Source organism: Methylococcus sp. ANG, from assembly GCF_040730495.1.
Taxonomy (GTDB): domain Bacteria; phylum Pseudomonadota; class Gammaproteobacteria; order Methylococcales; family Methylococcaceae; genus Methylococcus.
Genome location: NZ_CP160399.1, coordinates 1,930,956 through 1,988,156, shown reverse-complemented (window position 1 = coordinate 1,988,156; position 57,201 = coordinate 1,930,956). Strand labels below are relative to the sequence as shown.

Here is a 57,201-nt window from a genome sequence, read left to right as displayed (position 1 = left end):
TGAAGTGGGCGTGAAGTGAAAGTGCACGTTGGGATGGGCGGCCAACCAGTCATCGTTCTTCTTGTGAGTGCAATAGTTGTCGAGAATCACATGAATTTCCCGATCAGCCGGAACATCGGCGACCACCTCATCGAGAAAGGCCTGAAAGTCAGGACGCTTCTTGGTCGTGGTGGTTTTGGACTGAATGGTACCGGTCGCCACATTCAAGGCCGCAAAAAGATTGATCGTGCCATGGCGCTTATAGGTGCTTTTCAATCCACGAACCAGCTTGCCGCTGCTGGTAAAGACGAAACCGCTGGCCCTTTCCAGCGCCTGAATGGAAGGCTTTTCATCAACGGAAATGACCAACGCATTTTGCGGCGGATTCAGGTACAGCCCGATAATGTCGGCCGACTTGATGGCAAACTGAGGGTCCGTGCTGACGCACCACGAGCGATGCCGCTGGAGTTGGATGCCTTCTTTGCGCAACAGACGCCAGACGGCATCATCGGAAACCCCCAAGGCTTTCGACAACGACCCGCCATCCCACGTCGCCTGTCCGGCCGGCGGCGGCTGTTCAATCTGCGCAAGCAATCGATTGCGCAACTCGGACGGCGGGTACCGCGGAGGCTTGCCCGGTCTTTTTCGATCACGCAGTCCTTTCAACCCTTCAGCCGCAAAGCGCCTGCGCCAGACACCGACCGTGCCGGGCCGGATACCGAGTTCAGCAGCAATTTCGTCATTGCGCTTGCCCGCCAGACAGCCCATGACAATCTTGGCGCGTTCGACCAGACGAGCCTCCTCGGTGCGGCTATTGCTCAAACGCTCCAACTCACGCCGGTCTTGGTCCGTACAACTCACCGATATGGCAACTCGCGCCATCCTTCCCTCCGTTCCTGTGGGTAACGGAGACATGATATTACAGTCGCTTAATAATGCAATTAGACACTAGTTTGTCGTATCAATCAACGATAGTCATTCCGGTACCGATATATGCTGCAGGCCATTCGTGATAAAGCGCAGGGTATTTTTGCCTGGGCGATGTTGATTCTGGTGGGTATTCCTTTCGCCTTTTGGGGAATCAACAACTATTTCGATTCGGGCAAGGAGGCACCCGTAGCGGTCGTCGGCGACCGGGATTTCTTCGAACGCGATCTGGTCCAGGCCTACCAGCAGGATCTGGCCAATCTGGTCGGTCTCGGGGACGTCGACGAAAAGCAGTTGAAACGGCAGGCACTCGAGCGCCTGGTGCGCGATGAGCTGATTTCGCAGGCCGCGGCAGGCGAGGGGCTGGCCGTCCCCGATTCCGCGGTGCGTGCTTTCATCCAGACGCTGCCGTATTTCCAGACCGACGGCAAATTCGACAGGGACAAGTACGACGTCATGCTTTCGGCGCAAGGGATGAATTCGCCGGTTTTCGCCGAGCAGGTCAAGCGCGCCCTCTTGATGGAGCAGTTTCAGCGGGGCATTACCGATACCGCTTTTGCCACCAAGCAGCAGGTGATCGCCTTTTTCCGCCTGAAGAACCAGGAGCGTGAAATCGAGTTTGCGACGGTGCCGCTGGCGAAGGCCGATGAAGACGTGACCGAGTCGTCGATCGACGAGTATTACCGTTCGCACCAGGACGAATTCCAGTCCCCCGAAACCGTTACCGTAAGTTACCTCTCGCTGAGCCTCGACGACGTGGCGAAAGAGGTGCAGCCTACCGAGGAGGACCTCAGGAATTTCTACGAGGAACAAAAGGCCGGTTTCACCACGGAAGAGCGGCGGAAAGTGAGCCATATCCTCGTCACCGCGGATTTGGCCAAGCCCGAAGAGGAGGCCGCCGCGCTGGCGAAGATCAATCAGATCCGGGACCGTCTGCTCAAGGGGGAGGATTTCGCCAAGGTTGCGAAGGAAACCTCCGACGATCGGGTTTCGGCCGAGAAGGGCGGCGACCTCGGCGTGGTCACCAAGGGAGCCATGGAGCCGAACTTCGAGAAAGCGGCATTGGCGCTGTCCCAGGGCGCGGTTTCCGAACCGGTCAGGACGTCCTTCGGATATCACTTGATCACGGTGACGGAGTTGGTGCCCGCTACGACCAAGCCGTACGACCAGGTGAAGGATGAAGTGGCCGCAGGCTTTCGCAGAAATGCGGCGGAGAACCGGTTCTACGATCTGGGGCAGAAACTCACCGAATCCGCATTCGAGCACCCCGACACGCTGGAGCCGGCGGCTCAGGCGCTGGGATTGAAGGTCGAGGAGAGCGGGCCGTTCACCCGCGAGGACGGAGAGGGAATTTTTGCGGAGGAGGGAGTGCGCAAGGCGGCTTTCAGCGAGGAGGTGCTGGGTGGCAAGAACAGCGATGTCGTCGAAATCGGGGCGGACAAGGTCGTCGTGCTCAGGCTGAAGGAGCATCGTCCGGCCGAAGCCAAGCCTCTCGCCGAAGTGCGCGGCCGGATCGTCACCCAACTGCGTGATCAGGCGGCCAGGCAGAAGACTCAGGGCATCGCGGATGCGGCGCTCGAAGAGATTGGCGCGGGCAAGACCCTGGGGGAAGTGGCGAAGGCCCACAACTGGAAAGTCACCGGACCGCTCACGGTCGAGCGCGATGCCTCCGAGGTGGCGGCTGCCGTCGTGAATGCCGCGTTCGGGACGAGGGAGTCGAACCGCCCGATCCTGGTGGCGCTCGAAAACGGCGACCAGGCAATCCTCCGCATCGCGGCGATCAAGGAAGGGGAGGCGTCTCCAGAGGCCGACAAGGACATGGAGACCGTGCGCCAGTCTTTGGCACGGAGCGCCGGCCAGAAGGGATTCGCCGCGTTCGTGGCGGAGATGCGCAGGAGCGCGGACGTCTATATCAAGCCCGACCAGGACTGATCCGTTTCATGGACGCCGGCGCGGGATGAAGTGATCGGCAGCAGGGAGGCCGGATGGATTTCGAGGTTCTGCTGGTCGTTGGCATCGATGCGGTCGGCATCGCCCGGTTTCCGCGTCTTCTGCACGATGCCGGCTGCCGGGTGACGCTGTTGGCGCCGCCGGGACTGGCGGTGGCGCGTTCGCGTTACGTCGCCAGCCACGTCGCGACGGCGGCCGAGCCGGAAACGCAGGCCGGCCGGCTCGAGGCGTTGCTGGCCGAGCGGAATTTCCACCACATCATCATCGGCGACGAACCGACCCTCACGGTCATTGCCCGGCATCGTGGCGAGGCATGGCTGGACGGCTGGTTTCCGGTCGACCACCACAGCGATGCCGTCGAGGTGATCCTGTCGAAACCGGCCTTCCAGCAGGCGGCGGGCGCAGCGGGATTGACCATTCCGAAATCCGAAATCTGCACCGGTTTTGCCGAAGTCGAGGCCGCGGTGCGGGCCATGGGCTATCCCGTCATGCTCAAGAGTCCGCACGGTTGCAGTGGGTCGGGCGTCCGCAAACTGGTGGGTGAGGCCGAACTGAAAGCGGCCTTCGAACTGCTGGATGAAGGCAGTGGCGTGATGCTCGTCCAGCAGTTTGTGGACGGCCGGGTCGGTTCCTCCGACGTGCTGTTCGACCGCGGCGTGCCGGCGTGCTGGCAGTCCTGGTATTCCCGGCTGTGCTGGCCGACGCCGCTGGCGTCTTCCTGCGCCCGTGAGGCGATGTTCCACCGCGATATCGGGCCGATGCTCGCCGGCGTGGGGGCCCTGAGCGGATTCCACGGTTTCGCCGGGGTGGACTGGATGCACGATGCGGAACGGGACCGCGTGTATCTGATCGAATTCAACCCCAGGCCCACGCCGACCTACCACCTCGACGCGCATTCAGGGGTCAGCTTCGCGGGCAGCTTCCGCGCCATGCTCGAAGGCACGCGCGGAGATGGGTGCCGGGCGCCGTCGGCGGCGTGCGGGTCGGTGATCCACCTGTTCCCGCAGAGCCTTTACCGCGCCGTCGGCGAACGCGACCTCGACAGCCTATGGCGGTGCTGGAGCGATGCGCCCTGGAGCGATCCCCTACTGATCGCCGCCTATCTGCGCCGGGTTTTCACCCATTTTCTGCCGATGCGTTGGCGGCAGGCCGTGAAGCGCCTCCTGTTGAGATGAGCCATCCCGTCAACGGGTGGCGACGAAGGCGAGAATGAGGCCGGCCACCACGTTGCCGACGATGCTCACGACCAGTTCCCGGGTGAAGAATGCCCCCGGTCTCATCTTGCCGATGCGGGGATTCTTGTGCTTGGCCGAGATTTCTATGCTTCCCGTCGAGAGGTTTTCGACGGTCGCCCGTACCAGCTCCACCACATAGGCTTCGGTGTGGATGGCCGGATGATACTTGACGAGCAGAGTCCCGGTCGTGATGTTGGGCTCGGCGTGGTAAATGCCCTTTCCAGCCGCGTCCCTGAGGATCGACTGCTTGAGGATTTCGGCGTAGGTCTGCCGGTACCTGATGAGCGGCACCCGGAAGCGAATCCGGTTGGGAACCTTGTCGTGGACGATGGAAACGAGTTCTGCCGTCGGCTGCGTCATGGAAAGGGTCCGGTATTGAAATCGAAATGCGTCGGGGATGTCCGGCGGTCACCCGCCGCGTTCCCGCTCGGTTCCGAATGTTATCATTGTTGCCGCTCTTCATGATGACGGAACGTCCGCCCGTGTTGTCCAGAATCCGACCACCGCTTTCATTGCTGTTGCTCAGTCCGGCGTTGGCCGCGGCTGGGCTCACCGGGCCATCGAACTATTGGGAATGCATCCTCTACGGCATGGAGGACGTGAAAAACGACCAGGTGGCCCGGGAAATCATGAAAATCTGCCTGGCCGATTTTCCCGACGATCTTTCCGTGGAAGAGCCGCTGGAAGGGACGCCGACCGAATGCATCCTGAAATACGGGGAAGACGTGTCTAGCGCTTTCGCTGCCCAGCAGATCCAGACCGCCTGCAATGTCCTTTATTCCCGGCCATGAGTCTCAGCCGCCGCTGAACTCCACGGCCGAACCGAGCCGATCCAGCAGCTTGAGGTAGCGTTCGTAGCGGGCCGATGAGAGCGTTCCGGCTTCAACGGCTTCGCGCACCGCACATCCCTTGTCCTTGACATGGCGGCAGTCGTTGAAACGGCATTTTCCGAGATAGGGCCGGAAATCGCGGTAAGCCTGCGCGAGCTCCGTAGGCGCCATCTCGGCCAGGCCGAACACGGCGACGCCCGGACTGTCGATCAGTTCTCCCCCCTCGGGCAAATGGTAGAGCGTCGCCGAGGTGGTGGTATGGCGGCCCAGGCCGCTGTGGGCGGAGAGTTCGCCGACCCGCAAATTCCGCTCCGGCAGCAGGGCGTTGGTCAGCGAGGATTTGCCCACGCCGGATTGGCCGCTCAGCATGCCGCAGCCCGAATGGAGGACGGATTTCAGGGCGTCCAGTCCCTCCCCGGTCCGGGTGCTGATGCGGAACACCTCGTAGCCGGCGGATTCGTAATCGCGCAAGGCGCCATCCAGGGTGGACGCGCCCGCGAGGTCGTTCTTGTTGAGAATGAGGGCAGCCGCGATATGCCGGCATTCGCAGACCGCCAGGATCTGGTCCGCGAGCAGCCAGTCCGGCTCGGGTTCCGGCGCCAGGACCACGAAGACCCGGTCCAGATTGGCCGCAACGATGCGCACGCGCCCGCCGTATGCGGGCCTCACCAGGCTCGAACGGCGCGGCAATATTTCCAGCACCCGGCCCTGATCGCCCTCGCAGGGTTCCCACCTCACATGGTCGCCGACGGCGGCATCGCCCAGCCGCCGCCGCGTGTGGCACAGGACGATACGGCCGGCTTCGTCCTCCACCGCCAGCCCTTTGCCGAGATGGCAGACCACCCGTCCTTTCCGGACCTCCTCCATGACGGCAAGGGCCGCCGCTAGATTTTCGCGGCCAGATGGTCGATGCGTATCGCGGCGGGCGGATGGCTGTAGTGGAAAGCGGCGTACAGCGGGTCCGGCGTGAGGGTGCTGGCGTTCTCCCGGTACAGCTTGACCAGGGCATGCACCAGGTAGCGGGCGCGGGTCTGGCTGGCGGCGAAATCGTCGGCCTCGAATTCGTAGCGGCGCTGCACATAGGCCATGAGCGGCTGCAGGAAGACCGAGAACACCGGCGACACCAGCATGAACAGCAGCAAAGCGACGGCATGGGATTGCTCGCTGACGCCGAGGCCTTGGTAGAACCAGTCCTCGCCGCTCAGCCAGCCGAGCAGGCCGAAGCCGGCCAGCGTCACCAGCGACGTGCCGGCCAGCATCTTCAGCACATGGCGGCGCTTGAAATGGCCGAGTTCGTGGGCCAGCACGGCTTCGATCTCGTCGTGGTTGAGCGAGTCGACCAGGGTGTCGAAGAACACGATGCGCTTGTTGTTGCCCAGCCCAGTGAAGTAGGCGTTGCCATGGCCGGAGCGCTTGGAGCCGTCCATGACGAAGATGCCTTGTGCGTGGAAGCCGCAGCGCTCGAGCAGGGCCTCGATGCGCGCCCTGAGCGTCAGGTCCGCGAGCGGGGTGAATTTGTTGAACAAGGGGGCGATGAGGGTCGGGAAGGCCCAGCTCATCAGGATCGAAAACGTCATCAGGATGGCCCAGGCGATGATCCACCACTGTGCGCCTGTGCTGTCCATCACCCAGAGGATCGAGGCCAGCAGCGGGGCGCCGATGACGATGGAGAGAGCCGTTTGCAGCCCCAAGTCGATGACGAACTGGCGCGGCGTCGTACGGTTGAAGCCGAAGCGCTCCTCGATCCGGAAGGTCTGGTAGAGGTTGAGCGGCAGCTCAAGCAACTGGGATGCCAGCAGCGTCGTCAGCACGATACCGACGCCGGTGGCGATCGGCGCAAGCCCGAAACCGTTCCAGATCGCGGCGATGGCGTCGATCCCGCCGCCCAGGGTGAATCCCAGCAGGATCGCGATACCGACGATCCGCCCCACGTCGCCCAGACGGCCCTTGGCCAGGGTATAGTCCGCCGCCTTCCGGTGGTCCTCCAACGACACGCTGTCCCGGAACGCTTCCGGCACACGGTCGCGGTGCAGCCGCACGTGGCTGGCCTGGCGCCGGGCCAGCCAGTATTCGATGCCGGAGGAGACGGCCAGCGCCGCCAGGAACAGGGTGGTGAAGGTATTCATGCGCGGTTATGGGTATGGATTTGGGAAAACGGCGCTAGAGGGTAGCCTTTGATAAAATCCCTGACAAGTTTGTTTGGACCCCCAGGCATTTTGAAGGACCGGCATGGCTCAGGACGCACAAAACCTCATCTGGATCGATCTGGAGATGACCGGGCTGGACACCCAGAACGACGCCATCATCGAAATCGCCACCATCATCACCGACAGCCAGCTCAACGTGCTCGCCGAAGGCCCGGTCCTGGCGATCCACCAGCCGGAATCGGTGCTGGATCGCATGGACGACTGGAACCGCAAGCAGCACGGCGAATCCGGGCTGATCGAACGGGTGCGGCGCAGCACGGTCGACGAAGCCGAGGCCGAGCGGCTGACGCTCGGTTTCGTCGGCGAATGGGTGCCGCCGAACGAGTCCCCCATCTGCGGCAACAGTATCTGCCAGGACCGCCGCTTCCTCGCCCGCTGCATGCCCAGGCTGGAGGCCTATTTCCACTACCGCAACCTCGACGTGTCGACGCTGAAGATCCTGGCCGAGCGCTGGGCACCGGCGCTGAAGGAAGGCCTGCAGAAGCAGAGCACCCATCTGGCGCTGGACGACATCCGCGAGTCCATCGCGGAACTGCGGTATTACCGCGACACCGTGCTCAAGATCTGAAGGCCTTGACGCGAACGGTCCTGATCGTCGGCTGCGGCGACATCGGCAGCCGGGTGGCCCGGCTGGAACTGGCCGAGGGGCACGGAGTTTACGGTTTGGCGCGTTCGGCGGAAACGGCGGCACGGCTGGCGGGACAAGGCATTGCCGCAGTCGGCGGCGATCTGGACAAGCCCGATTCCCTGGCCGGGCTGAAGGGCGGTTGGACCACCCTGTATTATCTCGCCCCGCCGCCTGCTTCGGCCGTGGACGATCCGCGGCTGGCGGCTTTGCTCGAAGCCTTGCCGGCAACGCGCCTGCCCGGGAAGGTAGTCTACATCAGCACCAGCGGCGTATACGGCGACTGCGGCGGGGACTGGGTGAGCGAGGATCGGCCCCCCCATCCTCAAACCGGCCGCTCTCGCCGTCGCTGGGCGGCGGAGGAGGCGCTTACGGCCTCGAGCCGCCGGCACGGCGTCACTGCGGTGATCCTGCGGGTGCCGGGCATCTACGGGCCGGGACGTTTGCCGCTGGAGCGCATACGCGCGGGCGTCCCGGTCGTATGCGAGGAGGAGAGCCCCTATTCCAACCGCATCCATGCTGACGATCTGGCCGAGGTCTGTTTCGCCGCGGGCAGACGGCCTGCAGCCGAAGGCGTCTACAACGTCAGCGACGGCCGTCCCACCACCATGACCGATTATTTCTATCGGGTCGCCGACCATTTTGGCCTGCCGCGGCCGCCCGCGATTTCGATGGCGGACGCGCGGCGAGTCCTGAGCCCGGCCATGCTGTCGTTCCTGGAAGAGTCCAAGCGGCTCGACAACGGCCGGATGCTGCGTGAACTTCATCCGAGGCTGCGCTATCCCGATCTGGAACGAGGCCTCGCGGCCTGCTCAGGGCTCGATCCCTAACGCCTCGAGGTAATTTCTGGCGCTGATGGCCCGCGTGTATTCGGACACGGCCTGCCGCAGCGTCTGCGGCGGCAGGGGGTGATCCAGCGCATGCGCCATGGCCGCGGCCAGCGCTTCGACATCGCCGACCGGCACCAGCGGCCCATATTTGCCGCCTTCCAGCAATTCCGCCGGGCCGCTGGGGCAGTCGGTCGAGACCACCGGCCGGCCCAGCGCCATCGCTTCGGTGAGGGCATTGGGCGAGCCCTCCCACAGCGAGGACAGCACGAACAGGCTGCAGCGCGCGATCAGGGCATGCGGGTTCGGCAGGAAGCCGGTGAAGCTCACGTCCTCGCTCACGCCGAGCTCTTCCGCCAGCCGTTCCAGCATTTCCCGGTCTCCCCCCTCGCCGGCGATGACGAGCCGGCAAAGGCGGTCCCGGCGGAGCCGGGCGAATGCGGCGATGAGATCGGGGAACCCCTTCTGCTGCGTCAGCCGGCCCATGCCGACGATCGCGGGGACGGCCGGGTCGTTCAGCCAGGGATGGTTGCAGGGAAGGGCCGCCTGCCGTTCCAGTTCGGGCGTGACGACGGGATTGCGGATGACCCTGACCCGCTCGGAGGGCAGTCCGGTGATGGCGAGGATGTCGTCTTTCACTCCTTGGGAGACGGCGACGATCGCGTCCATGTGCGGATAAAACAGCCGCATGCCGGCATACCAGGTAAGTTCACGCAACCGGCCTTTTCCCCTGAGGGCGGCCGAGACCGTCGTGCCCAGCCGTCCCACCAGCCGGGCATTCGAGCCGGCCAGCCGGCGGGCGAGCAGGGCGACCCGGATGGCACGGTCCTTGGCGGCGAGGATGGCGTCCGGTTTTTCCTCGCGGAGGTATCGGCCCAGACCCGGCAGGGCGGTGAAGGTGTGGCCGACGTTCAGCTTGACGATGCGCACGCCGGCCGGGATCGAATCCAGGTGCTCCCCCTGGGCGCGCGCCAGCACCAGGTCCACGGCGATACCGGCGTCGAGAAATCCCGCGGCCAGGTTCGCGACCATTTTTTCCACACCGCCTTGGCCGGAGAAGGAGGCGAAGATGGCAAGGCGAGGGGGCGTGGTCATGGGTTCAGCTCTGCAGGATGTCCAAGGGATCGGTCAGCGCCTCCGGCCGCTCCCCGTTTCCGGAAATGAACAGCCGGTGCCAGATCGCGAACTGAATCACGGCCCAGAGCATGGTGCTGCCCTGGCGCTCGTCGCGGCAGCCGGCGATCAGCGTGCGGATGCCGCCGGGCTTGAGCCAAGGGGCGAGTGCGGGGTGCTCCGGCAGGATTTGAGCCAGCCGTTTGAGGAAAGGCTCGTCCAGCCATTCGCCGATGGGGACATGGAATCCCCGTTTCTTGGCATAAAGATGTTCCGCCGGCACCAGCCGCTCGCCCCAGCGTTTGAGGAACAGCTTGCCCTGGCGTCCCTCGACCTTGAGCCGGTCGGGCAGGCCCAGGCCGAATTCGACGATGCGGTGGTCCAGGAACGGCACCCGTCCCTCCACGCCCCAAGCCATCAGCATGCGGTCGGCCTTGACCAGCAGGTTGTCGGGCAGCGCGTGGCGGAAGTCGACGTACTGCATCCGCTGCAGATCGCTCCATTGGCGCGGCGTCTCCCGCCAGGACTCCAGCACCGGGCGCCGGGCCTGTTGCGAGGCGGCCAGCAGCGCGGGGCCGAACAGCGTCTTCGGCCAGTGTCCGCGGAAACTGCCGCGGGTGCGGAAACCGCCGGAGCCTGGCGCCAGCAGCCCCTTGAACAGCCGTTCGATGGGCGATGACCGGTAGCGGCCGTAGCCAGCGAACACCTCGTCGCCGCCCTCACCCGAGAACACCACTTTCAGTTCTTCGCTCGCGGCTTGGGCCAGCAGCGAGGTCGGCAGGTTGGCGTTGTCGCGCATCAGATCGTCCGCCGCCCACACGGTCAGCGGCAGGCTGTGGAAGATGTCTTTCGGATCGGGCCGGATCTCGCGGTGGCGGCTGTCGAAACGCTTGGCCAGGTCTTCGGCCAGCGGCAGCTCGTCGGTCAGCGAGGTGCCGGGAAAACCGACGGAAAAGGTGCGGATGGGCTGGTCGGAGTAACGGCTCAGCAGGGCGAGCAGCAGGGAGGAGTCGACGCCGCCGGACAAAAACAGCCCGAACGGCACGTCCGAGCGCATGTGCTCGACCATCACCCGTTCGATCAGCGCATCGAAGCGCGCCGCCGCTTCGTCGAAGGCAAGATTTTCGGTGCGTACGCTCAAGGGCGACCAGTAGCGGAAGCGGCGGGCCACCCTGCCGGCTTCGACGACCACGGCCTCGCCGGGCAGCACCCGTTCCACGCCTCGCAGGACCGTCGTGGCGCCGGTGGAGAACTGGTTCTGGAAATACTGGGCCAGCCCTTCCGGGTCGATCGCGGGCGGGCGGTCGAGCAGCGGCAGCAGGGCCTTCAGCTCGGAGGCGAAGGCGATGCCGCTGGGGCTCTGCGCCAGGAACAGCGGCTTGATCCCCAGCCGGTCACGGGCCAGGATCAGCCGCCCTTCGGCGGCGTCGTACAGCGCGAAGGCGAACATGCCCTGGATGCGATCGAGAAAATCGTCCCCGAAGGCGAGGTAGGCATGGAGGATCACCTCCGAATCCGAATGGGTCTGGAAGCGGGCTCCCAAGGCTTCCAGCTCGGCGCGCAGCTCGACGAAATTGTAGATTTCGCCGTTGGCGATCAGCGCCAGTTTGCGGTCTTCGGAAAACAGCGGCTGGTGGCCGCCCGCCAGGTCGATGATCGAAAGGCGGGTGTGTCCCATGCCGAAACGTCCGTCGAGGAACACGCCCCGGTCGTCGGGGCCGCGGTGGGCCAGCCTGGCTACCGCGTTTTCGAGTCGTGTTCCGTCGATGGGCGCGCGGGTGTCGAACAGGCCGGCTATACCGCACATGGTGGCAGGTTCTTGAAGAGTTGGTGTTGGAGAGAGCGTCGCCGCCCGGTCGCGTCAGTGGGCGGAGGAGTTGCGGCGGCTCGCGCTTGCCGTGCCTTCAGTCGGAATTGCCGAACGGCAGTCCCAGCCATTCCGGACCGGTGTCGGATTTCACGCCCATGGCCTTTTCCAGGGCGCCCAGCCGGTTTTTCACGACGTTGGATTCATGCGTCTTACGCAGCATGTCGAGCACATAGGCCAGGCGGGTGCCGTTATTGCAGTCGATCCGGCCCGCGCGCATGTCGCGGTAGACCGCGGCCATTTCCTTGCGGATCACCTCGAGCGAGGTATCCACCGCCGGTTCCCGGCCAAGCCGGTCATACAGCGCTTCGACGTCCTCGAAGTCGGCCTGTCCGGCCTTTTTCCTTTCCTCGGTCGCCCGCTTCTCTTTCCACCAGTCGGCCATGCTCTTTTTGCTCATGAAATCCCCCTCGAATTATTTGTGGGCAAGCCAGTGCCGCCATTAAGTTACAACGGCCGTGATCGGAAGGATAGGGATGACTCTGGCCGGAGAGCCGCGGGAGCAAACTGCACCGGGGAATCCCGGAAAGGGCCGCGAAAGGCGGCCCCGGGGCCGCCTTTCGCGGTGAAACGAGGAAGTGCGGCTGGCCGTTATTTCTTGGCCGCACGCTCCTGGGCTTCCTTGATGACTTCGTCCGCGACGTTCTTCGGGCACGGCATGTAGTGCGAGAACTCCATGGAGAACTGGCCGCGGCCGGACGTCATGGTGCGCAGGTCGCCGATGTAGCCGAACATTTCGGACAGCGGTACCTCGGCCTTGATGCGCACGCCGGTCACGCCGGCTTCCTGGGACTTGATCATGCCGCGGCGGCGGTTCAGGTCGCCGATCACGTCGCCGACATGGGCGTCCGGCGTGAACACGTCCACCTTCATGATCGGTTCCAGCAACTGCGGCGCCGCCTTCGGCACGGACTGGCGGAAGGCCGCCTGGGCCGCGATTTCGAAGGCGATCGCCGAGGAGTCCACCGCGTGGAAGCCGCCGTCGGTCAGGTTGACCTTGAAGTCGACGCACGGGTAGCCCGCCAGGACGCCTTTGCCGAGCATGCCTTTGAAGCCTTTTTCGACCGCCGGCCAGAATTCGCGCGGGACGTTACCGCCGGTGACGGTGGATTCGAACTGGAAGCCGGTGCCCGGTTCTGCGGGTTCGATGATGTAGTTGATCTTGGCGTACTGGCCGGAACCGCCGGTCTGCTTCTTGTGGACGTATTCGTCCTCGACGCGCCGGGTGATGGTTTCACGGTAGGCCACCTGCGGCTTGCCGACGTTCACTTCCACCCCGTGGGTGCGCTTCAGGATGTCCACCTTGATGTCGAGGTGGAGTTCGCCCATGCCCTTGAGGATGGTTTCGCCGGATTCCTGGTCGGTTTCCACGTGGAAGGACGGGTCCTCCTGCACCATCTTGCCCAGGGCGACGCCCATCTTCTCGTTGCCCGCCTTGTCCTTGGGCGATACCGCGATGGAGATGACGGGGTCCGGGAACACCATCGGCTCCAGGGTGGCCGGCTTGTCCGGATCGCACAGGGTGTGGCCGGTCTGCACGTTCTTCATGCCCAGCACGGCCACGATGTCGCCGGCCTGCGCGGAGTCCAGTTCGTTACGGGCGTTGGCGTGCATTTCGACGATGCGACCGATGCGCTCGGTCTTCCCGGTCGCGGTGTTCAGCACGGTAGTGCCTTTTTCCAGGCGGCCCGAGTACAGGCGCAGGAAGGTCAGGGCGCCGTAACGGTCGTCCATGATCTTGAACGCCAGCGCGCGCAGGGGACGGTCCGGATCGACGATGGCGAATTCGCCGGTCTCATGGCCTTCCAGGTCGACCTCGGGCTGCGGCTTGACTTCGGTCGGATCGGGCAGGTAGTCGACCACGGCGTCCAGCACCAGTTGCACGCCCTTGTTCTTGAACGAGGAGCCGCAGTAGGTGGGGAAGAAGTCCAGGTTGATGGTGCCCTTGCGGATCAGGCGCTTGAGGGTGTCGATGTCCGGCTCTTCGCCCTCGAGGTACTTTTCCATGACTTCGTCGTCCTGCTCGACGACCTTTTCCACCAGGTCCGCGCGCCATTTTTCGACTTCGTCGGCCATGTCGGCGGGAACGTCCTTGATCTCATAGTTCATCGGGTCGCCGGAGTTGTCCCAGATCCAGGCCTTGCGGGTCAGCAGGTCGACTACGCCGACGAAGCTTTCCTCGCGGCCGATCGGCAGGGTCATGACCAGCGGGTAGGCCCCCAAAACGTCCTTGATCTGCTTGACCACGCGGTAGAAGTCGGCGCCGATCCGGTCCAGCTTGTTGACGTAGATGATGCGTGAGACTTCGGAGTCGTTGGCGTAGCGCCAGTTGGTTTCCGACTGCGGTTCGACGCCGCCGGAACCGCAGAACACGCCGATGCCGCCGTCGAGGACCTTGAGCGAGCGGTAGACTTCGATGGTGAAGTCGACGTGTCCGGGGGTGTCGATGATGTTGAAGCGGTGATCCTTCCAGAAACAGGTGGTCGCCGCGGACTGAATGGTGATACCGCGTTCCTGCTCCTGCTCCATGAAGTCAGTCGTCGCGGCGCCATCGTGCACCTCGCCGATCTTGTGGATCTTGCCGGTGAGCTTCAAAATCCGCTCGGTGGTGGTGGTCTTGCCCGCGTCGACGTGAGCGAAGATGCCTATGTTTCGGTAACGCGATAAATCAGTCATGTCGATACTTCTGGGGTTGGAAAAAAATTCGCCAATTATATAGTGCCGGTGAGGTTTTTGTCTGCCCCTGTTTGGTGCCGCATCCCCCGGCCTCGGGCGCGGCCGATTGTACAACGGTTGGGTTGACGGCTTTTGCGGCCTGCCGGCCTTCGTTCAGGGGACGAACACGAAAAACAGGTAGGCGACGAACAGCATCAGGTGAACCATGCCTTGCAGGACGTTGGCGGATCCGCTGACGAACGTCATCACCGAGACCAGCAGGGTGGCGTACAGCAGGGTTTCCTCGGCGCCGTTCAGGCCGAGGGTCAGGGAATGCTGTTGCAGGCTGGCGGCCACCAGGATCGTCGGCACGGTCAGGCCGATGGTGGCGAGTGCGGACCCCAGGCAGATGTTGACCGCCCGCTGCATCAGATTCAGCGCCGCCGCCCGCTGCGCGCCGACGCCTTCCGGGAGCAGCACCAGTGCCGCGACCACGAGCCCGCCGAGCGCGGGAGGGGTGTGGGATTCTTCGATCGCGAAGTCGATGACCGATCCGAGGTGTTCCGCGAGGAGGACGACGGGCAGCAGCGCGGCCAGCAGGTTCAGCGAGGCGCGCACGATGGCGCCGCGGCGGCGGGAAGGTGCCGGGGCGGCGTTGCCGTTTTCCTCCGGTTCATCGTCGAGGACGGCGCTCATGTTGGCGAAATAGGACCGGTGCCTGCCGGTCTGGATGACCAGGAACACGCCGTACACCAGCAGGCACAACAGCCCCAGGAACGCTTCCTGGACGGGGGCCAGGGTCGGCCCGTCGGTGCTGCTGGTATAGTTCGGGAGCACCAGCACCAGCAGCAGCAGCGAGAGCGGGGCGATGAGGTGCAGGAACGACAGGGCGCCGCGCAGGTTGAACGACTGTTCGACGTTGACCCAGCCGCCGCTGACCAGGGACACGCCGACCATGCCGTTGAGTACGACCATCAGGGTGGCGAAGATGGTGTCGCGCAGCATCGCGGGATTTTGACCGCCGCCGGCCATGACCATCAGCATCAGGCTGACCTCGATGGCGGTGGCCGACAGGGTCAGGACCAGGGTGCCATAGGGTTCGTCCAGCAGTTCGGCCAGTTCGTCGGCGTGCCGGACTACCGCGAAGACGCACCCCAGCATGGTGCAGAATGTCAGCGCCGAGCCTGCGGCCAGCGCCGTCAGGCTATCACTTGGCCCGAACTTGTGGCCGCTGAGCAGCAGGATGAGCCATATCAACCAACCCAGGATGACGAAAACGTGGTCGCGGAGCAGCTTCCGGAGCTTTGAACGCTTGTACATGATTGTGGCGCGCTTTCATTTTGTTCTTCTATTTTAAGGATACCATTCGCGAGCGCGGCCTCTGCGCCGGCGGTGTGGCCGAGCGCCGGGGCGCGTTGCGGACAAGCGGCGGACGGATGCGGGGCGGCGGAAACGAGGATCGAACGATGCCGGTTTTTCGGAAATCCAATTTGCTCAGACGGTTGCCGGCATTCATGCTGTTCGTCCTGCCGGTGTTCGCCGCCGCTGCGGCCGCTGCCGGGGTTCCCCTGCCGGCCACCGCGACGCTGGGCATCGCCGACGTTTCCGGCCTCGATCAGGGCGAAATCATTTCCTACGACGTCCGCGAGCCGACCGACAAGACCCTGGCCGCCGGTTTGGCCATGTACGTCGAGGCGCCGCCCGAGCGGCTGATTGCAGCGGTACGGAACGGGGCGCTTCTGGTGGGTGATCCCGAGGTGATCGCCGCCGGCACCTTCCTCCCGGCCAGTGGCCCGGAGGCGCTGGAGAAATTCGAATTCGGAGCCTCCGACATCGACGAAGCGGAAGCCTTGAGCGAAGTCGAACCCGGCTCGGAATTCAATTTCTCGGCGGCGGAAATCGAGGGATTTCGTGCGCTGGGCCGGACTTTGGCGCGCGTGTCCGAGGCGGAGAGGCTGCGCCTGCTGTCGCGCCGGTATCGCGAGGTTTTGTGGCAGCGGCTGGACAGCTACCGCAAAAACGGTCCGGACGCCATCGCGCCGTACGCCCGCTCCGGCGGCAACACCGTGGACGTGGCCGCGGAATTGAGGACATTCACGGAGCAAAGCGTGCCGTTGCGGCTGTACGCGCCCGAATTGCAGGAGGCTTTGCTGAAATTTCCGTCGCAATCGTCTTCAGACACGGCCAGCACGCTGCAATGGGTCGAGCGCAAGGTGGAGGGGCGGCCCACCGTCATCCTGGTTCACCAGATGATCCAGCGAACGGGCGGCGGCGCCGTCGTCGCGGTGCGCGATTTCTATGTCGGCCATTCCTTCAATTCCAGCCAGATGGTGCTCGGCATCCTGCCCTACCGGGAGGGAAGTCTGGTGTTTTACAGCCACTGTACCTCGACGGACCAGGTCGCCGGCGTCGGGGCCGGCCTCAAGCATGCGATAGGGCGGGAACGCCTGAGGGCGGTCATGTCCGGGCGGATGGAGCGGTTCAGGGCGTCGGTGCGTTGATGCCGGCATTTTCCAGGTAGCGACGGGATTTGATGGGCATGGGCCTGCCATACGGACAGCCGGATCTGATCTATTTCCTCTACGGCCTGTCATTCGTTCTGCTGGAGGCCGTCTGCGCGGCGATCCACGACAGAGCCCGCCAGCGCCTGCCTTGGCTGTGGCTGGGGATGTTCGGCGTCGCTCACGGCGCCAACGAATGGCTGGATCTGTTCGCCATCTCGCTGGGGGACCATCCGGTATTCAGCGGGGCACGGTTGGCGGTTTTGGCGATTTCCTTTCTCTGTCTGCTCAATTTCGGCATCCAGGGTCTGGCCAGCCAGCGTGTCCGGCTGCCCGCGCGGTGGGTTTATCCGGTCCTGGCGGTCCTGCTCGTCGCCGCTGGAGGATGGCATGCCGACGGCCCCGCCCCGAGCGCAGCCGGCGGGCTTGCCCTGAGCGTAGCCGAAGGGCTGAACGGCGCCGTGCGTTATGCCTTTGGGTTCACCGGCGCACTGGCCGCTGCCGGGGCGCTTGGCCTTGCGGCACGAACGACGCCGAGGCGGTACGACTTCGCACTCGGTGCGGCGGCCTTTGCGATGGCTGTCTATGCCGCGAGCCTGGGAATCGCCGTGCCCGGAACGCTTCCGCTCACGCCGGACGGCGCCGGCACGGCGCCGCAGTCCGCGGCCGCGCTGGTCATTCCGTTGCTGCGCGGCATCTGCGTGCTGTCCATGAGCTCGGGAATCTGGCTCCATTACCGCCGCTCGGGTGAACTTCCGGTTCCCGCTGAAGAACTCAGCTCCGGGATGGGATTCGGCCTCAGGCTCGTCCTGATCTCGTCGGTCGTGCTGGGGGCGGCGTTCGTACTGACGGAGTTTTTCGGGCATGCCGCCGACAGGGGCGTCCGGCGCGAGCTGTCGATCCAGGCCGAAACCGTGGCGGCGTCGATCAACCCGGAGCGGATTCGTCACGTCCGCACGGGGAGCGCGGAGACCCGGGAAAGGGAGGAGCATCGGCTCATCAGCCAGCTCTGGCGCATCGATGCCGCGGATCCCAAACTCAGGGGTCTTTATCTGCTTCTTCCGGACGAGGGCAGGGCGATGCGCGCCATCGGTTCCAGCACGGTCGACGCAGGGCTTGCCCTGAGCGGAGTCGAAGGGGCCGCTGCCGAGAGCCGGCGGCCGTATGCCGAACACGCGGAGGCCCTGGCCGGCTTGTTCGCCAGCGGCCGGTCGCTGGTGGTCGGTCTGTCCGGCGAGGGCGGCAAGGACACGGTTTCCGCGTTCGCCGCGGTGCGGGACACGGACACCGCGGAAGTCCTTGCCGCCTTGGGTCTGGACATCGATGGCGCGGTGAGGCGGGAGCGGGTCGCGGCCTACCGCGTGGTCGCCATCGCCATCGCGCTGCTGATCGCCATGGGCACGCTCGGCTTCGAGGTGAGCCGCCAGCGTCTGTGGCTGTCTTCGCGGATCGCCAAGGCCGAGCGGCGCCGGCTGGCGGAGGCTCAGCGCCTCGCCCGGGTGGGAAGCTGGGTGTACGACCCTGCGACGGATCACATGACGTGGTCGGAAGAGACCTGCAGGATTTTCGGGCTCCCCCCCGACCGGGAGACTCCCCGCCGATTCCATGAGTTTGCGGCCATGTTCGCGCCGGAAGACCATGAGGCCGTCGAGGCCGCGCTGCGCGGAGGGCGCGACGATGCGCTCGGGGTGGAACGGGCGCTGCGGGTGAATTGGGCGGACGGCGCGGTCCGGCATGTGAACTTCAAGGCCGAACTCCTGGGACGGCGGGGAGATTCGGGGCCGGTGCTGCAAGGGACGCTGCAGGACGTCACCGAACGGTGGGAAGCCGGGCAGGCGCTGCGGCAATCCGAGGAAAGGCTGCGCCTTCACGTCGAGCACCTGCCGCTGGCGGTGATCGAGTGGGACCTGGATTTCATCGTCAGCCGCTGGAATCCGGCGGCGGAAAGAATTTTCGGCTACGGCGCGGACCGGATGATAGGCCGTTCCGCCGGCATACTGTTTCCGCAGGACGTGATGGAGCGGGTGCATGAGACGTGGCGGGAGGTATCGGGAGGGTCCGGAAACCGGAGCGTCACCGCCAACCTGACGGCGGATGGCCGCACGATACGTTGCGAATGGTACAACACCCCGCTGACGACGCCGGACGGCACGGTGATCGGCGTGGCCTCGCTGGTGGACGACATCACCCAGCGCGAGGCGGTCGAGGCCGAGTTGCGGCTGGCGGCGACGACCTTCGAGACCGACGAAGCCATCATGATCACCGCCGCCGACGGCAGGATCCTGAGGGTCAATGAGGCGTTCAGCCGGATCACGGGCTACCGGCAGGAAGACGTCGTCGGCAGGACTCCCCGGATGTTCAAGTCCGGCCTGCATGGAGCCGGATTCTACCGGGAAGTCTGGCGGAGCCTCGAGCGGACGGGGCGCTGGCAGGGCGAGATCTGGAACCGGCGCAGAAACGGCGAGGTCTATCCCGAGCGCAAAACGATCACTGCGGTCCGGTCGGCTACGGGGGAACTCACGCACTATGTCGCGATTTCCTCGGACATCTCCGAACTCAAGCGCACGGAAGAAAAAATCCGCCAGCTCGCCTATTACGACTCCCTCACCGGCCTGCCGAACCGGAGCCTGGTCTTCGAGCGGCTCGCGCAGCAGATGAAGGCGGCGCGCCGCGCCGGGACCTACGGTGCGCTGCTGTTCATGGACCTGGACTATTTCAAGACCCTGAACGATTCCCTCGGGCACCACATGGGCGACCGGCTGCTGGTCCAGGTGGCCGAGCGCCTGAGAAACTGCATGGAGGACGAGGAAGCGGCGGCCCGCCTGGGGGGAGACGAATTCGTCGTTCTGCTCGCGCCGGTCAAGCCCAGCGCCTCGGTCGCGGCCGGCCAGGCGATCGTCCAGGCGCGGCGGGTGCGCGAGCTGCTCTCGGCGCCGTTTCAGCTCGACGATTACGTGCACCATGTTTCCGTGAGCATCGGCATCGCGCTGTTTCCCGACGGCGCGGACACCGCGGACGACGTTATCAAGCGGGCCGATACGGCCATGTACGTGGCCAAGAACGAGGGGCGCGACGGCATCCGTTTCTACGAGAGCGCCATGGAGGCCGTCGTCCGCGGCGGGCTGGAGCTGGAAAAGGCGTTGCGGAAGGCGCTGGCCAACGACGAGTTCGAGGTCTATTACCAGCCGCAGATGCTCGGCGACGGACGGGTGGTGGGTGCCGAAGCCCTGATCCGCTGGTTCCACCCCGAACGCGGAGCGATTTCCCCCGATCGGTTCATACCGGTCTGTGAGCAGAACGGCATGATATTGCGGGTGGGCGCCATCGTTCTGAGGCGGGCCTGCGCCTGCCTCGCCGAGATGCACGGCCAGGGGCTCACCCTGCCGAAGCTTTCCGTGAACGTCAGTCCGCGCCAGTTCATGCGCAGCGACCTGATGAGCCAGTTGGAGCAGTTCTGCCTGGAGAACGGTGTTTCGCCGGCGCACCTTTGCCTCGAACTGACGGAAGGCGTGCTGCTGAACCACACCGACCTCGCCGTCGCGCAGATCGGGCGCCTGAAGAACCTCGGCGTGAGTTTTTCCATCGACGATTTCGGAACGGGGTATTCCTCCCTGGCCTATCTGAAACACCTGCCGCTGGACGACCTCAAGATCGCCTCGGCGTTCGTCCGCGACCTGGAACAGGACAGCAACGACGCGGCCATCGTCGAGACCATCGTCAGCATGGCGCGCCATCTGGGGCTCGACGTCATTGCCGAAGGCGTGGAAACCCAGGGCCAGGCCGAGATCCTGGAGCGTTACGGCTGCCACCGGTTCCAGGGCAACTACTTCGCCCGGCCGATGCCCAAAGACGACTTCATCCGCTTCGTCGCCGAACGCCAGCGCCCCGGCTGAGGCCGTTCCCGGCAAGGGACGGCAGCTCCCGCCATTCCCCCGGCGCCAAGCCTTCCAGCGTCCAGGCGCCGATGGCCCAGCGGATCAGGCGAAGGGTCGGAAAACCCACCGCCGCCGTCATGCGCCGCACCTGGCGGTTGCGGCCCTCGCGGATGACCAGTTCCAGCCAGGCGGTGGGGATGGCGGCGCGGAAGCGGACCGGCGGTTCGCGCGGCCACAGCCAGGCCGGTTCGGGGATAATGCGCGCCGCGGCCGGCCGGGTGAGGCCGTCATTCAGCCGCACCCCCTGCCGCAGCCGGTTCAGCGCCGCTTCGTCGGGCAGTCCCTCGACCTGGACCAGATAGGTCTTGGCCATCTTGTGGCGGGGATCGGCGATCCGGGCCTGGAGCCGGCCGTCGTCGGTGAGGACGAGCAGCCCCTCGGAATCGCGGTCCAGGCGGCCGGCGGGATAGACACCGGGAATGGGAAGATATTCGGCCAGCGTCGCCCGGCCGTGTTCGCGGTCGGTGAACTGGGTGAGGACGTCGTAAGGCTTGTTGAAGAGGATGATGCGGGACATGACCAGATGATGCGGAAAACCAGGCCGCCCCGTGCCGGCGGCGCCCCCGGAAAACGCGGAGCCGAGGCCGCGGTGCGGGTGGCGCGGCCGGGAGATGCCGGCGCGGCGGAAGAGAAGCTTACCAAAATCGCCGGCCTGTCCGCCGTGGCTGCCGTGTTCCGGCGTGAGCCCGAGCGCGTCGTGCGGCTTTACTACGACGACTCGATGAAAACGGCGGCAGGGCCGTTCTGCGCCGAGCTGGCGCGGCTGCGCCGGCCGTACCGCCTGCTGCCGCCGGAGGAAATGGCGCGGGTCGCCGGCACCGTGCTGCACGGCGGCATCGTCGCCGCGGTCAGGCCGCGCGAGGTGCCGGACCTCGCCCTCGAGACCGCGAAGCAATGGGCGAAAGTGGGCGCCGCCACGGTCCTGCTGGATGGCGTGGGCAATCCCCACAACCTCGGCGCCATCGCCCGAACTTTGGCCTTCTTCGGCCTGGGCCACCTGCTCCTGTCGGATCATCCGGCCCAGGCCGGCCTGTCCGACGCGGCCTACCGGGTGGCCGAGGGCGGGCTGGAGTTCCTGGACGTCCGCCGCCTCACCGGTGTGGCGCAAGCCCTCAAAAACCTGCGCTCCCATTTCCATGTCGTCGGTACCGCCCTGCATGCCAGAGGCGTTCCCCCGGAAGCCGTGCCGCTGGACCGCCGTCCCGTTCTGCTGGTGCTGGGCAACGAAGAAAACGGCCTGCCGCCGCCGACCCTCGCCGCCTGCGAAACCATCGTCACCATTCCGGGCGGCGGGCAGATCCAGTCTCTGAACGTCTCGGCGACGGCGGCAATCCTGACGTATTCGCTGCTCCTGCGGCAAGCGGAACGATAGGGCGGGTGCGGGTCGCCAAGATTCCGTTACCCTATATCGAGGTTTCAGGAACCGCTTCGTCTCCACCGGCCGGACAACAAGGACCCGCTCCATGACAGAAATCGACCCTACTCTGCGCGAACTGATTCTTCGCCACGTCCCCGAGAACGGCGCCAGCATCGGCAACAAGGCCTTGCTGGAACGGCTGGCCCAGTCGCTGGACGGCGAGGTTTCCGACGAGGATTACCGCCGGGTGCGCGATGCCCTGATCGCGGAAGGTTTGCTGGCGAGCGGACGCGGACGGGGCGGTTCGGTCATGCGTGCCGTGCCGGTGGATCCCGAAGACGATGAGCCGTTGCTGAACGTTCAAGTGCAGGTTACGCCGCCCAGGGCCGCTCCGCGCGGCGCGCCACAAGGCGGTCCAGGCACGCGCCCCAAACCTGGCGACACGACCCAGGTTCTCAGCTACCGCCACGGCGACAAGCGCCGGAACAACCCCCACGTGGGCATGGTGGACGCCGCCAGCGACGGCGTGGAGGAAGAGACCCGCTGGGCCTATGACCCGCACATCGATCCGGCGCTCCAGTTCGACAGCGCCCGCGCGGGCATCGAAAACCTCATCGACGACGCCCTCGCATCCGGCGACCCGGACCACATGCGCCGGGCGCTGGAACAGCTCAAGCGCATGCAGGCGCCCCATCTCAACTGGACCGGCAAGGCCGAGCGCACCAGTTTCGAGGTGGACACCGTTTCCCTGCACGTCCACGAACGCATCGACCCGGCGACCATCCTCGCCGCTGTGCAAAAAGGGTTCAAGAGTCGCGCCGCAGCTAAGAAAGCACCCTCATCCCAAACCGGCTTCGCCCCCCTCGCTTCGCTCTCCCCGCCTGCGGGAGAAGGGTTTAAGAACCCCTCTCCCGCAGGCGGGAGAGCCACAACCAACCCCTCTCCCGCAAGCGGGAGAGGGGCAGGGGTGAGGGGCTCTGTTTTAACCAAAGCCTTCCAACCCGACCTCTTCTCCGCCCCCTTCGAAAACCTGCCCCTCCGCGAAGCCATAGCCTTCTACAAGCACGAGCGCGACTGGGCCAACCGCCTCATCGCCGGCGACTCCCTGCTGGTGATGAACTCGCTGCTGCAAAAGGAGAGCATGGCAGGTGGGGTGCAGATGATCTACATCGACCCGCCCTACGGCATCAAATACGGCTCCAACTTCCAGCCCTTCACCCACAAGCGCGACGTCAAGGACCGCAAGGACGAGGATTTGACCCAGGAGCCGGAAATGATCAAAGCCTTCCGCGATACCTGGGAGCTGGGCATCCATTCCTACCTGACCTATTTGCGCGATCGGCTGTTATTGAGTCGCGAGTTGCTAGCGGAAAGTGGCTCGTGTTTTGTGCAGATTTCGGATGAGAATTTGCATCTTGTGCGGGAGGTGATGGATGAGGTGTTTGGTGCGAGCAATTTTATTAGCCTGATTACTGTCGCAAAGACAAGCAGCGCGACAAGCGAACTATTGGCCGGCGTATCCGACTATGTTGTCTGGTATGCCAGGGATAGTGAAAATGTGAAATACCGTCAGCTATTTCAGGACAAGGAGATTGGTGGCGCAGGAGGTGGACAGTACTCGTTACTGCGATACCCAGATTGGCAACGTGTTCGTGTTTCAGATGTGGAGAAGGCACTAGCCGAGGCACCAGAAGGGACAAGGGTATTTCGTCTTGACAATATGACGAGCCAGCGACCGCCTGGCGATTTTCCAGTTGAGGTATTTGGACAGCAAATTCGGCCAGCAAATGGATACTGGAAAACTGGTGAATCAGGTATGCGGTTGCTTGCGCGTTCAGGACGACTTGATTTGGTCGGCAGGACACTGTGCTATGTGCGCTATATAGATGATTTTCCAGTTTTTCCCTACTCCAATCTCTGGACTGATACGGTTACTTCCGGGTTTTCAGACAAGAAGGTTTACGTTGTTCAAACCAACGCTAACATTGTCGACCGTTGCCTCTTGATGACCACCGACCCCGGCGACCTGCTGCTGGACCCCACCTGCGGTTCCGGCACCACGGCTTTCGTCGCCGAGAAATGGGGCCGGCGCTGGATCACCTGCGACACCTCCCGCGTCGCCGTCACCCTGGCCAAGCAGCGCCTGCTGACCGCCAGCTACGACTACTACGAACTGAAGTACCCCCACGAGGGCCTGAAGGGCGGTTTCATCTACAAGACCGTGCCCCACGTCACCCTCAAGTCCATCGCCAACAATCCGGAAATCGACGAGATTTACGAGCGGATGCATCCGGCCGTCGAACAGGCGCTGGCGGAGTTGAATGCAGCGCTTCAGACTCCCTCACCCCCGGCCCCTCTCCCGCCCGCGGGAGAGGGGAGTGAAAGCCCTTCTCCCGTAGGCGGGAGAAGGGTTTGGGATGAGGGTACTTTGCTCCCTTCTCCCGCAGGCGGGGAGAGCGAAGCGAGGGGGACGAAGCCGGTTTGGGATGAGGGTGCTTTGCCCCCCTCTCCCGCAGGCGGGAGAGGGGTAGGGGGTGAGGGTACGGAATGGGAGTACATCCCCCACCCACCCGCCAAACTGCCCGAAGCCCTGAAACAACACGCACGCGACTTGCGCAAAGCCGCCACCGACGCGGAAAACCTCATGTGGCAGTTGCTGCGCAACCGCCGGCTGGCCAATGCCAAATTCCGTCGGCAACACCCCATCGGCAAGTACATCGCGGATTTTTATTGCGACGAGCAGGGGTTAGTCATTGAACTCGACGGTGGCCAGCACGCAGAGCAGAAAACTTACGATGACCAGCGTACGGCGTTTTTGCGAAGCCAAGGGCTGACGGTTCTGCGATTCTGGAACAATCAGGTGTTGAACGAGACGGAAGCGGTGTTGCAGGTTGTTTGGGAGCATGTTGTGGGGAGAGACGCCCTCACCCCTAACCCCTCTCCCGCCTGCGGGAGAGGGGAACCGAAAAGCCCTTCTCCCGTGGGCGGGGAGAGCGAAGCGAGGGGGGCGAAGCCGGTTGGGGATGAGGGAGTTAAGGAATGGGAGGTGCCTTTCGACTTCCCCGCCGATTGGCCGGAAGCCGCCCGCGCGCACTTCGATGCCTTCCACGCCGCTCGCCAGGCCATGCAAAAGCAGATGGACGCTTCCATCGCCGCCCACGCCGACCAGGAAACCCTGTACGACCAGCCGCAGGTGTCCAAAACCAAGCTGCGCATCACCGGACCCTTCACGGTGGAGGCGGTTCCCTTTCCTACGGTATTGGCGCTGGAGCCCTCACCCCTCTCCCAGGGGGGCCTTGATTTCACTGCCGACGTGGCGGTGGCCCGCTCCGGCGAAACCTCCCGCCAGGGACTATGGCGCGACGAACTGCTGAAAACCGGCATCCGCGGCAAGGGCGGGCAAATCCTCAAGCTGGCCGAGCTGGAGCCGCTGCCGGGGGCGCGTTACATCCACGCCGTGGGTACGGTGGCGGAGGAGTCTTCGCCCTCACCCCAACCGGCTTCGCCCCCCTCGCTTCGCTCTCCCCGCCTGCGGGAGAGGGGCTTTGATCGCGTAGCGGTCAGCTTCGGCCCGGAACATGCGGCGCTGGAGCAGCGCCAGGTGGAGATCGCCATGCGCGAGGCGGGCGAGCTGTTTCCCCTGCCCAAGATGCTGGTGTTTTGTGCCTTCACCTTCGATCCGGAGGCGGCCAAGGACATCGACAACATTAAGGGCATCACCGCCCTCAAGGTGCAGATGAACACCGATCTGCTCACGGAAGACCTGAAAAAAGCCCGCGCCAGCAACGAATCCTTCTGGCTGATGGGCCAGCCGGATGTGGAGGTTAGGAAGCTGTCGGACGGCCGCTATGAAGTGGAAGTGCACGGCTTCGACTATTTCGACACCGCCAGCGGCGAGCTGAAATCCGGCGGCAAGAAGCAGATCGCCCTGTGGGCGCTGGACACCGATTACGACAACCGTTCCCTGTTCCCCAAGCAGGTGTTCTTCCCCATGGCCGGCGCCAAGGAGGGGTGGCGCAAGCTGAAGAAAGACATCCGCGCCGAACTGGACGAAGACCTGCTGGAGCAGTTCCACGGCACGGTTTCGCTTCCGTTTGAGGCGGGGGAGAATCGCTGTATCGGGGTGAAGATTGTGGATGACCGGGGGATTGAAAGCCTCAAGGTCATCGCGTTGGGAGATTGACCATGAACGATTTGCCAAACACCGGAGCATTTCCCCTGTCCGAACTTGCCTTTGACGTAAGGCAATTTGGGCCGATTAAGACCGACAGCACGTTTACCGTTAAGCCGCTCACTTTGCTGTGCGGTCCGAATAATGCCGGCAAGACGTGGGTGATGTATGCTCTGTATGGTTTTCTCAGCCGGTTCGCCCAAGGTGCGCCCTTGCCGGAAATCGGCGATATCGCCAAAACGCTGGCCGAGCAGGGAGAGTACCAGTGGGATATGGTTGCCTGGTTAACCAAGCACGGCCAAGGGGTTATCGACATTATCCATCAGGGAACAAACGGGCGGCTACCCAGGATATTCAGCACCGAAGCCGAGCTGCTCAAGCCTGCTGCTTTCAACCTGAAAATCTCGTCTTCCCGTTTGGCCGAGAGATGCAAAAGCAAGGCTTTTGATTTTCGTCTCTCCATCGGACGCGAGAAAAACGACGCTCTCCGCATTTACAAAGCGGCGGGCGAAGACCATGCTCAGCTTACCTTGCTGGCACAGCGATTACCCGACTTGAAGTTCCGCATCGCCGACGCGGTAATGGACTTCCTGCTGGATTTGGACGGAGACAACAAAGCCTTTCTAATGCCCGCCGAGCGCAACGGATTGCATCTGTTTTTCCGCGAGCTTGCAAGTACACGCACGGCGCTGCTGCATCATGCGACGAAACCTGAAATCGACGTGGCGAAGTTGATAAAAGACGTCATCAGTTCCCGTTACGCCGAACCGATTGCGGACTACATCGACTGGCTAAACGTCATCCATCAACTGCGCAAACAGAGGAACAATACCCTTCACCATTGGGCGGAACAGGTGAAGCAGATTGCCGGCGGCAGATACGACGTGGATGCGGAGGGCAACATATTTTTTACGCCGGGCGTCATCAGTCGGAACACGAAAGGAGCCCCGAAATTGGGTTTGCATATGACATCGTCCACGGCCAAGAGTTTGTTCGGTCTGTGGTTCTATTTGGAGCATGAGGCAAAGCCCGGCGACACGCTAATGATCGATGAGCCGGAGCTGAACTTGCACCCTGATAATCAGCGCAAGGTCGCCAAGCTGCTGGTGCAATTGGTGAATGCCGGGATTCGCGTGGTCATATCCACCCATAGCGACTATATGGTGCGTGAAATCAATAACTTGATCATGCTGAATACACCATTTCCAGGGCGGGAGGATTTGATTAAGAAGTTTCACTACGAAGGTTGCGACTTTCTAAATCCGGAATACGTTGCCGCTTATTTGTTTGATCGCGGCTCCATTCAGCCCATGGAGATTGACGAAAACGAGGGCATCATCGCCGCGACGTTCGACAACGTCATTAATGCGCTAAACCGTTCGAGCGACGAGATTTTCTACACGCGCCGCGATAGCTCGGAGGACTCGGATGTCCAATCCAGCACTTGAAACCATCAAGGCAGTTCAACGTTGTGTCCAAAGCGATTTTCGCCAGGAAAAATCTGGCGAATCTTACGCATTGGTCGATGAAAACAGCGGGCAAAAGCTGGAAATCGCTGTTGGCGGTTTGTCCGACAGCGTGTGCTTGGTCATTGACAAGAAGCGGGCGAAGACCAAAGACGGAGCGCCATCGAAAGATCCGACTTTGCCTTTTATCGAACCTAGCGAGCCGGGCTTAACGAGCAAAGTCGACGCCATCTTGATAGTCAGCCGCGATGATGTGCTGTATGTCTTTTTGCTGGAAATGAAGACGGGCAATGCTGGCAATTACCTCTTGCAAATGCAAACGGGAAAGTTGATTACGGAATTTTTGTTTGGCCTGCTCAAGCTACACAAGAAGTGCGATACCCCCGTGCCGCAATTCTTTGGTGTGCTGTGCTACGGCGGCGAAAGGAAAACTGTACCCAAAGGTACGACCCGGCATGGTTCCGCCATCGAATTTGAGGAACGCCAGGACCTGAAAGTCTGCGACTGGTCGCAACCTATCCTCAATGCGAAAGACCTCGTCAACGCGGCCAAGCGATGCGTTCTTTAATCATCAATTCCCCCTATGCCAAACCCGAGCAGCACTGGGAGCAAGACCCCCACGGCCGCGTGCTTCATGTCGTTGAAGGCCGCCGCAAGGCGGGTTAGCCATCGTCGATACGGTGGGCAAGCGCGGCAAGCCGGGGCAGCGGCTGCAAAACGTGGTGTCCGTGGCGATGCTCTCCGAGGGCTGGGATGCGGCCAACGTTACCCACATCATGGGCCTTCGGGCCTTCACCAGCCAGTTGTTGTGTGAGCAGGTGATCGGCCGGGGACTGCGGCGCGTCGCCTACGAGCGGGACGAGGACGGGCTGTTTCTGCCGGAGTACGTGAACGTGTTCGGTGTGCCCTTGTCCATTTTCCAGGACGTGGGGGAGGGCGGTACTCCTCCGCCACCGCCCAAGCCCAGCGTTCAGGTGGAAGTGGTGCCCGGCCGCCATTCTTACGAAATCCGCTGGCCCAACGTGCTGCGGGTGGACACGGTGCTGCGGCCTTGTTTGGTGATGGATTGGGATGAGGTGGAACCCTTGACGCTGGACCCCATGCAGACGCCCATCCATGCGGAAATCGCCCCGGCGCTGGCGGGCCAGGCCGATCTTTCCAAGATGAGCGAAATCGATCTGGAAAAGGCCGCGGAAGATTTCCGTCTCCAAAACCTCATCTTCCGTGCCGCCCGCAAGCTCTACCTGCAAAGCGCAAACGGTTTCTCCGGAGACAAGCAATACTTGGCCGTGCAACTGATCCGGCTGGTTGAGCAATTTCTGGCCAGCGACAAGCTCGACATCCCGAGTCTGTGGCATCAACACCCGGTGCGGAGGAGGATTCTGCTCGCCATGAACATGGATACCGTGGTGGGACACGTCTATCGTTTCGTGCGTCTGCGGAATACCGAGACACTGGCGATCTGCTTTGATCAGGAGCGGCCCATCGGCTCCACCGCCGCCATGCGCACCTGGTACACCACCAAGCCTTGCGCTCCCACCGGGAAATCGCAGATCAGCCACGTGGTTTACGACAGTGTGTGGGAAAAAGCCGTGGCGGATTTGTGCGAGAAGGAGCCGTGGGTATTGGCCTGGGCCAAGAACGATCACCTGGATTTCAAGGTGCGTTATCTCTATCGCGGCTCGTCACGCAATTTCGTGCCGGATTACCTGATACGGTTGAACAACGGCAAGACCTTGGTGCTGGAAGTGAAAGGCCAGGACAGCGAGCGGAACCGCGCCAAACGGGCCGCCATGGATATTTGGATACAAGCGGTGAATGAACAGGGTGGTTTTGGCCAATGGTGCTTCGACGTCGTATTCGAACCGGCGAAGATGCGGGACACGCTCCTTTTGCATGCGGGATAAGGGCGGTACGTTGAACAGGTCTCGGTCGGTGGCCGGCTTCGGCGTCCGCCTCAGCGGAACGTCCCCTTGCGGATGTTGAAGAACGCCAGTTCCGGCAGGCTGACCAGCATGCCGCGGAGGCCGTGGTGGAGGGTGCGGCCGGCGTCGAAGGGGCTGGCCAGGAGACCGGCCAGGGCTTCGGCGGTGCCGACCGCCAGATTGGCGGCGCCGAACAGGGGACGCGGCCAGGCCGCCGTGTCGGTGAAAAACAGGAACAGGGAGTCTTCGTCGTTCGTACGGTAAATTGCGGAGCTCAAGGGGCTGAGTTCGGCCAGATAAGCTTCGCTGTCGAGGGTTTCCAGGAAAAGCTTGCGGCGCGATGCGAGTTCGAAGGATTCCGTTACGCGGTAGTGACGCTCGACGCGTTGCGCCGAGACGAAGGGGATGGCGTCGACCGCCGTCGGCTCGATGTGTCCGCCCAGCGCTTGGGTGCCGCTCCTGTTCAACCCGGCCAGGCTGTCGTTCAGGGTTCGGAACAGCTCGGTGACACAGTTCCGCTCCACCAGGTGGTACCGGTAGATCTGTTTGAGCCGTTCCCGCTGGCCGCTCTCGGCCGCGCGGAAAGCCGCCGCGGCGTCTTGCATTTCCTCCGCGCCCAACGCGGGGCGGACGGTTTCCGTGGGGCTTCCGGGACGCGAGGGCATCAGTCCGGCGGAGACGCGTAGATGGAACGGCGCCCTGCCCGCCAGCACCTTGCGGGCCTCGAGCCGGCGGTTCGCCGCGTTTTCCAGCAGGCTGTAGCCGACTTCATCGAGTTCCCGGCCGCTGGACAGCTCCTGCCGGGCCAGGCGGAAGTCGGCGTCCGCGGCGGTGAAGACCGGCGGGGCGCTGCCCCAAGGGAGCTCGGTCGTTTCCCGCCCGTTCAGCGTATCCAGGAACACCAGCCGGCCGTAGCGCAGGGTCTTGCCCAGCGCCTCCAGCCGGGCGAAGGCGGCGAGGAGGCCGGGGCCCTGGTCGGGGCGTGGCTGGTCCAGCGCCGCCAGCGCCGATTCCTCCAATTTGCGGGCGAAGGTTCGCAGCGTCTCGATTTCGCCCGGCTTGAGCGCGAATTCGCGGCCGGCCGGCGCGTGGTAGGCCTCGTGCCGGAGTGGCGCGGCGCGTTCCAGCAGCCGATAGGCTTCCAGCAGGGCGAGGAGGTCGTGGTAGCGGTCGGCGAAACGGTAGCGCCAAGGCGGCGAGCCGTTGGCATCCATCGGCAGCGGATCGTCCGGCGGGTCCGGGCGCAGCCCCAAGATCGCCTGACCGACCGAAGCCATGCGCGTCTCGAGACCCTCGGCCCCGTAACGGGCGAGGGCGCGGGTGCGCAGGCCGGCGAGCGCCGGGTCTTCGGGAACGTCCGTCCGCGCCGGCTCGAACAGGCCGAGGCCTTTCACCAGGAGCCGCGGTGGCGTGTCGGTGCTGGCCAGCGTCGCCAGGATTTCGCCGTCGCGGTGGAGCGCTTCCGGCACCTCGAACTGGGCGTTCTGCCGTCGCAGCCGGTTCTCGAAGCTCTCACGCAGGGCTGCGTAGACGTCCGGCGTCACCGCGATCCGGCTGACGTGGAGGGTGCGGTTCTCGGTTTCGGTGTAGAGCCGGCGGAACGGTTCGAACGCCTGGCGGGCGGCTCGGATCAGGCCGCCCTCCGCGTATTCGAAATGGTAGACCTCGTCGCCGAACCGCAGCGCCGCATGGCCTCCCGCCGCCTGACCCTCGTTGGCGTCGAGATAGAGGTAGTCGATCCGGGCGGAATAGGCCTCCTCGGCGCGGAGCGTGGCGGGTAGAACCAGCAGCGCGAGAACGGCGAGCCGGATCAGCGGGAACCCTCGTCGATATACTGCATACGGGTCGGATCGGAATTCGCCAGCAGGCGGCGCAGCGCCTCGTACTGCGGCTGGCCCAGTTTGGCGGCGGCCAGGCCCTTGCCGATGGCGACGTAGGTGCCCTTGTCGCTGTCCCAGCCGGTGATGCCGTATTCCTGCGCCAGCTGGCTGACCCGGGCATAGAACGCCACGCTGTCGCTGCTGCCGGATTTTGCGAATTCGGTGGTGTATTCGGCGACGCTTTTTTCGTAGCGCGCCTTTTTGTTCTGCGACGACTTCGAACTCGACGAGCTGGATTCGGAAATCGAAGCCGACGAGGTGAACGGGCTGGCGGAAGTCTTGACCGAGCTTTCCGAGCTGTAGGAGAACGAGCAGCCTTGCAGAGCCAGGCTGACGACCATGGCGACCAGCCGCCCCGGATGATGAAAGCGACTGTTCGCCATGCTCGTTTCCCTCGCTCCGGCCCTCTCCCAAAGGGAGGGGGTGATCAAGGTTGCCGCGACTTTCATGTCAATGGCGGGGACGAGCAAGAATTTGGTTTTAGGAAGCATGGACTTAACGGGTTCCGTGAGTTGGTCGACCGGGGCGAGACGGGAAGCCTTGTTCTCGCGTGATGTGATTCAATCATATTCCATGACCTCGCTTGTGCCCAACCGACCGCATGGAGCGTTGAGTCTCACTCAAGGAATTCACTACAGTCTTGGAGATCGGATGATTGAAGTATTGCGCAGTCCCGCCTGGTTCTGGGGACTCGTGTTGTGGTGGGGTTTGGCTGCGGGTGGCGAGATCAAGGCGCTGGATGATTTCGAGACCCTGGCCGGCTGGACGGCGGAAGGCTCGCCCGGCACGCGCTTCGAACTGAAGCAGGACCGGGGCTTCGAGGGCAAGGGCCTCAGGCTGGACTTCGAATTCGCCGGCGGCGCCGGCTACGTGATTTTGCGCAAGCGTTTCGAACTGCCCTTGCCGGAGAACTATGCCTTCAGCTTCCGCGCCAAGGGCACGGGGCCGGCCAATACCCTGGAGTTCAAGCTGCTGGACCCGGGGGCGCAGAACGTCTGGTGGCACCGGCGTGAGGCCAAGGGTTTGCCTGCCGACTGGCAGCTCCAGCCGATCCGCAAGTCCGCCATCGATTTCGCCTGGGGGCCGTCGGGCGGTGCGCCGCTGCTGGCGCTGGGCGGCATCGAGTTCGCGCTGACCGCGGCCGCAGGCGGCAAGGGTACGCTGTGGCTGGACGACTTCCGCTTCGAGCAGCGCGACGCGGTGGTGGAATACCGCGGCCAGCCCAGGGTTTCCGCGTCTTCCGCCACCGGCGAGGAGGGCCCGGAGTTGGCGTTGGATGGGCAGGCGCAAACCGTGTGGCGCAGCGCACCCAAGCCGCGGCGCCAGTGGCTCAAAGTCGATTTCGGCCGGCTTCGCGAATACGGCGGACTGGTTCTCGAATGGGATGGGGATTGCCCTGCGCGGGACTATGCGGTCGAGGTTTCGGACGACGGCCGACGTTGGCGCGGTGTCTACCGCGTGGCGGAGGGCAACGGCCGGCGCGACTACCTCCCGCTGCCGGAGACCGAATCGCGCTACCTCCGGCTGGCTCTGCGCCGGAGCGCCTGCGGCCAGGGTTACGCGCTCCGCGAACTCACGGTGAAACCGCCCGATTTCGCCGCTTCCCCCAACCGGTTGTTCGAACACATCGCCCGCAACGAGCCGCGCGGCGCTTACCCGCGCTATTTCCAGGGCGAGCAGATGTACTGGACCCTGGTCGGCGCGAACGGCGGGCACCGCAAGGGTCTCTTGGGGATGGACGGCGCGCTGGAGACGGAACGGGGCGGCTTCACGGTGGAGCCGTTCCTGCATGCCGACGGACGGCTGCTGGGTTGGAGCGAGGGGCGGACCTCGCAGTCGCTGGAACGGGGCGATCTGCCCCTGCCGACGGTGGAGCGCGACTACGGCGACCTGAGCCTCAGGGTGACGGGCTTTGCCGGGACCGTGGTCAACACTCCGGTGCTGCTCGGCCGCTACCGGGTGGAAAACCGGTCCGCGACGGTTCGCCGGCTCAGGCTTTTCCTGGCCGTGCGTCCGTTCCAGGTCAACCCGCCCTGGCAGTCGCTCAACATGAAGGGCGGGATGAGTCCGATCCGCCGGATCGAGGCTGCCGGTCGCGTGCTCAAAGTGGATGGCGCCGATGCGCTGGTGGCGATGAGTCTGCCCGACGGCTTCGGTGCCGCAGGTTTCGACCAGGGGGACATCACCGACTTCCTGGGCGAAGCCCGCCTGCCATCGCGCACCGCGGTTTCCGATTCCGCCGGTTATGCATCGGGGGCCTGGGTGTTCGACCTGGCGCTGGCGCCGGGTGCGGCACGGGAAGTCTTCATCGCCGTTCCCGAACGCAAGAAGGGTTCGTCCTCGTCCGTCGAAGCGGCGCTGAAGGCCGAAGGCGAGACGCTGGGCAACCGCCTGTGGCAGGAAGCCGTCGGCTACTGGCGGAAGGCGCTGGCCGGGCCCGATTTCCTGCTGCCGGAATCCGAACAGGGCCTGGCGCAGAGCCTCCGGGCCAATCTGGCCTACATCCTGGTGAACCGCGACGGTCCGGCCTTGCAGCCGGGTTCCCGGACCTATGCCCGCACCTGGATCCGCGACGGCGCCCTGATGTCCTCGGCCCTGCTCATGCTGGGACGCGGGGAGGAGGTGAAGCGCTTCCTCGAATGGTATGCCCGCTTCCAGACCCCGGAAGGCGCCATTCCCTGCTGCGTCGACAGCCGCGGCCCGGACAGCGTGCCGGAGAACGACAGCCACGGCGAGTTCGTCTACACCCTGGCCGAGTACTACCGCTACAGCCGCGATCTTGAGTTCGTGCGGACGTTATGGCCGCACGTGACCTCTGCCCTGGGGTACATCGACACACTCAGGCACCAGCGGATGACGGAGCGCTACCTCAGCGGCGAGGACGAGGCTTTCTATGGCCTGATGCCGGCCTCGATCAGCCACGAAGGCTATGCCTCGCAGCCGGTGCACGCGTTCTGGGACGACTTCTGGACCCTGCGCGGCATCCGCGACGCGGTGATGCTGGCCAAGGCCTTGGGCGACCAGACCCACGCGGAGAGTTGGAGCAACATGCTGGCGGAGTTCCGCGGCCATCTCCATGCCGCGCTGCAAGCCACCATGGTCCGCAAGGGCATCGACTACATCCCGGCCTCGGCCGACCTGGGCGACATCGACCCCAACGCCGTCGCCATCATGGTGTCGATCGGGGGCGAGGCCGGAAGGCTGCCACAGGCCGCGCTGGCCAAGACCTTCGACGACTATCTCGCGCATTTCCGCAAGCGCCGCGACAGCGACGGCGACGACGGCTACACCCCGTACGAGGTGCGCATCGCCGAGGCGCTGGTGCGGCTCGGGCGGCGCGACGACGCCTGGGAGGTCCTGCGTTCCCTGCTGCGCGACCAGCGTCCGCAAGCCTGGCGCCATTGGGCCGAGGTGGTCTGGCGCCACCCCGAGGCGCCGCGCTTCATCGGCGACATGCCGCATTCCTGGATCGGCGCCGAGTTCATCCGCTCGCTGCGCAGTTGTTTCGCCTATGAGGACGATGCCGAGGATTCCCTGGTGCTGGCCGCCGGAATTCCGGCCGAATGGCTATACAATGCAGCCAACGCCGAAGTCGGCGTCCGCCGCCTGCCGACCGCCTACGGCCCGCTCGATTACGGCTTGCGGGCGGAAGGTGCGGAAACCTTGAAGCTTCACATCGACGGCCGTCTGGCCGTGCCGCCGGGCGGCATCCGGATACGGCCGCCGGCGGGGAGGCCGATCAAGGCGGCGAAGGTGAACGGCGCCGGCGTCTCCGGTTTTGCCGGCGCCGAGCTGAGGATCGAGGCCGCACCGGCGGAGGTCGAGATTCGGTATTGAACCGGAGAGACTGCATTCGTCATCCCGGAAGGCTCCGTGAGGTGGCATCATGACGTCATCGTCGGTTTTTTCCCGAATTCAGTATGAACCGATCTTTCGCCATGCAGAGTTTCGCTCAACATAAAGACGAGCTGGTTCGCCGGTTCGGGGTCACTCGTCTGGCGTTGTTCGGCTCGACAGTGCGAGGAACCGCGAGGGAAGACAGCGATGTGGATGTCCTCGTCGCTTTCGACGGTCCTGCGACCTCGGAGCGTTACTTTGGAGTGCAGTTCTATCTGGAAGATCTGCTGGGGGTGCCGGTGGACCTGGTGACCGAAAAAGCGTTGCGCCCGGAACTGCGGCCTTTCATCGAGCGGGAGGCCGTCGATGTCTGAGGGCGATGGTGCGCCGTTGCGCGAATGGCGGTTTTATATCGACGATATGATCAATTTTGCGGAAAGGGTGATGACCTACAGCGAGGGACTGGACCAAGCCGGTTTTGAAGCCAGCGGCATCACCTACGACGCTACGGTGCGCAATCTCGAATTGATCGGGGAGGCGGCCACTCATATCCCGGACAGCGTGCGCCAAGCGAATCCCGGAATTCCCTGGCGGCTGATCGTGGCGACCCGTAATCGTCTGATTCACGGCTATCTTGGAATCGACAACGATACGCTTTGGAGCGTTATTCGCAGGGATATTCCCGTGCCGCTGCCCCGACTCCGCGAACTCAAGGAGCGCTCGGGATGAACAGGTGTGGGTGAGGATGCCATTGCCGAAGGATGATGGACGAAAGAGGACGCGTTCCGCCATGGCGGTGCTAAAGCTGGCGCTGGCGAAATCGGACAGGTCCGCGTGAACAAAGCTGTTATCGCCCTAGTCGCAGTGTTCCTGGTCGCCGGCGCCGTCGGTCTCGGCGTCTGGCGCGACCGCCATGCCCGTGAGTTGCCGCCCGGCATCGCCCGCGGCAACGGTCGCCTGGAGGCCACCGAGATCGATGTCGGCGCCAAGTATGGCGGGCGTATCGCCGAGGTGCTGGTGTATGAGGGCGACGACGTCGCTCCGGGCCAGCCGCTGGTCCGCATCGATACCAGTGAGGAACAGGCGCAGTTGCAGAACATCGAGGCGGAGCTCAAGCGGGCGCGGGAATCGCTCGATTATGCCGGCCAGATGCTGCGGGTGGCCCGGCACGATCTGGAACTGGCGCAGAACATCTTCAGGCGCTCGTCCCGCCTGGTCGAACAGGCGGCGGTTTCGGCCGAGAAACTGGATCACGACCGCACCGAGCTGAGGAACGCCGTCGCCCGGCTCGATGCGGCCCAGTCGCGGATCGGCGAGGCGGAAGCCGGGATCGACGCCGTCGCCGCCGAAAAGCGCCGGATCGAATCGGTGGTACGGGAGAGCGTGCTCCTGGCCCCCAAGGAGGCCAGGGTCCTGTACAAACTGTCGGAGCCGGGCGAGGTGCTCCCCAGAGGCGGCAAGGCGCTGACCCTCATCGATCTGAACGACGTCTACATGATTCTCTACCTCGGCGAGGCCGAAGCCGGGCAGGCGGCGATCGGCGGCGAGGCGCGCATCGTGCTGGACGCCCTGCCGGACCTGCCGCTGCCGGCGCGGCTGGTGTTCGTCTCGCCCAAGGCCCAGTTCACGCCCAAGCAGGTGGAGACTTCGAGCGAGCGGCAGAAGCTGATGTTCCGCCTGAAGGCCCAGGTCGATCCGGAATTCCTCCGCGCCCATCGCGGTCTGATCAAGCCCGGCATGCCCGGCGTGGCTTACGTCAAACTTTCGCCGGAGGCGTCCTGGCCGCCCTTGCAGCGATGAGCGCCATCGTCCGGGTCGAGGAGTGCCGCCACCGCTACGGCGGGGTCGAAGCGCTCGCGGGCATCTCGTTGGAATTGCCGGCCGGCGGGCTGACCGGCTTCGTCGGTCCGGACGGGGTGGGGAAATCGACCCTCCTGGGTTTGATCGCCGGCGTCCGGGAGCGCCAGGCGGGGCGTATCGAAGTGTTCGGCGAGGACATCGCCGATCCGAAGGCGCACCGGCGCTTGTGCTACCGCATCGCCTACATGCCGCAGGGGCTGGGGCACAACCTGTACGCGACGCTCTCGGTGTGGGAGAACGCCGAGTTCTTCGGCCGTTTGTTCGGTTTCGCCGGAGACGAGCGCCGGCGGCGGATCGAGCGTCTGCTGGCGGCAGTGGGGCTCGCGCCTTTCCGCGACCGTCCGGCCGGGAAGCTTTCCGGCGGGATGAAGCAGAAGCTCGGCCTCTGCTGCGCCTTGCTGCACGAACCGGACCTGTTGATTCTCGACGAGCCGACCACCGGCGTCGATCCGCTGTCGCGGCGGCAGTTCTGGGAGCTGATCGACACGCTGAGGCATGAGCGGCCGGGCATGAGCGTCCTGGTCGCCACCGCCTACATGGAGGAGGCCGCGCGCTTCGACCGTCTGGTCGCCATGGACGCCGGACGCGTCCTCGCGATCGGGACCGCGGCGGAACTGCTGGCCCGCACCGGCACCGCCGACATGGAGTCGGCCTACGTGGCCCTGTTGCCGCCGGAAAAAAGGCGGGGGCATGAGGCGCTCGTGATCCCGCCGCGGTGGAACGGCCGGGGCGAGGCGGCGATCGAGGCCAGCGGGCTCACCCGCCGCTTCGGCGATTTCCTGGCCGTGGACGGGGTCAGCTTCCGGATCGAGCGCGGCGAAATCTTCGGTTTCCTCGGCTCGAACGGCTGTGGCAAGACCACGACCATGAAGATGCTCACCGGCCTCCTGCCGGCCAGCGCCGGTTCGGCCTCGCTGTTCGGCCAGCCGGTGGCGTCGGGCAATTCGGCGATGCGCCGCCGCATCGGCTTCATGTCGCAGGGGTTTTCGCTCTACACCGAGCTGACAGTCAGGCAGAACCTGGAACTGCATGCCCATATCTTCGGTCTGGCGCCTTCCGCGCTCGAAGCCAGGATCGCGGAGCTGGTGTCCCGCATGGACCTGGCCGCGCACCAGGACGCCCTGGCCGAATCGCTGCCGCTGGGTATCCGCCAGCGCCTGTCGCTGGCGGTGGCGTTGGTCCACGAGCCCGAGCTGCTGATCCTGGACGAGCCGACTTCGGGCGTCGATCCGGTCGCCCGCGACCGTTTCTGGGAGATTCTGGTAGAGCTGTCGCGCGAGAAAGGCGTGACGATCTTCATCTCGACCCATTTCATGAACGAGGCGGCACGCTGCGACCGCATCTCGCTGATGCACGCAGGAAGGGTGCTCGCCCAGGGCGCACCCGCCGAGCTGGTGCGGGAGGCGGGGGTGCCCTCGCTGGAGGACGCCTTCATCGCTTGCCTGGAACGGGAGAGCATTCCCCCGCCCGGCGCAGCCGCGACCGTTCCTTCCTTCGCCTCGGGAGTCGCCGGCTCGGCACCCGAAGCCAGCCCCTGGTTCAGTCCCCGCCGCTTCAAGGCCTATGTCTGGCGCGAGACCATGGAGCTGGCGCGGGACCCGATCCGCTTGGCTTTTGCGCTGATAGGGCCGATGCTGCTGATGGTGGTCATGGGCTACGGGATTTCGCTGGACGTCGAGCATCTGCCCTACGCGGTCCTCGACTACGACCGTACGCCGGAAAGCCGCCGATATCTGGAGCACTTTGCGCATTCGCGCTATTTCGAGGAGCGGGCGCCGCTGCGAGACGACGAGGACCTCCTGCGGCGGATGGCGCGGGGGCAGCTCAACTTCGCCGTGGAGATTCCGCCGGGGTTCGGGCGGGACCTCAAGGCGGGGCGTCCGGCCGAAGTGGGCATCCGCATCGACGGCAGCATCCCGTTCCGCGCCAACACGGTGCAAGGTTATGTGGAGGCCGTGCACGCCCGCTTCCGCAGCGACATGATCGACGAAAGCCCGGGCCGAGGCGTGGCGCCGCCGCTGCGGGTGGAAACCCGTTTCCGCTACAACCCGGATCTGAAGAGCGTCTACGCTCTGGTGCCGGGCGTGATCGCGGTGATGCTGGCGGTGATCCCGCCGATTCTCACGGCGGTCAGCGTAGTGCGGGAAAAGGAGATGGGGTCGATCACGAATCTGTATGCCACGCCCTCGACCCGTCTGGAGTTCCTGCTGGGCAAGCAGCTCCCCTACGTCGTGGTGGGCCTGGTCAACGCCTTGTCCTTGATTGCGCTGGCGCTGTGGCTGTTCGGCGTACCGGTGAAGGGGGACCTGTCGGCCCTGCTGCTGGGCGCCGTGCTGGCGGTTGCGGGGACCACCGGCTGGGGACTGCTGATTTCGGCATTCACGCGCTCGCAGATCGCCGCCCTGTTCGCGGCGTTCCTGCTGTCCATCGTGCCCGCCATCAATTTTTCCGGTTTCCTGGCGCCTGCGGCTTCGCAGACGGGCGCGGCGGCCGTGATGGGCTACGGGTTTCCGACGTCCTGGTTTTTGACCATCAGCGTCGGGGCGTTCACCAAGGCTCTGGGGTTCCCCGAGCTGTACCTCAACCACGCGGTGCTGCTGGTCTTCGTGCTGGCCTACCTCGGGCTCAGCCTCTTCCTGCTTCCCTCGCGGGGACGCTGAGCCGGCCGGGCGGATGGCGGTTCCGCCCGACGGCGTGATGATCGGTCAGCCTGCGGCGGCCTTCGCGGCTGCTTCCGTTTCCAGCGACATCACGGTGTCACTGGGATCGGCGGCTGCCGGTTCCGGCTCCTCGGAGGCGGTTTCCGGCGCCGCCGCCGCGGTTTGAGCCAGGATCGGAGATTCGTCCTGCGTGGCGGTTTCCGCCTCGCTTGCCGGCGCCGAGGCCGCCGCCGCTTTCCCGGGGGCGGGCGAGGAATAGACTGCGTAGAGCACATAAGCCAGCAGGCCCACTGCGATTGCGATAACTGAAAGGTCCATCGGTCCTCCTGATATAGTTGTATATCGACGTGTGAACGATGCGCCGCATTGTGTCATGCAGGGGAAACACGGCGTCAATCGTGTGGCAATTATGGACCAGACGGAAAAACCACACCATCTTTATGTGAATGAGGCTCCCTCCGGCCCGGCCGCATTTCCGACCGGAATGCCGTGATGAAGAAAGGGGGACGTCTGCGCACGATTTTCCGCCTGGGGCTGAAGGAGCTGGCCAGTCTCCGCCGCGACCTGGCCATGCTGATCCTGATCGTCTACGGCTTCACCGTGATGATCTACATTCCCGCCAGCCGCGGCATGTTGGAGCTCCGGAACGGGGCGGTGGCGGTGGTGGACGAGGACCGCTCCGAGTTGTCCAGGGAGATCGTCGCCGCCCTGCCGCAGCCTTATTTCCTGCTGCCCGATCCGCTGCCGATGGACCAGGTGGACAGCATGCTCGACGCCGGCCGCTACGCCTTCGTGATCGACGTTCCGCCCCGCTTCCAGGCCGATTTTCTGGCCGGAAGACAGCCGGAAATCCAGGTCAACGTCGATGCGACGGCGATGAGCCAGGCCGGCATCGGCGCCGGCTACATCGAACGGATCATCCGCGAAGAGGCCGCCGGTTTCGGCAGGAACGGGGTCACCCCTGCGGATGCCGGCGTCGATCTGGCGATACGCACCCTTTACAATCCCAATGCCCAAGAAAGCTGGTTCGTCTCGGTGATGGTCCTCATCAACGTGGTCAATCTGCTTTCCATCATCACCTCCGGCGCCGCGCTGATGCGGGAACGGGAGCGCGGCACCGTCGAGCACCTGCTGACCCTGCCGCTCGGGCCCTTCGAGATCGTGTGCGCGAAGATCTGGGCCAACGGCCTGGTGGTGGTCGTGGCGGTCGGCCTGTCATTGACCCTGGTCGTGGAGGGCGTGCTCGGCGTGCCGCTGGCGGGATCGCTGCCATTGTTCCTGGCCGCCACGGCGCTGTATCTGTTCACTTCCACCGCGATCGGCATCTTCCTCGCCACGGTGGCACGTTCGATGCCCCAACTCGGGCTGCTGTGCATTCTGGTGGTGTTTCCGATCACCACGCTGTCCGGCAATACCGTTCCTCTGGACAGCATGCCGGAACCGATCCAGCGGGTGATGGCGTTTTTCGCCTCGACGCATTACGTCAAGATCGCGCAGGCCGTGCTTTACCGCGGCGCGGGTTTCGCAGCCGTCTGGCCGCAGTTCCTGATCATGGCCGGCATCGGCGCGCTGTTTTTCTTGCTGGCCCTGGCCCGCTTCAGGCATACCGTCGCGCGGCAGGTGGGCTGAGCGGTGTTTCTTCCTTCCCCATGTCTCAAAGGAGTCCCGATGAAATTCCTGGCTTTCGCACTGGCTGCGCCGCTGTTCCTGTCCGCATGCAGCCTGTTTCACAGCGATGAAACCAATCCCCATTTCGCCAAAGTCACCGGCACGGTGAGCTGGCGCGACCGCGTGGAGCTGAATCCGAACGCGGAACTGATCGTCAGCCTGGAAGACGTGACACGCCACGACGTCCGGCCGGTGCTGGTCGGCATGGCCGAGGACACCTGGCCCGGTTCGTCGCCGGTGTCCTTCGAAGTGTCGTTCGACCGGCGGGTGGTGGCGGAAGACCGGCATTACCGGGTGAGGGCCGTGGTCAAGCAGGACGGCGAGACGGTGCTCGCGTCCCGGCATGGTGTGCCGGTGCTGACTTTCGGCCATCCCGACCGCGCCGATCTGGAACTGCACCGCGTTGCCGGCCCTTAGGAGAGGTTCCGAAACGCGCCGTTTCGCCGTTGAGGAATACAAGTTGTCATATTCTCCGGCTATGCTTGCTTTCAGGTTGGAGTGAACCTTGCTTGGGAAACGATACGCGCTCGAGCGGTTCCAGTTCGATGGAGGCAAGACATGGCGGCATTGGCGAGAGTCATCGCACAGGGTGAGGCGGATCTGGTGGCTGCAATAGCCGAGGACGCGGATGAGCTGTTCCGCGAGAGCAAGCCGGGCGTGGACCTGCGGGTCTGCCACCGCGAGCCCGACGCGGCCCTGGGCGGTTTCGTCGATACCTTGCTGCGGCAGATGGTGCGGCTCGATGTGACGCGCGGCATCGATTTCGAAAACTTCGACTTCCGCTCTCTGCTTTCCTGGGCCCAGGACATTCCGGGCTACCGGACTTGGGTGTGGGACGTCACCCAGCTGACCTGCCGCTGGTGCGACTGGCACCGGACCGAATATGCGGTGTTGCGGCTCCGCATCCTGGACGCCGGTGCCGTCGAAGAGGAAACCGGCGGGCTGCAACTGGCTTGCCCTTACGGAGGCGCTCCCAAACCGCGGCGCTTCGATATGGCGCGGGGAGAGGGGGAAACGGAAGCTTCCGACGGCATGTATCGCGTCGCGGCATCCCCCGATCTGGTGCCGCCCTATGCCGTCGCCATCACCACCCCGAAAGCGAGGCAGGTGTTGGATTTCCCCCGCGGACTGGGTCAAATGCCCCGGCGTTTGCTGCTGACCGTCCACGGCCAGCGCGACACCTGACCCGCTTCCGGCCGGCCTGTGGTAGATTACGCCGGGTGTAGGGCGGCAGTGTCGCATTCATGTGGTTTCAGAAGACGATCGTTCTCAAGCCTCGCTCGCGGGGATTCCATCTGATCACTGCGGAAATCACGGCGAACCTGCCCGAGCTGGAGCGGTTTCGCCAAGGTCTGGCCCATTTCTTCATCCAGCACACCTCCGCTTCCCTGACCATCAACGAAAACGCCGACGCCGATGTGCGCCGCGATCTCGAATCCTATCTGCTGGCGCAGGTACCGGAGCGGGCCCCTTATTACCGCCACACCCTGGAAGGGGATGACGACATGCCGGCCCACATCAAGGCCACCCTGGTCGGCAACAGCGTGACCGTTCCCGTGCGGCAGGGCCGGCTGGCCTTGGGGACCTGGCAGGGAATCTATCTGGGCGAGCACCGGACGCACGGCGGAGCCCGCTCCCTCGTCGCCACCTTGCACGGCGACTGATCCACAAACCAAGCACCGAGGCCCATATGCGCAGAACGATACTTTTGGGGCTGGCACTGTGCGCCGCCCTTCCTTTGTCCGCCAAGGAAAAGCCCGCGCCCATGGAGGCGACGGTATACCGCAGCCCGACCTGCGGCTGCTGCAAGAAGTGGGTGGAACACATCCAGGCGAACGGTTTCGCCGTCAAGGACATCGTCAAGGACGACATGGCGGCGGTAAAGCGCGAACTGGGCGTACCGGAGAATCTGGCGTCCTGCCATACCGCGGTGATCGGCGGCTACCGCATCGAGGGCCATGTGCCGGCGGCGGACATCCGCAAGCTGCTGGACGCCAAAGCGCCGCTCCTGGGCCTGAGCGTGCCCGGGATGCCGGCCGGTACGCCGGGGATGGAAGCGGGCGGGCGGAAGGACGCCTACAGCGTCGTCGGTTTCGGGCCGGGCGACAGCGTCCAGTCCGTGCACGACTACGCGGGGGACTGATCCGTTGAGCGGGGCGAAGAGTGTGCTGCTGGCGGGAGACATCGGCGCCACCAAGACGGTCCTCGGGCTGTTCGACTGCTGGGGCGACAGGCTGGTCAGCCTGAGCGAGGCGATTTTCGCGAGCGCGGACTACGCCTCGCTGGAGGCGGTCGTGGCGGAGTTCCTGCGGGGACAGGGGGCAGGGATGCCCGAAGTCGCCTGTTTCGGCGTCCCGGGACCGGTGAGCGAAGGCCGTTGCGAAATCACCAATCTGCCATGGGTCCTGTCCGAGCGGGAACTGGCGGAGGCAACGGGTGTGAGCGCTGTGCGCCTGCTGAACGACGTCCAGGCCATGGCACTGGGCATGGCCTACCGGCTGGGCGAGGACGACTGGGTGGAACTGAACCCCCATGCCGTCCGGCCGCGGCCGGGCAACATCGCGGTGATCGCCGCCGGGACGGGGCTGGGCGAGGCCATTCTGTACTGGGACGGCGAGCGCTACCACGCCCTGCCGACCGAAGGCGGGCACAGCGACTTCGCCCCCAACGGCCCCCTGGAAGAAGGGCTGCTCACCTTTCTGCGGGACCGCTTCTGCGGGCACGTCAGCTATGAGCGGATACTGTCCGGCTCGGGGCTGGCCAATCTCTACGACTACCTGCGCCACGCCGGCGTGGCCCCGGAAAGCGAGGCGCTGCATGCGGCGCTGGCCGGCGCCCCCGACCGTGCGCCGATCATCGCCAAGTGGGCCTTGGAACGGCATGACGCCCTTTGCACCGCGGTGCTCGATCTGTTCGCGGCGATCTACGGGGCGGAGGCCGGGAATCTGGTCCTCAAATCGCTCGCGCTCGGCGGCGTGATCGTCGGCGGGGGCATCGCGCCGAAAATCCTCCCCGTCCTGCAAACCGGGAAATTCATGGCCGGCTTCACGGCAAAGGGAAGGCTTTCCTCCCTGCTGGGGGGGCTGCCGGTGCGGGTGGCCGTTCATCCCCAGCCCGCCCTGCTGGGGGCGGCGCATGCCGCCTCGGCCATGCTTTAGCGGGTCGCCGGGCGATCCAAGCCGGCTCAATTGTGGCAGAATGAAGTCAAGCGGATCCGGCCGAGGCCGGAAACAATCCGTTTGCGATTGCACCCTTTATTCACCATCGGAACATGGAGGACACTATGTTCAAAACATGGGTGGTTGCCGCAGAGAGCAGCCGTGCGCGAATCTTCGCCATCGACAATCGACTGAATCCGCTCAAGGAAATCGACGATCTGGTGCATGCGGAGGGTCGAGCCAAAGAGCAGGATCTGACCTCGGACCGCCCGGGCCGGATGCTGAACAGCTCGACCGAGGGGCGCCACGACTACGAGAAGCCGCAGGATGCCAAGCAGCATGAGGCGCAGGTTTTCGCCAAGCGGGTGGCCGAGCGCCTCGAGCAGGCGCGGGTCAATGGCGATTGCCTCTCGCTCATCCTGATCGCGGGGCCCGAGTTTCTCGGAATGTTGCGGCAGGCTTTGAGCGGTCCCACCGCCAAGCTGGTCAGCAAGACCCTGGACAAGAATCTGGTTCAGAAAACCGAACAGGAAATCCGCAGTTACATTTTCTCATGAAAATCGGCGTACCCAAGGAAATCAAGGACCTGGAAAACCGTGTGGCCGTCACCCCGCAAGGGGTTGCGGCCCTGGTGCGGGCCGGACACGAAGTGCTCGTCGAAGCCTCGGCCGGCCTCGGGTCGGGGTTTGCCGACGAGGAATATCTGGCGGCGGGAGCGCGGCTGGCGGACGCGGCCGGTGCCTGGGCCGCCGAACTCGTGGTCAAGGTGAAAGAGCCGGTGCCGTCGGAATACCCTTACCTCAAGCGGCAGACGGTATTCACCTTCTTCCACCTGGCCGGCGTCGATCCCGGCCTGACCCGGGCGTTGCTGGACGGCGGCACCACGGCGGTGGCTTACGAGACGCTGGAGGACGCGCAGGGGCGTCTGCCGCTGCTCGCGCCGATGAGTGCGGTGGCGGGCAACATGGCCGCTCAGGTCGGCGCTTATTATCTGGCGCGCTTCAACGGCGGCAGGGGAGTGCAACTCGGCGAGGTCATGGGTGTGCGCCACGGCAAGGTCGTGGTGATCGGCGATGGCGTGGTCGGCTCGCATGCCGCCCTCACCGCCTGGGGCATGGGCGCCAACGTCCAGGTCATGGGGCTGGTGCCGGAGAAGGGCGAGGCCCTGTGCCGGCGGGCTCCGGGGCTGGAGTTCTTCCTCTCGGACGGCGCGCGCCTGGCGGAGACCTTGCGCGATGCCGATCTGGTGGTGGGGGCGGTGCTGCAGCCGGGTGCCCGTGCCGATTACATCGTGACCGACGCCATGGTGAGGTCGATGCCGATGGGATCGGTGATCGTCGACGTCAGCATCGATCAGGGCGGCTGCGTGGAGACGTCCAGGCCGACCTCGCATTCGCATTCCCATCCGGTCTACGTGGAGCACGGCGTGATCCACTATTGCGTGACCAACATGCCGGGCGCCTACCCGCGCACTTCGACCCTGGCGCTGACCGACGCGACCCTGCCTTATCTGCTGCGCCTGGCCGATGAAGGCGAAGCCTGCCTGCGGGCCGATCCGGGACTGGCCAAGGCCGTGAACACCTACGACGGCTGTATCACCTGCCGGGCGGCGGCGGAAGACCTCGGACTGCTGGAACGCTATCGTCCGTTTCCCGGCTAGCCGCTCCCTCAGTACGGCTCCTTGTCCTCGTCCTCCAGCACGTCGTCCAGCGTCAGAGCGTCCGTGTCGGGGAGATGCAGATCGGGGTCGCTGTAGCCCAGATCGTCTGTTTCCACGTCGTCGAAAGGCGCGCTCCAGTCTTCCGGAGCTTCGATCTCGACGATCGCGGCCTGGTCCCACGAGTTCCGGTCCAGTTCGCTCAATTCTCCCTCGAGGTACTGTATCTCGATGGTGTCGCTCGCGTCGTCCAGGGCCACGACCCGGAATTGCCTGCCGGTTTCCCCTTCTTCGTACCAGCTGTCTACCTCCGGTATTGCGATTGCCATGCGGATTCTCCTGCTTGTCGTGCCGGCAGCGTACTGCCGCGGTCAGTGGTCGCCCACGAATTCTATCAGCGCCTGCCGCAGGGCTGACCGGTCCGCTTCATCGCTCAGCGGCCGGTCTTCCCGGTCGGTGATGAAGAAAATGTCTTCGGCGCGGCTGCCGATGGTGGAAATTTTAGCATTGTGCAGGCGTATGCCCGTCTGCATGAAAGCCTGGCCGACCTTGGACAGCAGGCCGGGGCGGTCGGTGGCGATCAGTTCGAGGACACTGAACCGGTTCTGCGGGTCATCGTGGAAGAATACCTTGGTCGGCACGGTGAAGTGCCGGATCTGGCGGGCGGCCAGGCGGCTGACCGGAGGCGGCGGAGCGCTGCCGCCGCTCAGCACTTCCTTCAGCCGGTCGCAGATCTGCACCAGGCGGAACAGCCCCTCCGGCGCGGTGCCGGACTGTTCCAGCACATTGAAACTGAGCAGCGCGAACCCCTGGCGCGAGGCGATGATCTTGGCGTCCAGCACGGTGAGCCCGAGCTGGTCGAGCACGGCGGTGCTCTGGGCGAACAGGAAGTCACGGTTGCGGTCGTAAATGAACACTTCGGCACTGCCGCGCAGGCTTTCCGGACGCAGCAGGACCAGGGGCAGATGCTCCGGCCGGCAGGCGGCGATGGCGGTGGTGTGCCAGGCGATTTCCTCGGGCCGGAAGCGCAGGAAATAATCGTCGCCGATGTTCTCCCACACCGCGGTGATGGCGTCCTCGGCCAGGCCGAAGCGTTGCAGGAGCGCCCGCGCCTCGTCCTTGGCGGCGGAGATCTGTTCGGCGTAGTCCGGGGGCGTGTCCAGTCCGCGCCGCAAGGTCCAACTGGTGCTGGTGTAGAGCTCCTGCAGCAGGGCGCCCTTCCAGGAGTTCCAGAGGGATGGATTGGTGGCGCGTATGTCGGCGACGGTGAGCAGATAGAGATGGTTCAGCGTGTTCTGGTTGCGCACGATCCGGGCGAATTCGTGGATGACTTCCGGGTCGCTCAGGTCTTTGCGCTGTGCCGTCATCGACATCACCAGATGGTGCCGCACCAGCCATTTCACCAACTGGGTTTCTCGTGGCCCGATCTGGTGGCGCCGGCAGAATTCCTCGGCGATCTTTTCGCCCACTTCCGAATGGTCACCGCCCGAGCCTTTGGCGATGTCGTGCATCAGCGCGGCGATATAGAGCAGCTCGGGTTTTTCGATGAGCTGGAACAGTTCGTAGCACAGCGGATTTTCGTGCTGGAACGCCTCCAGGGCGAAGCGCCGCAGGTTGCGGACCACGAACAGCGTGTGTTCGTCCACCGTGTAGACATGGAACAGGTCGTACTGCATGCGGCCGACGACCCGGCCGAATTCGGGCAGGTAAGCGGCGAGCACCCCGTAACGGTTCATCCGCCGCAGCTGGTGGGTGATGCCGCCCGGCTGGCGCAGAATGGCCATGAACAGCCGGCAGGCTTCCGGATCGTTGCGGAAGGTGTCGTCGATCAGATGGATGTGCTGGCGGATGAGACGGATGGTGGCGGCGCGGACCCCTTCCAGCGTGCTGTTTTTCTGCAGGATCAGGAACACTTCCAGCAAGGCGAGGGGGTGCTCGCGGAAAACCTCGGGGCGCACGGCTTCCAGGTAATCGTTGACCGCCTGGAAATGGTCGTTGACGGGGGTGGGCGAGAACTCTTCCTCGCGGTGCAGCACGGCCTCGTTGAACAGTTGCAGCAGCAGCTCGTTCAGGCGCTCCACCCCGGTGACGGTGCGGAAGTAGTCCTGCATGAACCCTTCGACGACCTCATTGCTGGTTTCGCCCCGGTAGCCGAAAAGCCCGGCGAGTTCGCGCTGGTAATCGAACAGCAGCCGGTCTTCGCAACGGCCGGTGAGGGCGTGCAGGGCGAAGCGGATTCGCCAGAGGAATTCCTGGGCCTCCTTCAGCTCCCGGTATTCGGCGTCGGTCAGCCAGCCGTATGCGACCAGGTCCTGCAGTCCCCGCGCGTCGCTGTGGCGGCGGATGATCCAGCCGATGAGCTGGATGTCGCGCAGGCCGCCCGGGCCTTCCTTGACGTTGGGTTCGAGGTTGTAGGCCGTGTTGTGGTACTTGGCGTAGCGAATCCGCTGCTCGGCCATCTTCGCCTCGAAGAATGTGGCGGAAGACCACATGCGTTCCGGGGCGATCTCGCTCGTCACCGCATCCCACAGCGCTGCCGAGCCGGCCAGCACGCGGGCCTCCAGCAGGTTGGTGATGACGGTCTGGTCGGCGCGCGCCTCTTCCGCGCATTCGGCCGGTGACCTTACGCTGTGGCCCGGCTTCAGGCCGATGTCCCAAAGAAAGCGCAGAAAATCGGACAGGTCCTGCTGGCGCGACGGCTGCACGGCATCGTCGAGGAGCACCAGCAGGTCGATGTCGGAATGCAGCAGCAGTTCGCCGCGTCCGTAGCCACCGACGGCCACCAGTGCGACGTCGGTGGCGTCCCGCCCGAGGCGCTGGTTCCATGCCTCGGCGAGCAGATGGTCGATGAAAACGGTGCGCTCGCGGATCAGCTCGGCGACGGGGGTGCCGGACCGGAACCGCCCGGCCAGCTCGGCGGCGTTGTGCTGGATCTGCGCCTTGCAGGCCCCGATCCGGTCGGACGGATGAAGGTCGTGCGGTTTATCCGAGTTCGGTTCGCCCAAAATCTTCCTCTTGCCGCAGCGTCAGCACTTCGTAGCCCGTCGGCGTCACCAGCACGGTGTGCTCCCATTGCGCCGAGAGCTTGTGATCCTTGGTGACGGCGGTCCAGCCATCGGAGAGCATCTGCACGTGCCGCTTGCCCTGGTTGATCATCGGCTCGATGGTGAAGATCATTCCCGCTTCCAGCCGGATGTCCAGTTTCGGTTCGAAATAGTGGAGCACTTGCGGTTCCTCGTGGAATTCCCGGCCGATGCCGTGGCCGCAGAATTCCCTCACCACGGAATAATTGTGGTGGCTGGCATGCCGCTCGATGGCGGCGCCGATCCGGTTCAAGGCGGCACCGGGCCGCACTTCGCGTATGCCCAGGTACATGGCCTCCCGGGTGACCTCGACCAGTTGCCGGGCATAGGGCTTGACCTGGCCGACCAGGAACATCTTGCTGGTGTCGCCGTGGAAGCCGTCCTTGATGACCGTGATGTCGACGTTGACGATGTCGCCGTTCTTCAGCTTCTTGGGGCCCGGAATGCCGTGGCAGATGACATGGTTGACCGAGGTGCAGATGGACTTCGGGAATCCTTTGTAATTCAGCGGGGCAGGGACGGCGTGCTGCTCGTCTACGATGAAGTCGTGGCAGATCCGGTCGAGTTCTTCGGTGGTGATGCCGGCCTTGACGTAGGGCGCGATCATGTCCAGGACTTCTGCGGCGAGGCGGCAGGCAACGCGCATGCCTTCGACTTCCTCGGCGCTCTTGATGCTGATGCTCATGAAATTACGGCGGAAACGGGAGGGCTCCCGGTCCGTGGAAGGAGGGAGGGCTGATTGTCCAAACGGTGCCGCTATGGTATAAAGCACAGCTTTATTTGGCAACACACCACACACGCATCGTCACGGCCGGTGGGGTGCCGTCCCATAAGGAGCGGTCGCCGGCCGGGATGCGTGGAGGCGCAACCCTACCGCCGGGGTCTGCCAGCCCGGCAAGACATTATACGGAGAAATCGATGACCTCAGTTACTATGCGCCAGATGCTCGAAGCGGGCGTTCATTTCGGGCACCAGACGCGTTACTGGAATCCGAAGATGGCCCCTTTCATCTTCGGCGCGCGCAGCAATATCCATATCATCAATCTGGAAAAGACGCTGCCCCTGTTCAACGACGCCATGAAATACCTGGAGCAGGTCTCCGCCAACCGCGGTAAGATTCTGTTCGTAGGCACCAAGAAGACCATGCGCAAGGTCATCGAGGAAGAAGCCCGGCGCTGCGGCATGCCTTACGTCAATCACCGCTGGCTGGGCGGCATGCTGACCAATTTCAAGACTATCAAGGCATCCATCGCCCGGATGAAGGATCTGCAGGCCATGCGCGACGATGGCCGTCTCAACCGCTTCAGCAAGAAGGAAGCGCTCGGCATGATGCGCGAGCTGGAGAAGCTGGATTGCAACGTCGGCGGCATCGGCGACATGGACCGCCTTCCCGACGTGATGTTCATCATCGATACGGGTTACGAGAAGAACGCCGTCAGCGAAGCGCGCAAGCTGGGCATCCCCGTCGTGGGCGTGGTGGATACCAACAACAGCCCGTTCGGGATCGACTATGTGATTCCGGGCAACGACGACTCCATCCGTGCGGTCCAGTTGTATGCCCAGAGCGCCGCGACGGCGATTCTGCGCGGCAAGGCGTCCGGCGTGGATTTCGGCACCGCTGCGGCGGATGAATTCGTGGAAATGGAGCCGGAAGCGGAACAGGGGGCCACGGGCGAGAGCCTGGGAGGCTGAGAACCCGCACCCGGCAGTGTCGTGAAAAACGCCTCCGCCCGGAGGCGTTTTTTTGAGATTGATCAACGGTTTTTTATTCGAGAGGATGGCTGTAATGAGCATTACTGCGGGAATGGTGAAGGAGCTGCGCGAACGTACCGGCTCCGGCATGATGGAGTGCAAGAAGGCGCTGACGGAAACCGGCGGCGATCTGGAGGCCGCGGTCGAGCTGATGAGAAAGCAGGGGCTGGCCAAGGCCGACAAGAAATCCGGCCGTACCGCCGCCGAAGGCCGCGTCTGCGTCAAGGTGAGCGAGGACGGCAAAGCCGCGGCCATCGTCGAGGTCAACTGCGAAACCGACTTCGTCGCCAAGGGCGATGATTTCGTCAAGTTCGCCGACGACGTCGCCGCTGCGGCCCTGGCGTCCTCCGCGGCGACCGTCGAAGATTTCCTGGCCGGGCAGATGGCGGACGGCACCCCGGTGGAGCAGGCGCGTCGGGAGATGATCGCCAAGATCGGCGAGAACATCAACGTGCGCCGCTTCGAGCGCCTGAGCAGCCAGGAAGGCAGGGTGGCGAGCTATCTGCACGGTACCCGGATCGGCGTACTGGTCGAGCTGGTCGGCGGCGATGCCGAACTGGGCAAGGACATCGCCATGCATATCGCGGCCAGCAAGCCCCTGTGCTGCGACGAGAAGGGCGTGCCCGCCGAAGTGATCGCCAAGGAAAAGGAAATCTTCAGCGCCCAGGCGCAGGCCAGCGGCAAGCCGGCGAACATCATCGAAAAGATGGTCGAGGGCCGGATCGGCAAGTTCCTCGGCGAGATCACCCTGGTGGGACAGCCGTTCGTCAAGGATCCCGACCAGACGGTGGGCAAGCTCCTGCAGTCCAAAGGCGCTTCGGTGGTGCGTTTCGTCCGCTTCGAAGTCGGCGAAGGCATCGAAAAGGAAGAAACCAATTTCGCCGAGGAAGTGATGGCGCAGGTGCGCGCTTCCTGACGCACCGTGGCCCGGCGCCTTGGCGCGCCGGGCGAACTTCCGGGCCGGGTGTGGCCCGGATCAGAGTGGATTAACCAGCTTCCGACGAGTTTATGACAGAACCGGTATACAAGCGTATCTTGCTCAAGCTCAGCGGCGAAGCCTTGATGGGAGACCAGGGTGCCGGCATAGATGCCGACATCCTGAAGCGGCTCGCGACGGAAATCGACGAGCTGTGCCGGGCCGGCGTCGAGGTCGGTCTGGTCATCGGCGGCGGCAACATCGTCCGTGGCGCCGAAAAAGCCTCCGAAGGACTGGATCGCGTGACCGGCGATCACATGGGCATGCTCGCCACGGTCATCAACGCCCTGGCCATGCAGGATGCCCTCGAGAACCTGGGGCGGCCGGTACGGGTCATGTCGGCCCTCAAGATCAACCAAGTCTGTGAAGACTATATCCGCCGGCGCGCAGTCCGGCATCTGGAAAAAGGGCGGGTCGTGGTCTTCGCCGCGGGCACCGGCAATCCGTTCTTCACCACCGATTCCGCCGCCAGCCTCAGAGCCATCGAGATCGGCGCTGACCTGCTGATCAAGGCCACCAAGGTCGACGGCGTCTATTCGGCCGATCCCCTGAAGGATCCCGAAGCGAAATTCTATTCGCGCCTGACGTACGACGAGGCGCTGGATCAGCGTCTCAATGTCATGGACACGACGGCGCTGGTGCTGTGCCGCGATTACAAGATGCCGCTGCGGGTCATGAACGTTTTTCGCCCAGGCGCGGTGATGCGCCTGATTCGGGGCGAGGATATCGGATCTTTGCTGGTAACGGGGTAATGAACATATGATCAACGACATACAGAAACGTACCGCGGAGCGGATGCAGAAGAGCATCGAGGCCCTGAAGCACGAATTCGCCAAAATTCGCACCGGGCGTGCCCACCCGAGCCTGCTGGAGCATATCCGGGTGTCTTATTACGGCAATGAGGTGCCGCTGACCCAGGTCGCCAACGTCGCGGTAGAGGACGCCCGCAGCCTGGCGGTCACCCCCTGGGAGCGGAACATGGTGCAGGCGATCGAGAAAGCGATCATGACCTCGGACCTGGGGCTCAATCCCTCAACCGCCGGCACGGTCATCCGGGTGCCGCTGCCGCCGCTGACCGAGGAGCGCCGCCGCGACCTGATCAAGGTGGTGCGCCATGAGGCCGAGAACGGGCGGGTGGCGATCCGGAATATCCGCCGCGACGCCAACAACGAACTCAAGGCGGCGCTCAAGGAGAAGCTGATTTCCGAGGACGAGGACCGCCGCAGCCAGGAGCAGATCCAGAAAACCACGGACCAGTTCATCAAGGAAGTGGACAAGCTTCTGGAGCAAAAGGAAGCCGACCTGCTTGCTGTTTAGCACTCTGCGATCGATGGTTTTCTCGCCGGACAATATCAAGCCGGTGGCGCTTGCCCCGGAAGATGGCGCCAGGACGCGCAGCCTCCCCCGCCATGTCGCCATCGTCATGGATGGCAACGGCCGCTGGGCGCAAGAGCGCTATTTGCCCCGAACCGCCGGCCATCGCGCCGGCGTCGGCGCGGTCCGCAAGGTGGTGGAGCACTGCGCGAAGCGGGGCGTGGAAGCGCTGACGCTGTTCGCGTTCAGCAGCGAGAACTGGCGCCGTCCCGAGCAGGAGGTCTCCGTGCTGATGGAGCTTTTCCTGTCGACGCTGGAACGGGAAACGGAAAAGCTGCACCAGAACGGCGTACGCCTTCGCATCATCGGCGACCGCACGGCCTTTGGGGAGGCTCTGCGCGAGCGGATGGACGCCGCCGAATCACTGACCCGCAACAATACCGGCTTGCAACTGGCAATCGCGGCGAATTACGGCGGGCGCTGGGATATCGTCCAGGCGGTCCAGACCCTGGCGGCGAAGGTCCGGCAGGGCGAGCTGCCGCCTGAGCAGATCACGGCGGACATGCTGCAGCAGCAGCTCGCCCTGGCCGATCTCCCCGAGCCGGACCTTTTCATCCGCACCGGTGGCGAGCGCCGGATCAGCAACTTCCTCCTCTGGCAGCTTGCCTATACGGAGCTGTATTTCACGCCCCTGCTGTGGCCGGAATTCGACGAGGATGCGCTGGATCTCGCGTTCGAGGACTACGCCGGCAGGCAGCGCCGGTTCGGCTATACCGGGGAACAGGTCGCGGGCCAGATGCCCTGACCTCATGCCGCCAAGATTTTCCAACTCACCCAATCCGATTCCGCCATGTTCAAAAATCGCTTGATTACGGCCCTGGTCCTGGCGCCACTGGTCATCGCGGCCGTCCTGCTGCTTAAGCCCACCGCGTTTTCGGCGGTGTGGGGGGGCGTGATCCTGCTCGCCGCCTGGGAATGGGCGGGCGTCTCCGGTGTGGACAACCGCGTCGGGCGGATCGCTTTCCTCGCCGCCCTCGGACTGCCCATGGTTTTCGCCAGTGCGTGGGCGCCCTATACGGTCGACTGGCTGATGTGGCCGGTGGTGGCGTGGTGGTTCGCCGTCGGCATGCTGCTGCGGGCCAGGCCGGACAAAGCGCTGGCGATCCGGCTGCCGGTGGGGCTGAAGCTGGGGCTGGGCTGGTTCATCCTGCTCACCTCCTGGATCCTGTTCATCTGGCTGCGCTTCAATTTCGGCGCCGTACAGGCGCTGTATCTGCTGGTGCTGATTTCTTTCGCGGACATTGCCGCCTATTTCGTCGGGCGCAACTGGGGCTTCACCAAGCTGATGCCGGAAATCAGTCCCGGCAAGACGGTCGAGGGGCTGTACGGCGCTCTGGCGGTCTCGGCCGTCCTGGCAGTCGCCGTGGGGCTGTGGTTCAAGCTGGAGCCTTTGACCATCGCCGATTTCGTCATCCTTTCCGTCGTCACCGTCGTGATTTCCGTGGGTGGCGATTTGTTCGAAAGCCTGCTCAAGCGGCAGCGCGGCGTGAAGGATAGCGGATCGCTCCTGCCCGGCCATGGCGGAGTGCTCGACCGGATCGACGCTTTGCTGGCCTCGGTCGCGGTCTTCTACGCCGGCTCCATGCTTCTCGGCCTGTTTCTGCAGACCGCGGAGCCCGTGACGATCGAAGTGCCCGCCGAAATGGAGGGCGCGCCGGTTCAGGTCGAGCCGATCCAGCCGGAAAGCGATGAAAGCGTTCCGGAACCGATGGAGCCGGAAGACGCCGGGACCGATGAATCGGCTCCGGAAGAGTAAACCGCGGCGCTGGCAGAAATCCTGGAGAATTCCGTGAAAGGCATATGCATACTCGGCTCCACCGGCTCGATCGGCGTCAGCACGCTCGATGTGGTGGCGCGCCATCCCGACCGCTACCGCGTGGTGGCATTGACCGCCAACGGCAACATCGACCGCTTGTTCGAGCAATGCCGCGATCACCGGCCGCGCTATGCGGTGGCGATCCGGGCCGAGGCCGCGGCGGATCTGCGGGAGCGGCTGGTGGCAGCGGGTCTGGGCGGCATCGAGGTACTGTCCGGTCCGGGAGCACTGGAACAGGTCGCCTCCCTCCCGGAGGTGGACAGCGTGATGGCGGCGATCGTCGGCGCCGCAGGGCTGCTGCCCACCCTGGCGGCGGCGCGGGCCGGCAAGGAGGTGTTGCTGGCCAACAAGGAAGCGCTGGTGATGTCCGGCCAGTTGTTCATGGCCGAAGTGGTCCGGGCGGGGGCCAGGCTGCTGCCGATCGACAGTGAGCACAACGCGGTGTTCCAGTGCATGCCGGCGGCTTATCGCGCCGGCACCGAGGCCGTCGGGGTGCGCCGCATCCTGCTCACCGCTTCCGGAGGGCCGTTCCTCAACACCCCCATCGCCGAGCTGGAGTCGGTCACGCCGGAGCAGGCCGTGGCGCATCCGAACTGGGTGATGGGCCGGAAGATATCGGTCGATTCGGCCACCATGATGAACAAGGGTCTGGAAGTGATCGAGGCCTGTCTGCTGTTCAACGCTAAGCCCGACGACGTGCAGGTCGTCGTGCACCGCCAGAGCGTGATCCATTCCATGGTGGACTACGTCGACGGCACCGTGCTGGCCCAGATGGGGACCCCCGACATGCGTATTCCGATCGCCCACGCGCTCGCCTGGCCCGAGCGTTTCGAATCCGGCGCGGAACCTCTCGATCTGTTCGCTGTCCACCAATTGAACTTCGAGCGTCCTGACCTTGCCCGTTTCCCTTGCCTGCGCCTGGCCTACGAGGCGGTGCGGGCGGGGGGCACGGCGCCGGCGATCCTGAATGCGGCCAACGAGGCCGCGGTCGCTGCGTTCCTGGACCGACGGCTGGCTTTCACCGGCATACCGCGGGTGATCGAGCACTGCATGGCGACGGTTGCGGCCGGAGCGGTGGATGCCATCGATTCGGTCTTGCAAGCGGACGCGGAAACCCGCAAGGTAGCGGAGACGTACATCGGCAACTGTAGGATTTAATGTCTCTCATCCACACGGTTTTCTATTTTCTCATCGCTCTGGCGCTGCTCATCGCGGTGCACGAGTTCGGCCATTACTGGGTGGCGCGCAAGCTCGGCGTGAAAGTGCTGCGGTTCTCCCTCGGTTTCGGCACGCCCCTCCTGCGCTGGCAAAGGAAACCGGACGGCACCGAATTCACGCTGGCCGCCATCCCCATCGGCGGCTACGTCCGCATGGTCGACGAGCGGGAAGGGACGGTCGCTCCGGCCGACCTTCCTTACGCCTTCAACCGGCAGCGCCTCCCGGTGCGGTTCGCCATTGTCGCTGCGGGACCGATCTTCAATTTCCTTCTGGCCATCCTGCTTTACTGGGGCGTGTTCATGGTCGGCGAGACCGGCATACGGCCGGTGCTCGGGCCGGTGGAAGCGGGCACCTTCGCCGCCGAGGCGGGGTTCGAGCCGGAGGACGAGATCCTCGCCGTCGACGGCGATCCGACGCCGACCTGGGGTCTCGCCGTCGGGCGGATCTTCGAGCGGGTCATGGACGAGGGAGCCGTCGAGGTCGAGGTGAAGACCGGCGATGGCGGACGCGCGGTCCGTACCCTCAGCATTCCGGCCCACGTGCTCAACACCCCGGAAGTCCTGGGGGACCGGCTCGGCCTGCAACCCTGGGAGCCGGAGCTACCGCCGGTGGTCGAGCGGACGGAGCCCGGCGGTCCGGCGGAGCGGGCCGGCATGAAACCCGGCGACCTGCTGCTTTCGGCGGACGGTGAG

Annotated in this window: 50 protein-coding genes (2 of these 50 running past the window's edge); 34 read left to right on the top strand and 16 right to left on the bottom strand. The window is 64.5% G+C overall.

Translation table 11 applies throughout. The features are described 5' to 3' along the window. Positions 1 to 861, bottom strand: partial view of an IS630 family transposase gene (locus ABZN20_RS09500; protein WP_218806107.1) — the 5' portion only. It extends 210 nt beyond the left edge of the window; 861 of the gene's 1,071 nt are visible here — the first part of the coding sequence; it begins with the start codon at positions 859 to 861; its stop codon lies off the left edge, out of view. Positions 862 to 972: 111 nt separating this feature from the next. Here ABZN20_RS09500 and ABZN20_RS09495 point away from each other — a divergent pair, with 111 nt between their 5' ends. Beyond that, positions 973 to 2,838, top strand: coding sequence for a SurA N-terminal domain-containing protein (locus ABZN20_RS09495; RefSeq protein WP_367027475.1), 1,866 nt, complete (start codon positions 973 to 975; stop codon positions 2,836 to 2,838). A 53-nt stretch (positions 2,839 to 2,891) separates the two neighbouring features. After that, the gene (locus ABZN20_RS09490) at positions 2,892 to 4,031 is read left to right on the top strand and encodes a hypothetical protein (protein WP_367027474.1); all 1,140 of its coding nucleotides are present in this window, start codon (positions 2,892 to 2,894) and stop codon (positions 4,029 to 4,031) included. Between the two features lie 9 nt (positions 4,032 to 4,040). On the opposite strand, the gene ABZN20_RS09485 is transcribed toward ABZN20_RS09490, so the two are convergent. Beyond that, complete coding sequence (locus tag ABZN20_RS09485) at positions 4,041 to 4,451, bottom strand: hypothetical protein (RefSeq protein ID WP_218807651.1); 411 nt, start codon at positions 4,449 to 4,451, stop codon at positions 4,041 to 4,043. Positions 4,452 to 4,573: 122 nt separating this feature from the next. On the opposite strand from ABZN20_RS09485, the gene ABZN20_RS09480 reads away from it, so the two are divergent. After that, a complete protein-coding gene (locus tag ABZN20_RS09480) occupies positions 4,574 to 4,882 on the top strand; it encodes a hypothetical protein (protein WP_367027473.1) in 309 nt (102 codons plus the stop codon). Between the two features lie 3 nt (positions 4,883 to 4,885). On the opposite strand, the gene rsgA is transcribed toward ABZN20_RS09480, so the two are convergent. Both rsgA and ABZN20_RS09470 read right to left on the bottom strand, forming a co-directional pair. Beyond that, the gene (gene rsgA / locus ABZN20_RS09475) at positions 4,886 to 5,788 is read right to left on the bottom strand and encodes a ribosome small subunit-dependent GTPase A (RefSeq protein WP_367027472.1); all 903 of its coding nucleotides are present in this window, start codon (positions 5,786 to 5,788) and stop codon (positions 4,886 to 4,888) included. Between the two features lie 17 nt (positions 5,789 to 5,805). Next, entirely contained in the window at positions 5,806 to 7,047 is a 1,242-nt protein-coding gene (locus ABZN20_RS09470; RefSeq protein WP_367027471.1) for a M48 family metallopeptidase, read from the bottom strand. A 103-nt stretch (positions 7,048 to 7,150) separates the two neighbouring features. Between ABZN20_RS09470 and orn the strand changes: the two genes are divergently transcribed. Further along, positions 7,151 to 7,696, top strand: coding sequence for an oligoribonuclease (gene orn / locus ABZN20_RS09465; protein WP_367027470.1), 546 nt, complete (start codon positions 7,151 to 7,153; stop codon positions 7,694 to 7,696). 5 nt (positions 7,697 to 7,701) lie between these two features. Further along, a complete protein-coding gene (locus ABZN20_RS09460) occupies positions 7,702 to 8,583 on the top strand; it encodes an SDR family oxidoreductase (RefSeq protein ID WP_367027469.1) in 882 nt (293 codons plus the stop codon). Here the strand turns inward: ABZN20_RS09460 and ABZN20_RS09455 are convergent. The 5 genes from ABZN20_RS09455 to ABZN20_RS09435 all read right to left on the bottom strand — a co-directional run bounded on the left by ABZN20_RS09455 (position 8,566) and on the right by ABZN20_RS09435 (position 15,535). Then, positions 8,566 to 9,675: a glycosyltransferase gene (locus ABZN20_RS09455; protein WP_367027468.1), complete on the bottom strand. Its 1,110-nt coding sequence runs from the start codon at positions 9,673 to 9,675 to the stop codon at positions 8,566 to 8,568. The two genes, ABZN20_RS09460 and ABZN20_RS09455, sit on opposite strands and share 18 nt — an antisense overlap. Positions 9,676 to 9,679: 4 nt before the next feature. Continuing rightward, positions 9,680 to 11,500: an asparagine synthase (glutamine-hydrolyzing) gene (asnB, locus tag ABZN20_RS09450; protein WP_367027467.1), complete on the bottom strand. Its 1,821-nt coding sequence runs from the start codon at positions 11,498 to 11,500 to the stop codon at positions 9,680 to 9,682. Between the two features lie 97 nt (positions 11,501 to 11,597). Further along, positions 11,598 to 11,960, bottom strand: coding sequence for a hypothetical protein (locus ABZN20_RS09445; protein ID WP_367027466.1), 363 nt, complete (start codon positions 11,958 to 11,960; stop codon positions 11,598 to 11,600). Between the two features lie 191 nt (positions 11,961 to 12,151). Further along, positions 12,152 to 14,236, bottom strand: a complete 2,085-nt coding sequence (fusA, locus tag ABZN20_RS09440; RefSeq protein WP_218807642.1) for an elongation factor G — start codon at positions 14,234 to 14,236, stop codon at positions 12,152 to 12,154. A gap of 153 nt (positions 14,237 to 14,389) precedes the next feature. Next, on the bottom strand, positions 14,390 to 15,535 hold the full coding sequence (locus ABZN20_RS09435; RefSeq protein WP_367027465.1) for a calcium:proton antiporter: 1,146 nt from the start codon (positions 15,533 to 15,535) through the stop codon (positions 14,390 to 14,392). A gap of 170 nt (positions 15,536 to 15,705) precedes the next feature. On the opposite strand from ABZN20_RS09435, the gene ABZN20_RS09430 reads away from it, so the two are divergent. Further along, positions 15,706 to 16,716 (top strand): hypothetical protein, encoded by a 1,011-nt coding sequence (locus ABZN20_RS09430; RefSeq protein ID WP_367027464.1) that lies wholly within the window; start codon positions 15,706 to 15,708, stop codon positions 16,714 to 16,716. Positions 16,717 to 16,754: 38 nt separating this feature from the next. Beyond that, positions 16,755 to 20,609, top strand: coding sequence for a sensor domain-containing protein (locus ABZN20_RS09425; RefSeq protein WP_367027463.1), 3,855 nt, complete (start codon positions 16,755 to 16,757; stop codon positions 20,607 to 20,609). Here ABZN20_RS09425 and ABZN20_RS09420 read toward each other — a convergent pair. Then, a complete protein-coding gene (locus ABZN20_RS09420; protein ID WP_367027462.1) occupies positions 20,572 to 21,168 on the bottom strand; it encodes an rRNA large subunit pseudouridine synthase E in 597 nt (198 codons plus the stop codon). The two genes, ABZN20_RS09425 and ABZN20_RS09420, sit on opposite strands and share 38 nt — an antisense overlap. A 6-nt stretch (positions 21,169 to 21,174) precedes the next feature. Here ABZN20_RS09420 and ABZN20_RS09415 point away from each other — a divergent pair, with 6 nt between their 5' ends. The 5 genes from ABZN20_RS09415 (at position 21,175) to ABZN20_RS09395 (ending at position 29,552) form a co-directional block, all read left to right on the top strand. Further along, complete coding sequence (locus tag ABZN20_RS09415; protein ID WP_367027461.1) at positions 21,175 to 22,023, top strand: TrmH family RNA methyltransferase; 849 nt, start codon at positions 21,175 to 21,177, stop codon at positions 22,021 to 22,023. Positions 22,024 to 22,114: 91 nt separating this feature from the next. Next, positions 22,115 to 26,191, top strand: coding sequence for a DUF559 domain-containing protein (locus ABZN20_RS09410; protein WP_367027460.1), 4,077 nt, complete (start codon positions 22,115 to 22,117; stop codon positions 26,189 to 26,191). A 2-nt stretch (positions 26,192 to 26,193) separates the two neighbouring features. Beyond that, a complete protein-coding gene (locus ABZN20_RS09405; RefSeq protein ID WP_367027459.1) occupies positions 26,194 to 27,627 on the top strand; it encodes an AAA family ATPase in 1,434 nt (477 codons plus the stop codon). After that, positions 27,608 to 28,213 carry a hypothetical protein gene (locus ABZN20_RS09400; protein WP_367027458.1) on the top strand — a complete coding sequence of 202 codons (606 nt, stop codon included), beginning with the start codon at positions 27,608 to 27,610 and terminating at the stop codon, positions 28,211 to 28,213. The genes ABZN20_RS09405 and ABZN20_RS09400 overlap by 20 nt, the downstream gene beginning before the upstream one ends. Positions 28,214 to 28,325: 112 nt before the next feature. Then, on the top strand, positions 28,326 to 29,552 hold the full coding sequence (locus ABZN20_RS09395; protein WP_367027457.1) for a hypothetical protein: 1,227 nt from the start codon (positions 28,326 to 28,328) through the stop codon (positions 29,550 to 29,552). 50 nt (positions 29,553 to 29,602) lie between these two features. Here ABZN20_RS09395 and ABZN20_RS09390 read toward each other — a convergent pair whose 3' ends face one another. Beyond that, entirely contained in the window at positions 29,603 to 31,114 is a 1,512-nt protein-coding gene (locus tag ABZN20_RS09390) for a hypothetical protein (RefSeq protein ID WP_367027456.1), read from the bottom strand. Between the two features lie 15 nt (positions 31,115 to 31,129). Here ABZN20_RS09390 and ABZN20_RS09385 point away from each other — a divergent pair, with 15 nt between their 5' ends. After that, a complete protein-coding gene (locus ABZN20_RS09385; protein ID WP_255556565.1) occupies positions 31,130 to 31,351 on the top strand; it encodes a hypothetical protein in 222 nt (73 codons plus the stop codon). A gap of 29 nt (positions 31,352 to 31,380) precedes the next feature. Here ABZN20_RS09385 and ABZN20_RS09380 read toward each other — a convergent pair whose 3' ends face one another. Further along, positions 31,381 to 31,833, bottom strand: coding sequence for a putative lipoprotein (locus ABZN20_RS09380; protein ID WP_367027455.1), 453 nt, complete (start codon positions 31,831 to 31,833; stop codon positions 31,381 to 31,383). A gap of 268 nt (positions 31,834 to 32,101) precedes the next feature. On the opposite strand from ABZN20_RS09380, the gene ABZN20_RS09375 reads away from it, so the two are divergent. From ABZN20_RS09375 to rbbA, 5 genes are all read left to right on the top strand, one after another. After that, complete coding sequence (locus tag ABZN20_RS09375; RefSeq protein WP_367027454.1) at positions 32,102 to 35,287, top strand: discoidin domain-containing protein; 3,186 nt, start codon at positions 32,102 to 32,104, stop codon at positions 35,285 to 35,287. A gap of 83 nt (positions 35,288 to 35,370) precedes the next feature. After that, positions 35,371 to 35,661 (top strand): nucleotidyltransferase family protein, encoded by a 291-nt coding sequence (locus tag ABZN20_RS09370; RefSeq protein WP_367027453.1) that lies wholly within the window; start codon positions 35,371 to 35,373, stop codon positions 35,659 to 35,661. Further along, the gene (locus ABZN20_RS09365; protein ID WP_367027452.1) at positions 35,654 to 36,016 is read left to right on the top strand and encodes a DUF86 domain-containing protein; all 363 of its coding nucleotides are present in this window, start codon (positions 35,654 to 35,656) and stop codon (positions 36,014 to 36,016) included. Before ABZN20_RS09370 ends, ABZN20_RS09365 begins: the two co-directional genes overlap by 8 nt. A 105-nt stretch (positions 36,017 to 36,121) precedes the next feature. Beyond that, positions 36,122 to 37,087: an HlyD family secretion protein gene (locus tag ABZN20_RS09360; RefSeq protein WP_367027451.1), complete on the top strand. Its 966-nt coding sequence runs from the start codon at positions 36,122 to 36,124 to the stop codon at positions 37,085 to 37,087. Beyond that, positions 37,084 to 39,807 (top strand): ribosome-associated ATPase/putative transporter RbbA, encoded by a 2,724-nt coding sequence (gene rbbA / locus ABZN20_RS09355; RefSeq protein ID WP_367027450.1) that lies wholly within the window; start codon positions 37,084 to 37,086, stop codon positions 39,805 to 39,807. Before ABZN20_RS09360 ends, rbbA begins: the two co-directional genes overlap by 4 nt. Positions 39,808 to 39,852: 45 nt before the next feature. Here the strand turns inward: rbbA and ABZN20_RS09350 are convergent, their stop codons facing one another. Beyond that, on the bottom strand, positions 39,853 to 40,125 hold the full coding sequence (locus ABZN20_RS09350) for a hypothetical protein (RefSeq protein WP_367027449.1): 273 nt from the start codon (positions 40,123 to 40,125) through the stop codon (positions 39,853 to 39,855). Positions 40,126 to 40,299: 174 nt separating this feature from the next. Here ABZN20_RS09350 and ABZN20_RS09345 point away from each other — a divergent pair, with 174 nt between their 5' ends. The 8 genes from ABZN20_RS09345 to ald all read left to right on the top strand — a co-directional run bounded on the left by ABZN20_RS09345 (position 40,300) and on the right by ald (position 46,293). Next, positions 40,300 to 41,436, top strand: coding sequence for an ABC transporter permease (locus tag ABZN20_RS09345; RefSeq protein ID WP_367027448.1), 1,137 nt, complete (start codon positions 40,300 to 40,302; stop codon positions 41,434 to 41,436). Positions 41,437 to 41,475: 39 nt separating this feature from the next. Beyond that, on the top strand, positions 41,476 to 41,892 hold the full coding sequence (locus ABZN20_RS09340; RefSeq protein ID WP_367027447.1) for a YbaY family lipoprotein: 417 nt from the start codon (positions 41,476 to 41,478) through the stop codon (positions 41,890 to 41,892). Positions 41,893 to 42,033: 141 nt separating this feature from the next. Continuing rightward, positions 42,034 to 42,660, top strand: coding sequence for a DUF1826 domain-containing protein (locus tag ABZN20_RS09335; RefSeq protein WP_367027446.1), 627 nt, complete (start codon positions 42,034 to 42,036; stop codon positions 42,658 to 42,660). A gap of 59 nt (positions 42,661 to 42,719) precedes the next feature. Then, positions 42,720 to 43,139 carry a secondary thiamine-phosphate synthase enzyme YjbQ gene (locus ABZN20_RS09330; RefSeq protein WP_218807622.1) on the top strand — a complete coding sequence of 140 codons (420 nt, stop codon included), beginning with the start codon at positions 42,720 to 42,722 and terminating at the stop codon, positions 43,137 to 43,139. A 26-nt stretch (positions 43,140 to 43,165) separates the two neighbouring features. Next, the gene (locus ABZN20_RS09325) at positions 43,166 to 43,618 is read left to right on the top strand and encodes a DUF411 domain-containing protein (RefSeq protein ID WP_367027445.1); all 453 of its coding nucleotides are present in this window, start codon (positions 43,166 to 43,168) and stop codon (positions 43,616 to 43,618) included. Between the two features lie 4 nt (positions 43,619 to 43,622). Next, a complete protein-coding gene (glk, locus tag ABZN20_RS09320) occupies positions 43,623 to 44,633 on the top strand; it encodes a glucokinase (protein WP_367027444.1) in 1,011 nt (336 codons plus the stop codon). A gap of 125 nt (positions 44,634 to 44,758) precedes the next feature. Then, complete coding sequence (locus tag ABZN20_RS09315) at positions 44,759 to 45,190, top strand: host attachment protein (RefSeq protein ID WP_218807620.1); 432 nt, start codon at positions 44,759 to 44,761, stop codon at positions 45,188 to 45,190. Then, positions 45,187 to 46,293, top strand: coding sequence for an alanine dehydrogenase (ald, locus tag ABZN20_RS09310; protein ID WP_367027443.1), 1,107 nt, complete (start codon positions 45,187 to 45,189; stop codon positions 46,291 to 46,293). The genes ABZN20_RS09315 and ald overlap by 4 nt, the downstream gene beginning before the upstream one ends. Before the next feature lie 8 nt (positions 46,294 to 46,301). On the opposite strand, the gene ABZN20_RS09305 is transcribed toward ald, so the two are convergent. The 3 genes from ABZN20_RS09305 to map are packed head-to-tail and all read right to left on the bottom strand — an operon-like array spanning position 46,302 to position 50,058. After that, positions 46,302 to 46,619, bottom strand: a complete 318-nt coding sequence (locus ABZN20_RS09305) for a DUF6763 family protein (RefSeq protein ID WP_367027442.1) — start codon at positions 46,617 to 46,619, stop codon at positions 46,302 to 46,304. A 42-nt stretch (positions 46,620 to 46,661) separates the two neighbouring features. Beyond that, complete coding sequence (glnD, locus tag ABZN20_RS09300; protein ID WP_367027441.1) at positions 46,662 to 49,295, bottom strand: [protein-PII] uridylyltransferase; 2,634 nt, start codon at positions 49,293 to 49,295, stop codon at positions 46,662 to 46,664. Continuing rightward, positions 49,273 to 50,058 (bottom strand): type I methionyl aminopeptidase, encoded by a 786-nt coding sequence (gene map / locus ABZN20_RS09295; protein ID WP_367027440.1) that lies wholly within the window; start codon positions 50,056 to 50,058, stop codon positions 49,273 to 49,275. Before map ends, glnD begins: the two co-directional genes overlap by 23 nt. 233 nt (positions 50,059 to 50,291) lie before the next feature. Here map and rpsB point away from each other — a divergent pair, with 233 nt between their 5' ends. The 8 genes from rpsB to rseP all read left to right on the top strand — a co-directional run. Next, a complete protein-coding gene (gene rpsB / locus ABZN20_RS09290; RefSeq protein ID WP_367027439.1) occupies positions 50,292 to 51,065 on the top strand; it encodes a 30S ribosomal protein S2 in 774 nt (257 codons plus the stop codon). A gap of 94 nt (positions 51,066 to 51,159) precedes the next feature. Continuing rightward, complete coding sequence (tsf, locus tag ABZN20_RS09285; protein ID WP_367027438.1) at positions 51,160 to 52,041, top strand: translation elongation factor Ts; 882 nt, start codon at positions 51,160 to 51,162, stop codon at positions 52,039 to 52,041. 92 nt (positions 52,042 to 52,133) lie between these two features. After that, on the top strand, positions 52,134 to 52,853 hold the full coding sequence (gene pyrH / locus ABZN20_RS09280) for a UMP kinase (protein ID WP_218807613.1): 720 nt from the start codon (positions 52,134 to 52,136) through the stop codon (positions 52,851 to 52,853). A gap of 7 nt (positions 52,854 to 52,860) precedes the next feature. After that, positions 52,861 to 53,418: a ribosome recycling factor gene (gene frr, locus ABZN20_RS09275; RefSeq protein ID WP_218807612.1), complete on the top strand. Its 558-nt coding sequence runs from the start codon at positions 52,861 to 52,863 to the stop codon at positions 53,416 to 53,418. A gap of 13 nt (positions 53,419 to 53,431) precedes the next feature. Further along, positions 53,432 to 54,220: an isoprenyl transferase gene (locus ABZN20_RS09270; protein ID WP_218808950.1), complete on the top strand. Its 789-nt coding sequence runs from the start codon at positions 53,432 to 53,434 to the stop codon at positions 54,218 to 54,220. Between the two features lie 45 nt (positions 54,221 to 54,265). After that, positions 54,266 to 55,231 (top strand): phosphatidate cytidylyltransferase, encoded by a 966-nt coding sequence (locus ABZN20_RS09265; RefSeq protein ID WP_367027437.1) that lies wholly within the window; start codon positions 54,266 to 54,268, stop codon positions 55,229 to 55,231. Positions 55,232 to 55,264: 33 nt separating this feature from the next. Beyond that, a complete protein-coding gene (ispC, locus tag ABZN20_RS09260; RefSeq protein WP_367027436.1) occupies positions 55,265 to 56,449 on the top strand; it encodes a 1-deoxy-D-xylulose-5-phosphate reductoisomerase in 1,185 nt (394 codons plus the stop codon). After that, on the top strand, positions 56,449 to 57,201 hold the 5' portion of the coding sequence (rseP, locus tag ABZN20_RS09255) for an RIP metalloprotease RseP (protein ID WP_218807609.1). Its footprint extends 606 nt past the window's final position; 753 of the gene's 1,359 nt are visible here — the first part of the coding sequence; its start codon is at positions 56,449 to 56,451; the stop codon falls past the right edge of the window. Before ispC ends, rseP begins: the two co-directional genes overlap by 1 nt.

Excerpts from the sequence above, each read along its gene's own strand:
- fusA (WP_218807642.1), bottom strand. The coding sequence starts at position 14,236 with ATGACTGATTTATCGCGTTACCGAAACATAGGCATCTTCGCTCACGTC.
- ABZN20_RS09420 (WP_367027462.1), bottom strand. The coding sequence starts at position 21,168 with ATGTCCCGCATCATCCTCTTCAACAAGCCTTACGACGTCCTCACCCAG.
- ABZN20_RS09340 (WP_367027447.1), top strand. The coding sequence starts at position 41,476 with ATGAAATTCCTGGCTTTCGCACTGGCTGCGCCGCTGTTCCTGTCCGCA.
- ABZN20_RS09415 (WP_367027461.1), top strand. The coding sequence starts at position 21,175 with ATGATGCGGAAAACCAGGCCGCCCCGTGCCGGCGGCGCCCCCGGAAAA.
- ABZN20_RS09485 (WP_218807651.1), bottom strand. The coding sequence starts at position 4,451 with ATGACGCAGCCGACGGCAGAACTCGTTTCCATCGTCCACGACAAGGTT.
- rsgA (WP_367027472.1), bottom strand. The coding sequence starts at position 5,788 with ATGGAGGAGGTCCGGAAAGGACGGGTGGTCTGCCATCTCGGCAAAGGG.
- ABZN20_RS09335 (WP_367027446.1), top strand. The coding sequence starts at position 42,034 with ATGGCGGCATTGGCGAGAGTCATCGCACAGGGTGAGGCGGATCTGGTG.
- ABZN20_RS09305 (WP_367027442.1), bottom strand. The coding sequence starts at position 46,619 with ATGGCAATCGCAATACCGGAGGTAGACAGCTGGTACGAAGAAGGGGAA.
- ABZN20_RS09405 (WP_367027459.1), top strand. The coding sequence starts at position 26,194 with ATGAACGATTTGCCAAACACCGGAGCATTTCCCCTGTCCGAACTTGCC.
- ABZN20_RS09495 (WP_367027475.1), top strand. The coding sequence starts at position 973 with ATGCTGCAGGCCATTCGTGATAAAGCGCAGGGTATTTTTGCCTGGGCG.
- ABZN20_RS09445 (WP_367027466.1), bottom strand. The coding sequence starts at position 11,960 with ATGAGCAAAAAGAGCATGGCCGACTGGTGGAAAGAGAAGCGGGCGACC.
- map (WP_367027440.1), bottom strand. The coding sequence starts at position 50,058 with ATGAGCATCAGCATCAAGAGCGCCGAGGAAGTCGAAGGCATGCGCGTT.
- ABZN20_RS09375 (WP_367027454.1), top strand. The coding sequence starts at position 32,102 with ATGATTGAAGTATTGCGCAGTCCCGCCTGGTTCTGGGGACTCGTGTTG.
- ABZN20_RS09380 (WP_367027455.1), bottom strand. The coding sequence starts at position 31,833 with ATGGCGAACAGTCGCTTTCATCATCCGGGGCGGCTGGTCGCCATGGTC.
- tsf (WP_367027438.1), top strand. The coding sequence starts at position 51,160 with ATGAGCATTACTGCGGGAATGGTGAAGGAGCTGCGCGAACGTACCGGC.
- ABZN20_RS09365 (WP_367027452.1), top strand. The coding sequence starts at position 35,654 with ATGTCTGAGGGCGATGGTGCGCCGTTGCGCGAATGGCGGTTTTATATC.
- ald (WP_367027443.1), top strand. The coding sequence starts at position 45,187 with ATGAAAATCGGCGTACCCAAGGAAATCAAGGACCTGGAAAACCGTGTG.
- ABZN20_RS09370 (WP_367027453.1), top strand. The coding sequence starts at position 35,371 with ATGAACCGATCTTTCGCCATGCAGAGTTTCGCTCAACATAAAGACGAG.
- ABZN20_RS09345 (WP_367027448.1), top strand. The coding sequence starts at position 40,300 with ATGAAGAAAGGGGGACGTCTGCGCACGATTTTCCGCCTGGGGCTGAAG.
- ABZN20_RS09330 (WP_218807622.1), top strand. The coding sequence starts at position 42,720 with ATGTGGTTTCAGAAGACGATCGTTCTCAAGCCTCGCTCGCGGGGATTC.
- ABZN20_RS09425 (WP_367027463.1), top strand. The coding sequence starts at position 16,755 with ATGGGCCTGCCATACGGACAGCCGGATCTGATCTATTTCCTCTACGGC.
- ABZN20_RS09350 (WP_367027449.1), bottom strand. The coding sequence starts at position 40,125 with ATGGACCTTTCAGTTATCGCAATCGCAGTGGGCCTGCTGGCTTATGTG.
- ABZN20_RS09410 (WP_367027460.1), top strand. The coding sequence starts at position 22,115 with ATGACAGAAATCGACCCTACTCTGCGCGAACTGATTCTTCGCCACGTC.
- asnB (WP_367027467.1), bottom strand. The coding sequence starts at position 11,500 with ATGTGCGGTATAGCCGGCCTGTTCGACACCCGCGCGCCCATCGACGGA.
- pyrH (WP_218807613.1), top strand. The coding sequence starts at position 52,134 with ATGACAGAACCGGTATACAAGCGTATCTTGCTCAAGCTCAGCGGCGAA.
- ABZN20_RS09435 (WP_367027465.1), bottom strand. The coding sequence starts at position 15,535 with ATGTACAAGCGTTCAAAGCTCCGGAAGCTGCTCCGCGACCACGTTTTC.
- ABZN20_RS09455 (WP_367027468.1), bottom strand. The coding sequence starts at position 9,675 with ATGACCACGCCCCCTCGCCTTGCCATCTTCGCCTCCTTCTCCGGCCAA.
- frr (WP_218807612.1), top strand. The coding sequence starts at position 52,861 with ATGATCAACGACATACAGAAACGTACCGCGGAGCGGATGCAGAAGAGC.
- ABZN20_RS09270 (WP_218808950.1), top strand. The coding sequence starts at position 53,432 with ATGGTTTTCTCGCCGGACAATATCAAGCCGGTGGCGCTTGCCCCGGAA.
- ABZN20_RS09400 (WP_367027458.1), top strand. The coding sequence starts at position 27,608 with ATGTCCAATCCAGCACTTGAAACCATCAAGGCAGTTCAACGTTGTGTC.
- orn (WP_367027470.1), top strand. The coding sequence starts at position 7,151 with ATGGCTCAGGACGCACAAAACCTCATCTGGATCGATCTGGAGATGACC.
- rbbA (WP_367027450.1), top strand. The coding sequence starts at position 37,084 with ATGAGCGCCATCGTCCGGGTCGAGGAGTGCCGCCACCGCTACGGCGGG.
- ABZN20_RS09315 (WP_218807620.1), top strand. The coding sequence starts at position 44,759 with ATGTTCAAAACATGGGTGGTTGCCGCAGAGAGCAGCCGTGCGCGAATC.
- rpsB (WP_367027439.1), top strand. The coding sequence starts at position 50,292 with ATGACCTCAGTTACTATGCGCCAGATGCTCGAAGCGGGCGTTCATTTC.
- ABZN20_RS09265 (WP_367027437.1), top strand. The coding sequence starts at position 54,266 with ATGTTCAAAAATCGCTTGATTACGGCCCTGGTCCTGGCGCCACTGGTC.
- ABZN20_RS09470 (WP_367027471.1), bottom strand. The coding sequence starts at position 7,047 with ATGAATACCTTCACCACCCTGTTCCTGGCGGCGCTGGCCGTCTCCTCC.
- ABZN20_RS09325 (WP_367027445.1), top strand. The coding sequence starts at position 43,166 with ATGCGCAGAACGATACTTTTGGGGCTGGCACTGTGCGCCGCCCTTCCT.
- ABZN20_RS09490 (WP_367027474.1), top strand. The coding sequence starts at position 2,892 with ATGGATTTCGAGGTTCTGCTGGTCGTTGGCATCGATGCGGTCGGCATC.